At 65.4% G+C, this 44,086-nt stretch carries 40 protein-coding genes (1 of these 40 running past the window's edge); 11 read left to right on the forward strand and 29 right to left on the reverse strand.

Annotated features, from left to right (window positions below; translation table 11 throughout):
* Positions 1 to 119, forward strand: partial view of a beta-ketoacyl-ACP synthase I gene (fabB, locus tag QDT69_RS16270; protein ID WP_279707486.1) — the final stretch only. The gene continues 1,105 nt to the left of window position 1, outside the view; 119 of the gene's 1,224 nt are visible here — the last part of the coding sequence; its start codon lies off the left edge, out of view; the stop codon is at positions 117 to 119.
* A 78-nt stretch (positions 120 to 197) separates the two neighbouring features.
* Positions 198 to 1,370: an enoyl-ACP reductase FabV gene (gene fabV / locus QDT69_RS16275; protein ID WP_279707487.1), complete on the forward strand. Its 1,173-nt coding sequence runs from the start codon at positions 198 to 200 to the stop codon at positions 1,368 to 1,370.
* Between the two features lie 111 nt (positions 1,371 to 1,481).
* On the opposite strand, the gene QDT69_RS16280 is transcribed toward fabV, so the two are convergent.
* From QDT69_RS16280 to rimP, 10 genes are all read right to left on the reverse strand, one after another.
* Positions 1,482 to 2,126, reverse strand: coding sequence for a hypothetical protein (locus tag QDT69_RS16280; protein ID WP_279707488.1), 645 nt, complete (start codon positions 2,124 to 2,126; stop codon positions 1,482 to 1,484).
* A 284-nt stretch (positions 2,127 to 2,410) separates the two neighbouring features.
* On the reverse strand, positions 2,411 to 2,863 hold the full coding sequence (locus QDT69_RS16285) for a GNAT family N-acetyltransferase (RefSeq protein WP_279707489.1): 453 nt from the start codon (positions 2,861 to 2,863) through the stop codon (positions 2,411 to 2,413).
* Positions 2,864 to 3,044: 181 nt separating this feature from the next.
* Positions 3,045 to 5,201 carry a polyribonucleotide nucleotidyltransferase gene (pnp, locus tag QDT69_RS16290; RefSeq protein WP_279707537.1) on the reverse strand — a complete coding sequence of 719 codons (2,157 nt, stop codon included), beginning with the start codon at positions 5,199 to 5,201 and terminating at the stop codon, positions 3,045 to 3,047.
* 313 nt (positions 5,202 to 5,514) lie between these two features.
* Complete coding sequence (gene rpsO, locus QDT69_RS16295; RefSeq protein ID WP_050406190.1) at positions 5,515 to 5,784, reverse strand: 30S ribosomal protein S15; 270 nt, start codon at positions 5,782 to 5,784, stop codon at positions 5,515 to 5,517.
* A gap of 2 nt (positions 5,785 to 5,786) precedes the next feature.
* A complete protein-coding gene (gene truB, locus QDT69_RS16300) occupies positions 5,787 to 6,896 on the reverse strand; it encodes a tRNA pseudouridine(55) synthase TruB (RefSeq protein ID WP_279707490.1) in 1,110 nt (369 codons plus the stop codon).
* Entirely contained in the window at positions 6,893 to 7,306 is a 414-nt protein-coding gene (gene rbfA / locus QDT69_RS16305; RefSeq protein ID WP_021082643.1) for a 30S ribosome-binding factor RbfA, read from the reverse strand. The genes truB and rbfA overlap by 4 nt, the downstream gene beginning before the upstream one ends.
* 163 nt (positions 7,307 to 7,469) lie before the next feature.
* Positions 7,470 to 10,175 carry a translation initiation factor IF-2 gene (gene infB, locus QDT69_RS16310; protein WP_279707491.1) on the reverse strand — a complete coding sequence of 902 codons (2,706 nt, stop codon included), beginning with the start codon at positions 10,173 to 10,175 and terminating at the stop codon, positions 7,470 to 7,472.
* 108 nt (positions 10,176 to 10,283) lie between these two features.
* Entirely contained in the window at positions 10,284 to 10,970 is a 687-nt protein-coding gene (locus QDT69_RS16315; protein WP_279707492.1) for an RNA-binding protein, read from the reverse strand.
* A 15-nt stretch (positions 10,971 to 10,985) separates the two neighbouring features.
* Complete coding sequence (gene nusA / locus QDT69_RS16320; protein WP_050425393.1) at positions 10,986 to 12,602, reverse strand: transcription termination factor NusA; 1,617 nt, start codon at positions 12,600 to 12,602, stop codon at positions 10,986 to 10,988.
* Between the two features lie 3 nt (positions 12,603 to 12,605).
* On the reverse strand, positions 12,606 to 13,382 hold the full coding sequence (gene rimP, locus QDT69_RS16325; RefSeq protein ID WP_279707493.1) for a ribosome maturation factor RimP: 777 nt from the start codon (positions 13,380 to 13,382) through the stop codon (positions 12,606 to 12,608).
* A gap of 341 nt (positions 13,383 to 13,723) precedes the next feature.
* On the opposite strand from rimP, the gene QDT69_RS16330 reads away from it, so the two are divergent.
* A complete protein-coding gene (locus QDT69_RS16330; RefSeq protein ID WP_279707494.1) occupies positions 13,724 to 14,794 on the forward strand; it encodes a DUF2336 domain-containing protein in 1,071 nt (356 codons plus the stop codon).
* A gap of 216 nt (positions 14,795 to 15,010) precedes the next feature.
* Positions 15,011 to 15,856 (forward strand): phytanoyl-CoA dioxygenase family protein, encoded by an 846-nt coding sequence (locus tag QDT69_RS16335; RefSeq protein ID WP_279707495.1) that lies wholly within the window; start codon positions 15,011 to 15,013, stop codon positions 15,854 to 15,856.
* 117 nt (positions 15,857 to 15,973) lie between these two features.
* On the opposite strand, the gene QDT69_RS16340 is transcribed toward QDT69_RS16335, so the two are convergent.
* From QDT69_RS16340 to murJ, 16 genes are all read right to left on the reverse strand, one after another.
* Positions 15,974 to 16,714: a tRNA (guanine(46)-N(7))-methyltransferase TrmB gene (locus QDT69_RS16340; RefSeq protein WP_279707496.1), complete on the reverse strand. Its 741-nt coding sequence runs from the start codon at positions 16,712 to 16,714 to the stop codon at positions 15,974 to 15,976.
* Positions 16,711 to 17,868, reverse strand: coding sequence for a M20 family metallopeptidase (locus QDT69_RS16345; RefSeq protein ID WP_279707497.1), 1,158 nt, complete (start codon positions 17,866 to 17,868; stop codon positions 16,711 to 16,713). The genes QDT69_RS16340 and QDT69_RS16345 overlap by 4 nt, the downstream gene beginning before the upstream one ends.
* Before the next feature lie 73 nt (positions 17,869 to 17,941).
* Complete coding sequence (locus tag QDT69_RS16350; RefSeq protein ID WP_050406199.1) at positions 17,942 to 18,358, reverse strand: helix-turn-helix transcriptional regulator; 417 nt, start codon at positions 18,356 to 18,358, stop codon at positions 17,942 to 17,944.
* A gap of 262 nt (positions 18,359 to 18,620) precedes the next feature.
* On the reverse strand, positions 18,621 to 20,234 hold the full coding sequence (gene lnt, locus QDT69_RS16355; RefSeq protein WP_279707498.1) for an apolipoprotein N-acyltransferase: 1,614 nt from the start codon (positions 20,232 to 20,234) through the stop codon (positions 18,621 to 18,623).
* On the reverse strand, positions 20,231 to 21,340 hold the full coding sequence (locus QDT69_RS16360) for a hemolysin family protein (protein WP_279707499.1): 1,110 nt from the start codon (positions 21,338 to 21,340) through the stop codon (positions 20,231 to 20,233). The genes lnt and QDT69_RS16360 overlap by 4 nt, the downstream gene beginning before the upstream one ends.
* A gap of 1 nt (position 21,341) precedes the next feature.
* The gene (ybeY, locus tag QDT69_RS16365; protein WP_279707500.1) at positions 21,342 to 21,836 is read right to left on the reverse strand and encodes an rRNA maturation RNase YbeY; all 495 of its coding nucleotides are present in this window, start codon (positions 21,834 to 21,836) and stop codon (positions 21,342 to 21,344) included.
* A gap of 68 nt (positions 21,837 to 21,904) precedes the next feature.
* Complete coding sequence (locus QDT69_RS16370) at positions 21,905 to 22,900, reverse strand: PhoH family protein (protein ID WP_279707501.1); 996 nt, start codon at positions 22,898 to 22,900, stop codon at positions 21,905 to 21,907.
* 65 nt (positions 22,901 to 22,965) lie between these two features.
* Entirely contained in the window at positions 22,966 to 24,354 is a 1,389-nt protein-coding gene (miaB, locus tag QDT69_RS16375) for a tRNA (N6-isopentenyl adenosine(37)-C2)-methylthiotransferase MiaB (RefSeq protein ID WP_279707502.1), read from the reverse strand.
* A 216-nt stretch (positions 24,355 to 24,570) separates the two neighbouring features.
* Complete coding sequence (locus tag QDT69_RS16380) at positions 24,571 to 25,251, reverse strand: HAD family hydrolase (RefSeq protein ID WP_279707503.1); 681 nt, start codon at positions 25,249 to 25,251, stop codon at positions 24,571 to 24,573.
* A gap of 24 nt (positions 25,252 to 25,275) precedes the next feature.
* A complete protein-coding gene (locus QDT69_RS16385; RefSeq protein WP_279707504.1) occupies positions 25,276 to 25,728 on the reverse strand; it encodes a Fur family transcriptional regulator in 453 nt (150 codons plus the stop codon).
* A gap of 68 nt (positions 25,729 to 25,796) precedes the next feature.
* The gene (gene rimI / locus QDT69_RS16390; RefSeq protein ID WP_279707505.1) at positions 25,797 to 26,282 is read right to left on the reverse strand and encodes a ribosomal protein S18-alanine N-acetyltransferase; all 486 of its coding nucleotides are present in this window, start codon (positions 26,280 to 26,282) and stop codon (positions 25,797 to 25,799) included.
* Complete coding sequence (tsaB, locus tag QDT69_RS16395; protein WP_279707506.1) at positions 26,279 to 26,974, reverse strand: tRNA (adenosine(37)-N6)-threonylcarbamoyltransferase complex dimerization subunit type 1 TsaB; 696 nt, start codon at positions 26,972 to 26,974, stop codon at positions 26,279 to 26,281. Before tsaB ends, rimI begins: the two co-directional genes overlap by 4 nt.
* 158 nt (positions 26,975 to 27,132) lie before the next feature.
* Complete coding sequence (locus QDT69_RS16400; RefSeq protein WP_279707507.1) at positions 27,133 to 27,702, reverse strand: NifU family protein; 570 nt, start codon at positions 27,700 to 27,702, stop codon at positions 27,133 to 27,135.
* A gap of 144 nt (positions 27,703 to 27,846) precedes the next feature.
* A complete protein-coding gene (locus QDT69_RS16405; RefSeq protein WP_279707508.1) occupies positions 27,847 to 28,341 on the reverse strand; it encodes a universal stress protein in 495 nt (164 codons plus the stop codon).
* 88 nt (positions 28,342 to 28,429) lie between these two features.
* The gene (gene trpS / locus QDT69_RS16410; RefSeq protein ID WP_279707509.1) at positions 28,430 to 29,482 is read right to left on the reverse strand and encodes a tryptophan--tRNA ligase; all 1,053 of its coding nucleotides are present in this window, start codon (positions 29,480 to 29,482) and stop codon (positions 28,430 to 28,432) included.
* A gap of 169 nt (positions 29,483 to 29,651) precedes the next feature.
* On the reverse strand, positions 29,652 to 31,187 hold the full coding sequence (gene murJ / locus QDT69_RS16415) for a murein biosynthesis integral membrane protein MurJ (protein WP_279707510.1): 1,536 nt from the start codon (positions 31,185 to 31,187) through the stop codon (positions 29,652 to 29,654).
* Positions 31,188 to 31,456: 269 nt separating this feature from the next.
* Here murJ and QDT69_RS16420 point away from each other — a divergent pair, with 269 nt between their 5' ends.
* Positions 31,457 to 32,458 carry an adenosine kinase gene (locus QDT69_RS16420; protein WP_279707511.1) on the forward strand — a complete coding sequence of 334 codons (1,002 nt, stop codon included), beginning with the start codon at positions 31,457 to 31,459 and terminating at the stop codon, positions 32,456 to 32,458.
* Between the two features lie 51 nt (positions 32,459 to 32,509).
* On the opposite strand, the gene QDT69_RS16425 is transcribed toward QDT69_RS16420, so the two are convergent.
* Positions 32,510 to 34,210 carry an AMP-binding protein gene (locus QDT69_RS16425; RefSeq protein ID WP_279707512.1) on the reverse strand — a complete coding sequence of 567 codons (1,701 nt, stop codon included), beginning with the start codon at positions 34,208 to 34,210 and terminating at the stop codon, positions 32,510 to 32,512.
* Between the two features lie 321 nt (positions 34,211 to 34,531).
* Complete coding sequence (locus QDT69_RS16430) at positions 34,532 to 35,725, reverse strand: serine hydrolase (protein WP_279707513.1); 1,194 nt, start codon at positions 35,723 to 35,725, stop codon at positions 34,532 to 34,534.
* A gap of 346 nt (positions 35,726 to 36,071) precedes the next feature.
* On the opposite strand from QDT69_RS16430, the gene QDT69_RS16435 reads away from it, so the two are divergent.
* The 4 genes from QDT69_RS16435 (at position 36,072) to QDT69_RS16450 (ending at position 40,720) form a co-directional block, all read left to right on the forward strand.
* Complete coding sequence (locus QDT69_RS16435) at positions 36,072 to 36,395, forward strand: hypothetical protein (protein ID WP_279707514.1); 324 nt, start codon at positions 36,072 to 36,074, stop codon at positions 36,393 to 36,395.
* Positions 36,396 to 36,553: 158 nt separating this feature from the next.
* Positions 36,554 to 38,050, forward strand: a complete 1,497-nt coding sequence (locus tag QDT69_RS16440; protein WP_279707515.1) for an NAD-dependent succinate-semialdehyde dehydrogenase — start codon at positions 36,554 to 36,556, stop codon at positions 38,048 to 38,050.
* 410 nt (positions 38,051 to 38,460) lie between these two features.
* On the forward strand, positions 38,461 to 38,667 hold the full coding sequence (locus tag QDT69_RS16445; RefSeq protein WP_279707516.1) for a hypothetical protein: 207 nt from the start codon (positions 38,461 to 38,463) through the stop codon (positions 38,665 to 38,667).
* Positions 38,668 to 38,725: 58 nt separating this feature from the next.
* Complete coding sequence (locus QDT69_RS16450) at positions 38,726 to 40,720, forward strand: TonB-dependent siderophore receptor (RefSeq protein WP_279707538.1); 1,995 nt, start codon at positions 38,726 to 38,728, stop codon at positions 40,718 to 40,720.
* A 43-nt stretch (positions 40,721 to 40,763) separates the two neighbouring features.
* On the opposite strand, the gene QDT69_RS16455 is transcribed toward QDT69_RS16450, so the two are convergent.
* Positions 40,764 to 41,663, reverse strand: coding sequence for an amino acid ABC transporter substrate-binding protein (locus QDT69_RS16455; RefSeq protein WP_279707517.1), 900 nt, complete (start codon positions 41,661 to 41,663; stop codon positions 40,764 to 40,766).
* Between the two features lie 137 nt (positions 41,664 to 41,800).
* On the opposite strand from QDT69_RS16455, the gene QDT69_RS16460 reads away from it, so the two are divergent.
* Both QDT69_RS16460 and QDT69_RS16465 read left to right on the forward strand, forming a co-directional pair.
* Positions 41,801 to 42,502, forward strand: a complete 702-nt coding sequence (locus QDT69_RS16460) for a GntR family transcriptional regulator (protein WP_279707518.1) — start codon at positions 41,801 to 41,803, stop codon at positions 42,500 to 42,502.
* 56 nt (positions 42,503 to 42,558) lie between these two features.
* Positions 42,559 to 43,935 (forward strand): FAD-dependent oxidoreductase, encoded by a 1,377-nt coding sequence (locus QDT69_RS16465; protein WP_279707519.1) that lies wholly within the window; start codon positions 42,559 to 42,561, stop codon positions 43,933 to 43,935.
* The last annotated feature ends 151 nt before the right edge of the window (positions 43,936 to 44,086 follow it).

Below are 44,086 nucleotides of genomic sequence, written 5' to 3' on the forward strand. Positions count from 1 at the left end.
CCGACATGCCGATCGTGCGCAAACGTATCGACAACGCCAAGCTGACGACCGTGCTGTCGAACTCGTTCGGCTTCGGCGGCACCAACGCGACGCTGGTGTTCAGGCGGCTTGACGCGTGACTTCGCCTCTCCTCGCTTGCTGAGGGAGGTCCGCAGCCAGCGCATGGGAATATTGCAACGATCCGGAATGGGGTGGGAATGATTATTGAACCGCGCGTGCGAGGATTCATCTGCACGACGGCACATCCCGTCGGCTGCGCCACGAATGTCCGCGAGCAGATCGCCTACGTTCTGAAGCAGGGCCCGGTCGCCGACTGTCCCAAGCGCGTTGCCGTACTGGGCTGCTCGACGGGCTACGGGCTTGCGAGCCGCATCGTCGCGACCTTCGCCGGCGGCGCCGATACGATCGGTGTGTCGCTGGAGCGAGAGCCTTCGGAAAAGAGGAGCGCCAGCGCCGGTTGGTACAACAACCGCGCCTTCGAGATCGAGTCCCAGAAGATCGGGCGATCTCCGCTCACGCTCGAAGGCGACGCCTTCTCCGACGAGCTGAAGAAGGACTTCATCGAGCGCGTGCGCGAAAAATTCGGACAGCTCGACATGCTGGTCTACAGCATGGCCGCGCCGGTGCGGACCGATCCGGACACCGGCAAGACCTATCGCTCGGTCATCAAGCCGCTCGGCGCCCCGGTCGAGATCAAGACGCTCGACACCGAGACCGGCGAGGTGTTCCAGACCACGCTCGAGCCGGCGAACGAGGAACAAACCGCGGCGACGGTCGCTGTCATGGGCGGCGACGACTGGAAGCGCTGGATCGACCAGCTCGCCGATGCCGGCGTGCTGGCGCCGGGCTTCCGCACACTCAACTACACCTATATCGGCAGCGAACTGACCTGGCCGATCTACTGGAACGGCACGCTCGGTCGCGCCAAAGTCGATCTCGATGCCAAGGCGGAAGCGATCCGCGGCCGGCTCGGTGCGGACGCCGCCCGCGTCGTGGCGTTGAAGGCCGTGGTCACCCAGGCGAGCTCGGCCATTCCCGTGGTGCCGCTCTATGGCACCGTGCTGTTCAAGGTGATGAAGCAGCTCGGGCTGCACGAAGGCTGCATCGAGCAGATCGACCGCCTGTTCCGCACCCGACTCGGCAAGGACATCGCGCTCGATGACGCGCAACGCATCCGGGTCGACGACTGGGAGCTGTCGCCCGAGGTGCAGACGGAAGTGTCGCGGCGCTGGCCGCTGCTGACCACCGAGACGCTCGGCGAGCTGGCGGATCTGGGGGAGTACAAGAGCCAGTTCCTCCGCCTGTTCGGCTTCGGCATCGATGGCGTCGACTACACGCAGGACGTCGATCCGCGCGTCGTCCCGGGTTAGGCCCGCCCGGGCATCGTCTGCTGGTCAGAGCCGCGCAGACGCAGGTCGGCCGCCGCAATCGTCTGTGCACAGCGGAATGTCGGTCGCGCCACGCGGCTTCGGCCGATACGTCTATTCATCCCTGAGGAAGACGGGCAGCGACCGGTCGAGCCTTGCCGCAACCAGCGTGCACGTTTTCTCGCGAAGCGCGGTGCTGTTCGATGCCGCGGCAGGAGGATCGGGAAACAGCGCGTTGTCGATCTGGGTCAGCGGATCCTCGGTGAGCCGCAGTCCGTCACCGAACGTGGCTTTGAGAAGCGCGAGCCGCCGGTCGACCTTCTCGTATGTCCTCCCGTCCAGCAGGCTGACCGAGATATTCGCGAACAGGTGTGCTTGCCTCGCCAGGCTGCCGAGACCGCGGCTGTAGGCGCCGATGCCGTTGATGGTCAGGTTGGTCCCGGACAGTTGGGCCTTGTAGCGGGTGACGACGAGGTAGCGTTCGCAATTCGCATTGGCCGTGATGCTCCGTACAATCGCCGGCAGGTCTTCGGCCGGATCGCGGATCAGCCGCGATTTCGGATTGTAGAACGGCTCGAACGCGCCGCGCGGATAGCCGATCTTGCGGATCGAGGGATCGGTGCCCATCACGGCGCGCACGCGCGCGAGGACGATATCGTCGAGCCCCCAATTGTCGATCGGGACCTCGTCGTTCTCGGTTTCGAACACCGTCAATCCGAATTTGTGGACCGCGAAACGGTCTCCGATCGCCGAGATCACGCCCAAACTGCACGGTCCGGATTCCGTCGGCGCTGCTCTGCTGTCCGATTTCGCCTTCGGTGCGGCTGTCTTCGCCGTGGGCTTCTTGGTGGCGGGCTTGGCGGCTTGTGGCGCAACGGCAGGCGCGGACGTCGAGGGAGACTGAGCCCATCCCGTCGCGGCGAAGCATGAGACGAGGAGGGCGACGGCGAAGTTGCGGTACATGGCTCGGTAAGCGGAAGTTGATCGGACTGCTACGGCAAACTAGAGCGTGCAGCCGCCGCCCGCAAGCGAACGCCGAATCTCTATTGCTTCGTCCACCGGTAGTACTTCATCATCAGCCCGTTCAGCGGGTTGATCTTCTCCTCCTCGTACAAGAAGCCCTCGCGTTCATACCAACGCCACGCCTTCTCGTTTCCGCGCGCGCATTTCAGCCAGATCTCGTCGGGCATCTGCTCGCGTGTGAAGGCAAGCAGATGGCGCCCGATGCTCCTGCCCTGATAGTCGGGGGCGACGAACAGTTGATCGAGATAGTGACCGGAGATGTGCAGCGCCAGCATGCCGGCGAGCGTCCCGTTGTCGTCGGCGACGAACAGGCTCCAGCCCTGCGCGATCTCGTGGCGCACGCGCTCGCGCAGATTGGCGAGCAGGGCATCATTGGCTTCGGCGACGCCGGTCGTGGCCCAACTCTCCATCCAGACGCGGGCGATCTCGTCATATTCGTCCGGCCGCGCGGCGCGGATCACCAGTGGCGTCATCGTTGATCTCTCGGGCTGCGATGCGTCTCGCGTGGAAGCGCGGTACGTTACCGTGGCTCTCAGCCTACAGGAGGGATGACGCAGCGGGCGAGCTTCGCGATCCTGCTCATATGCCGGACGCGCTGACCAAACAAAAAGGGCGGCCTTTCGGCCGCCCTTCGTCGTTTCGTTTCAGGCAGGCTTACTCGCCGGCGGCTTCGCGCGGCGCCGGAGCGTCGCTCTTCTGCTTGGCTTCGAGGTCCTCGCCGGTCTCCTGGTCGACCGCCTTCATCGACAGGCGGGTCTTGCCGCGATCGTCGAAGCCGAGCAGCTTGACCTTGACCTTGTCGCCTTCCTTGACGACGTCGGAGGTCTTCTGCACGCGGTTGGCCGCAAGCTGGCTGATGTGGACGAGGCCATCCTTGGCGCCGAAGAAGTTCACGAACGCGCCGAACTCCATCACCTTGACGACGGTGCCTTCGTAGATCTGGCCGATCTCCGGATCGGAGGCGATCGACTTGATCCACTTGATCGCGGCCTTCATCGCCTCGCCGTCGTTGGAGGCGACCTTCACGGTGCCGTCGTCCTCGATGTTGACCTTGGCGCCGGTCTTCTCGACGATCTCACGGATCACCTTGCCGCCGGTGCCGATCACTTCACGGATCTTGTCGGTGGCGATCTTGAAGGTCTCGATGCGCGGAGCGTATTCGCCGAGCTCGGCGCGCGCCGCGGTCAGGGCCTTGGCCATCTCGCCGAGGATGTGGATGCGCCCTTCCTTGGCCTGGCCAAGCGCCACCTTCATGATCTCCTCGGTGATGCCCTCGATCTTGATGTCCATCTGGAGCGAGGTGATGCCCTGGTCGGTGCCGGCGACCTTGAAGTCCATGTCGCCGAGATGATCCTCGTCGCCGAGGATGTCCGACAGCACCGCGAAGCGCTGACCCTCGAGGATCAGGCCCATGGCGATACCGGCGGTCGGCCGCTTCAGCGGCACGCCGGCGTCCATCAGCGACAGCGAGGCGCCGCAGACCGAAGCCATCGAGGACGAGCCGTTCGACTCGGTGATCTCGGAGACCACGCGGATCGTGTACGGGAACTCGTGATGCGGCGGCAGCACCGGATGGATCGCGCGCCAGGCGAGCTTGCCGTGGCCGATCTCGCGGCGCTTGGTGCCGCCGAGGCGGCCGGTTTCACCGACCGAGTAGGGCGGGAAGTTGTAGTGCAGCAGGAACGTTTCCTTGTACGTCCCCGACAGCGCGTCGATGTACTGCTCGTCCTCGCCGGTGCCGAGCGTGGTGACCACCATCGCCTGGGTTTCACCACGGGTGAACAGCGCCGAGCCGTGGGCACGCGGCAGCACGCCGGCTTCGGCGATGATGTTGCGCACGGTCTTGACGTCGCGGCCGTCGATCCGCTTGCCGGTGTCGAGGATGTTCCAGCGAACGATCTTGGCTTCGAGTTCCTTGAACACGGCGGCGACGCGGAGCTTGTCGTATTTCGGCTCCTGGCCTTCCGGGAAGAAGTGCGCCAGCACCTTCTCCTTGACGGCGCCGACCGCGGCATAGCGTTCCTGCTTGACCGGGATCGCGTAGGCCTTGCGGAGGTCCTGCTCGGCAAGGCCAAGCATTTCCTTCTCGATCTCCGAATTGTCGATCGTGGTGACTTCGCGCGGCTCCTTGGCGGCCTTCTCGGCCAGCTCGATGATCGCGTTGATCACGGGCTGGAAGTGGCGGTGGCCGAACATGACCGCGCCGAGCATCACGTCTTCGTTGAGTTCCTTGGCTTCCGACTCGACCATCAGCACGGCGTCGGCGGTGCCGGCGACGACGAGGTCGAGCTGGGTCTCGGTCATCTCGTCTAGCGTCGGGTTGAGGATGAATTCGTCATTGGCAAAACCAACGCGGGCGGCGCCGATCGGGCCCTTGAAGGGCGCACCCGACAGCGTCAGCGCGGCGGAGGCGGCGACCAGCGACACGATGTCCGGATCGTTCTCCATGTCGTGCGAGAGAACGGTGACGATCACCTGGGTCTCGTTGCGCCAGCCATCGACGAACAGCGGACGGATCGGACGGTCGATCAGACGGGAGACCAGCGTCTCCTTCTCAGTCGGACGGCCCTCGCGCTTGAAATAGCCGCCGGGAATGCGGCCCGCGGCGTAGGTCTTCTCCTGGTAGTCGACCGTCAGCGGCAGGAAGTCGACGCCTTCGCGCGGCGCCTTCGCCGCGACGACGGTGGCAAGCACCACGGTCTCGCCGTAGGTCGCCATCACGGCGCCGTCGGCCTGGCGGGCGATCTTGCCGGTTTCTAGTTTGAGGGGACGTCCACCCCAGTCGATCTCGACGGAATGCGAATTGAACATTTCGGTTTCTTTCATGGTTTCACGAAAGCACGGCGCCCTGAAACACAAAGACCATGCCAAGACGGCGAGACACTGACGCGCTGCTGCGGTCAGCATCCGGCGATCCTGCCATGGTCCCTGGATTTCGGATGGCGTCCATCCTTTCGGTCATCTGGGCATCTTGCCCGGTCCAGCGGCCGGATTGCTGCTGGACGCTAGTTGGCATGGCGCGACTGCCATGCGGCGCATGATCATCTTTCGACAATTCGAAAGCCCGGGTTCACGGACGACCATGCGAAAACGCGCGCGAACCTTCGCGCGCGTGCTTCTCAAATCAACGACGGATGTTGTGCTTTTCGAGCAGCGCCTTGTAGCGCGCCTCGTCCTTGCGCTTGATGTAGTCAAGCAGGGAGCGACGCGTCGACACGAGCTTCAGGAGGCCGCGACGTGAATGGTTGTCCTTCACATGGCTCTTGAAGTGCTCGGTGAGGTTATTGATGCGTTCCGACAGGATCGCGACCTGAACCTCGGGCGAGCCGGTGTCGCCGGCTTTGGTGGCATTCGTCTTGATGACTTCCGCTTTGCGCTCTGCGGTAATCGACATCGTCAGTTACTTTCATTGTTGCGAGCCGGACCGGCAGTCAGTCCGTTCAGGTTGAACACGCGCTTGGGGATGAGTTCGCCATTGCCAATTTCAGCAAGCGCGAGAAGCCGGCCTGCCACCGTGACATAGACTGTGCCGCTAGTATTGGGCGCATCCCGTCCGCGCAACAAAACGGCCTGGCCCCTGTGGAGCCTTGCCGCATCAGCCCGTGTGACGGCCAGTGCCGGGATGTCGTCCAGCGCGGTCTCAACGGGCAAAAGCGCGTCGGCGAGGCTGCCCTCGCCAGACGCGGCTCTATTGCATAAAGCCTCCAACTGTTCCAGCGGAATCATGTCCGCTTCGGTAAACGGACCGACCAGGGTCCGCCGCAGGGCGCAGATATGGCCGAAACAACCCAGAATCCGGCCCATATCGCGGGCCAGGGCCCGGACATAGGTTCCCTTGCCGCACTCGGCCTCGAACACGGATTGTCCGTTATCTCCATGTTCTACAAGGGTTAATTCGTGAATCTCGACCGGGCGAGGCTTCAATTCCACGGTCTCGCCGTCGCGCGCCAGATCGTAGGCCCGCTCGCCCTGGACCTTGATGGCCGAATATTGCGGCGGGATCTGCTCGATCACCCCGGTGAAGCGCGGCAGCAGCTGGCGGATCGAATCGGCGGTCGGCCGCTCGTCGCTGGTCCTGACCGGCCGCCCCTCGGTGTCGTCAGTGTCGCGCTCCTCGCCCCAGCTGACCGTGAAACGGTAGCGCTTGCGGCCGTCCATCACGAACGGCACCGTCTTGGTGGCTTCGCCCAGCGCGATCGGCAGCCCGCCGGAGGCGAGCGGATCGAGGGTGCCGGCATGGCCGGCGCGCTTGGCCTGGAACAGGCGCTTGAGCACGGCGACCGCCTGCGTCGAGGTCATGCCGATCGGCTTGTCGAGCACCACCCAGCCATGGACGTCGCGCTTGTCGCGGCGCGGCTGCTGGTTCTGCTTGCCCTGCTTCTGGCGCGGGTCGTTGTTGGTGCGGCGCGCATCGTCGCTGCGCCGGCCGGCAAAAGCATCCCGCTCAGCGTCGCGCGCGTCGGCATCCTTCGCGTCGATAACGCTGTTGGTCGTCATCACAGTCATTCCTCGTCGTCCGAATCGGGTGCAAGGTCTCGCTGCACCGCAGGTGTCCGCAGTAGTTTCTCGATGCGCGCCGCCTCGTCGAACCGCTCGTCGACGCGGAAGCGAATGTCGGGTGCAAATTTCAGATTGACGCGGTGCGCGATCTCGCCGCGAAGGAACTTCTTGTTACGCTCGAGCGCTGTGATCACCGTGTCGGTGTCGCGGCCGCCGAGCGGCATCACGTAGATCGTCGCGAGCTTCAGGTCCGGCGACATACGCACCTCGGGCACGGTGATGATGTGGCCTTCGAGATCGGGATCGTGGACCTCACCCTGTGACAGAATCTCGGCAACCGCATGGCGAACCGTTTCGCCGACGCGCAGCTGACGTTGCGAGCCGCCCGGGCTGGAACTCTTCTTTTGACGGGGCATGACCTTCTTCCAAAACCGTCGCGCCCGCAGGCCGTGGCCGCGGGCATCAATGTCCTAGCTTTGCTTTCAATCGGGCAATGCGCGGGTGGCCGGACTAAACGTCCGGCCACGTCATCGCATTTCAGTTAAATGGACCCAACGCTGAGCTTCGTAAGATTTGGACTTACAGAGAGCGCTGGATCGTCTCGATGCGGTAACATTCGATCACGTCGCCGACACGCATGTCGCCATAGTTCTCGAATGCCATGCCACACTCCTGGCCGGAGACCACTTCCTTCACTTCATCCTTGAAGCGCTTCAGCGTCGACAGCTTGCCTTCGTGCACCACGACGTTGTCGCGGATCAGGCGAACGTTGGCGCCGCGTTCCACGGTGCCGTCGGTGACGCGGCAGCCCGCGACCTTGCCGACCTTGGAAATGTTGAACACTTCCAGGATCTGCGCGTTGCCCAGCATGGTTTCGCGCAGCGTGGGCGCGAGCAGGCCGGACATCGCCTTTTTGATGTCATCCACGAGGTCGTAGATGATGTTGTAGTAGCGGATCTCGATGCCGTTGCGCTTGGCCGCGGCCGCCGCTTCCTTGTTGGCGCGGACCGAGAAGCCGATGATCGCGGCGTTGAAGCCTTCCGCCAGCGTGACGTCGGACTCCGAGATGCCGCCGACGCCGGCATGCAGGATGCGGGCGGCGACTTCGTCGGTGCCGAGCTTCTCGAGCGAGCCCAGGATCGCTTCCAGCGAGCCCTGCACGTCGGCCTTGACGATCAGCGGGAACTCCTTGCGGCCCGCGGTCTTGAGCTGCGACATCATCTGCTCGAGCGAGCCGCGCATGCCGGAGATCGAGGCGGCGGCGTTCTCGCGCTTCTGGTGCGCGCGGTAGCTCGTGACCTGACGGGCGCGGGCTTCATTCTCGACGACGGCGAGACGGTCGCCGGCTTCCGGCGGGCCGTTGAAGCCGAGCACCTCGACCGGCACGGACGGACCGGCCTCTTCGAGATTCTCGCCCTGGTCCGAGATCAGGGCGCGGACGCGGCCCATTTCGGCGCCGGCCACGATGATGTCGCCGACGCGCAGCGTGCCGCGCTGCACCAGCACGGTCGCGACCGGACCGCGGCCACGATCGAGCTTGGCTTCAATCACGGTGCCTTCCGCCGGACGCTCCGAATTGGTCTTCAGGTCGAGGATTTCGGCCTGCAGCGCGATCATCTCGAGCAGCTTGTCGAGATTGGTCTTGTTCTTCGCCGAGACCTCGACGTCGACGACGTCGCCGCCGAGCGATTCGACCTGCACCTCGTACTGCAGCAATTCGGTGCGCACGCGCTCCGGCCGCGCATCGGGCTTGTCGATCTTGTTGATCGCCACGATCATCGGCACCTTGGCCGCCTTGGCGTGGTTGATCGCTTCGATCGTCTGCGGCATCACGCCGTCATCGGCCGCGACCACCAGCACGACGATGTCGGTGACCTTGGCGCCGCGGGCGCGCATCGCGGTGAACGCGGCGTGGCCGGGCGTGTCGATGAAGGTGATCTTGGTGCCGCTCTCGGGCGACAGCACCTGATAGGCGCCGATATGCTGGGTGATGCCGCCGGCTTCGCCCGACACCACGTTGGCGTGGCGCAGCGCGTCGAGCAGCGAGGTCTTGCCGTGGTCGACGTGACCCATGACGGTGACGACGGGCGAGCGCGGCTCGGTATCGGTGGAATTGTCGACGACGTCGAACAGGCCCTCTTCGACGTCGGACGCGGCGACGCGCTTGACGCTGTGGCCGAGCTCTTCGGCGATCAGCTGCGCGGTGTCGGCATCGATCACGTCGGTGATCTTGTGCATCGCGCCCTGCTTCATCAGCATGCGGATGACGTCGACCGCGCGCTCCGACATGCGGTTCGCGAGTTCCTGGATCGTGATCGCTTCCGGGATGGTGACTTCGCGGATCAGCTTTTCCTTGGGTTCGTTCGACGCATGACCCTTCAGGCGCTGGGTGCGGCGGCGGAACGAGGCGATCGAGCGCTCGCGGACGTCATCGGCGTTGAGCGCAGTGGTCAGGGTGAGGCGGCCACGCTCCTTCTGCGGACCGGGCTTGTGGGTGGTCTTCGGAGCCGCGGCGGGGCGCACGGCGCCGCCGGGCCGTCGCACCAGGCGCGGACCCTCGTCTTCGTCCGGCCCGGCCGCAACCGCCGCCGGCCTCGGCGCAGCGGCCGGTGTGCGCACGGTGGTCGTGGTCGCAGGGCGGGCAGCGGGTGCGCGGGCGGCCGGGGCAGATGCAGCAGCGGCCGGCTTGGCCGGTGCAGCAGCGGCCGGCGGCGCGCCGGGCTTGGCCTCACCTTCGCCGAAGCGGCGCTTGGCCTCGACTTCGGCCTTGCGCTTGGCCTCTTCCTCGTGGCGATGGCGCTCCTCTTCCGCCTTGCGGCGGGTTTCAGCGGCCTCGCGCTCTGCCTTCTCGGCAGCTTCGCGGACGGCACGGCGCTTGGCTTCCTCTTCGGCCTGGCGGCGCTCCTCGATGTCGCGCTGACGGGCGTCGGCAAGCGCGTTGGCGCGCGCCGAACGCTCATCCTCGGTCAGGGTCGGCAGCACCACGCCGGAGCGGGTGTTACGCGGCGGCTGGCCCGACGACGGAGCTGCGGGGCGGCCGAGCGGCGGCTTGGCGACAGGCGGCGGCGCGGCCGCGGGCTTTGCAACCACGGGCTCCGGCGCATGCGCCTCGCCGGGACCATCGCCACCGACGCGGCGCTTGCCGCGCTTCTCGACCACGACCTGCTTGGTCCGGCCGTGGCTGAAGCTCTGGCGCACGGTGCCCGTCTCGACGCGCGGCTTCAGCGACAACGTCTTGCTCGGGACACTCAAAGTCTTGTCGCCAGGGGTCTTGGTATCAACCATTCAGCAGTCCTAATCTCGTTTCGCTGTGCGTTTGCCGCACAAATCGTTCAACCTGTCGTCGTTTGCTGAGCATGATCCGGTCGGAAAGACGGCGTCCGCCTTCCTGGATCACGCTCTGGAATTTCTGGCCGCTTCGGCGGTCTTGTCGTCGTCGGCCATCCGGTATCGGACCAGCATCTGGCAGCGCGACAGGAACGTCTTGCTCGCTGGGCCCGCGAGCAGCGCAGCATGTATCACATTTGACCGCCCAAGTGCCAAATCCAATTCTTCCGACGTCAAAACATTGACGATGGCGATTACCGGCGATTCACCACGTTTTTCGCCCCTTTGCCTGACGATAGCGTCCAATTTGCGGATTCCGTCCGCTGCGCCGTCGGAAGCGTGGATCAGGGCTGCAGTTTCGTTCCGGTTGAGTGCGTCCTCGACCTTGCCGAAGCCCGCGACGACCTGACCGGCCTTGGCGGCCATCGCCAGGGCCTCGGTGACGCTGCGCACCAGGAGTGCGTCGGTGTCGGTGGGGAGGGTCGGCGCGACACGGACATCGCGCTTGAATCCCTTGCTAAATTGGTGACGGCGGACCGCTTCCGCAACGCTGCGCCGCGATGCGGAAACCCATAATCCGCGGCCGGGCAGCTTGCGCTTCAGATCCGGGATCACCTCGCCCGTGGGCGCGACGACGAACCGGATCAGCTCGTCGATCGGACGCACCTCGCGGCTGACCGCGCACATCCGCGTGGTCGCGGACTTCTGCGTCCGCGGTCCATCGTCGAGATCGGGGTCAGCCTGAGCGAGCATCCGTGTGCCATCTCCTTACGATGCCGCTGTTTCTGCTTCGGCGGCGTCGGCCTCCTCGGCAGGCTTGGCGAGGTCGGCCTCGGTGATCCAGCCGGCCTTGAGGCGGGCCTGCATGATCATGGCCTCGGCCTCGTCGCGCGAGATCTCGATGCCATCGAGGAACCCGGCATGCTTGGTCGGCTCGCCGCCTTCCTTGCGCTCGGTCCAGCCGACCAGATCGTCGGTGGCGCAGCCGGCGAGATCCTCGACGGTCTTCACGTCGTTCTCGCCGAGCTTCACCAGCATCTTGCCGGTGATGCCGGGGACGTCCTTCATGGCGTCCTCGACGCCGAGTTCCTTGCGCTTGGCCTCGAGCTCGGCCTCGAGCTGTTCCAGATATTCGCGGGCGCGGGTCTGCAGCTCGGTCGCGGTTTCCTCGTCGAAACCCTCGATGCCGGCGAGTTCCTTGACGTCGACCAGCGCGAGTTCCTCGACCGAGGTGAAACCTTCGGAGGCGAGCAACTGGCCGACCACTTCGTCGACATTGAGCGCTTCCATGAACACGCGGGTCGAGTTCTCGAAGTCGGCCTGGCGGCGCTCCGACTCTTCCTGCTCGGTCAGGATGTCGATGTCCCAGCCGGTCAGCTGCGAGGCGAGGCGGACGTTCTGGCCGCGGCGGCCGATCGCCAGCGACAGCTGGTTGTTGGTGTCGGGAACCACGACCTCGATGCGCTCGCGGTCTTCGTCGATCACGACCTTGGCGACTTCAGCGGGCGCCAGCGCGTTGACGACGAAGGTTGCGATGTCCGGCGACCACGGAATGATGTCGATCTTCTCGCCCTGCAGCTCGTTCACCACGGCCTGCACGCGCGAGCCGCGCATGCCGACGCAGGCGCCGACCGGGTCGACCGAGGAATCGCGCGAGATCACGCCGATCTTGGCGCGCGAGCCGGGATCGCGGGCGACCGCCTTGATCTCGACGATGCCGTCATAGATTTCCGGCACTTCCTGCGCGAACAGCTTCGCCATGAACTGCGGATGGGTGCGCGACAGGAAGATCTGCGGACCGCGGGTCTCGCGGCGGACGTCGAAGATATAGGCGCGGACGCGGTCGCCGTTGCGGAACACTTCGCGCGGCAGCATCTCGTCGCGGCGCACGATCGCTTCGCCGCGGCCGAGGTCGACGATCACGCTGCCATATTCGACGCGCTTGACGATGCCGTTGACGATGTCGCCGATGCGGTCCTTGAATTCCTGGTACTGCCGGTCGCGCTCGGCCTCGCGCACCTTCTGCACGATCACCTGCTTGGCCGACTGCGCCGCGATGCGGCCATATTCAAGCGGCGGCAGCGTGTCGGCGATGGTGTCGCCGACCTGGGCGCCCGGATTGGCGCGCTGCGCATCGAACAGCGAAATCTGGTTGGAGGAGTTCTCGACCACGTCGACCACCAGCATGTGGCGCGTCAGTCGCAGCTCGCCCTTCTTGGCGTCGATCTCGGCATGGACGTCGGTCTCGCTGCCGTAGCGGGCGCGGGCGGCCTTGGCGATGGCGTCTTCCATCGCCGCGATCACGATGGAGCGGTCGATCGACTTTTCGCGCGCAACTGCGTCTGCGATCTGCAGCAGTTCGAGTTTGTTGGCGCTGACTGCCATGGCTTAGTCTCCTTCGAATGGATCGATCTCGCCACGGCGCGCGCGCTCGGCGGCCAGGCGGTGCTTTTTCGTGTTGGTCGGAGCCGGCTTCTTGCCGGTCGTGTGACCAGGCTTGGGCTTCGGTTTCTGGCTCTTCGCCGGATCGCTCTTCTTGGCGTGGGCCGGCTGCGGCGGCGCAAGGCCGAGCTCGCGGCGCAGCTCGCGCTCGGCGGCCTTGCCGCGGCGCATCGATTCCTCGATCAGCTCGTCGGTCAGCACCAGCCGCGCATCCGAGATGTCTTCCATCACCAGCAGGACTTCAGCGTCCTCGGTCGGGCGCGGATCGTCGCGTTTGACGCGCACCGCATTGCCTTCGACGCCGGCGAGCAGGCCGCGGAACCGCTTGCGGCCCTGATGCGGCACCGCCATCTCGATCTTCACCAGATGGCCGGTGTAGCGCTCGAAATCGGAGCGGCGCACCAGCGGGCGGTCGATGCCGGGCGAGGAGATTTCCAGCCGGTAGGCGCGCTCGATCGGGTCGGCGACATCGAGCACCGGCGACAGCGCGCGCGAGATCGCCTCGCAATCCTCGAGCTGCATTGAGCCGTCCGGCCGCTCCGCCATGATCTGCACAGTGCAGCCGGCATCGCCCGAGACCTTGATGCGCACCAGGCGATATCCCATGCCCTGCAGCACCGGCACCGCGACCGCGGCGACGCGCGCCGCGACCCCGGGCTCGACGACGAGCCTGGGCTCGGCGAGCAGTTCGGTGTCCACGGACGTGGCGGTCGGGTCGGTCATATCGAGTGTCAAAGGCTGTCTAGGTCTAAGGGTTGGGTCTGTTGTGTTGTTCGGGTGGCCTTAAGGGGCCGCTAACGCTACCCAAACTGGACTCGGCCTCGCTGGGTCCCGTCAGGTAATAAAAAAGAGCGGGTCCCGGGGGGCCCACTCTCCTACGCGATCGTATGAGATACCATAAGTTGCGGTGGATATAGCCCTTTTGCAGAGGTCCGGCAAGGCCTCCCTTCCCGGCGGAGGCCGATTTTGCCCCTCCCCGGGTGCAGGTTTGACCTAACCCTCCGTTTACGAACGGGGCCATAGATTGCCGAAAATCGGCAGAAGCGGCCGGTTGGACAAGGCTCATGACGACAGCCCCCGCGCTGATCCCGGAACTCGACGACATCGTTCGCCGCGGCGACCCCAAGCGCCGCGCCGAGGCCGCGCGGCGGCTCGGCGAATTGTTCCTGCAGGGTGCCGCGAGCTTTCGCCCCGACCATATCGACCTGTTCGACGGGGTGCTGACCAGCCTGGTACCGCATGCCGAGCTTGCGGCGCGGATCGATCTCGCCGAACGGCTCGCGCCGCTCGCCAACGCGCCGCGCCATCTGGTCGGGCAACTCGCCCGCGAGGACGAGGTCGCGATTGCGGGGCCGGTGCTGCGCCACTCTCCGGTGATCGACGAGAAGGTGCTGGTCGAGATCGCCAATGCCAAGGGCCAGGGCCATCTGCTGGCAATGGCCGAGCGTTCCAAGCTTTCGACCGCGCTGACCGATGTCATCGTCCGCCGCGGCGATCGCGACGTGATCCGATGCGCGGCTGGCAATGCGGGCGCCGCATTCTCGGACGCATCCTTTACGACGCTGGTGCGGCGCGCCGGCCAGGACGGCGTGCTGACGCTGGGGATCGGGCGCCGTGACGATCTCCCGCCCGCGCATCTGAAGAGCCTGCTGGCCGGCTCGATCGACGTGATCCGTCGCCGCCTGCAAGTCGTCGCCAAGCCGGAACGGCAGGCCGAGATCAAACTGGCTCTGAACGAGATCGAGGGCGTCGTCGCGCAGGTCGAGGGTCGCGATTTCGCCGCCGCCCAGCGCACGATCCTGGCGCTGCATCGCGCCGGCGAGTTGAACGAGGCCGCGGTGGCAGGCTTCGCAAAGGCCTTCAAATACGAGGAATGCGTCGCCGCGCTCGCCGCGATGACCGCAGTGAAGATAGTCACGCTCGATCGCCTGATCGCCGGCGATCGCTACGATCCGATCCTGATCGCCAGCAAGACGATCGGCTTCGAATGGCCGACCGTGCGTGCCCTGATCCTGATGCGGCTCGGGCCGAACCGCGTGCCGTCACCGGCCGATATCGAAGGCGCGCGGGTGAACTTCGTGCGCCTGATGCCATCGACTGCGCAGCGCGTCGTGGATTTCTGGAAGTCGCGGTAGTTCAAGTGCCAATATTCGAACCCGTCATCCTGAGGAGCGCCGCAGGCGCGTCTCGAAGGATGCATGGCCGCGCTGTTGCAGCCGGGCCGTCGTGCTTCGAGACGGCCGCTGTGCGGCCTCCTCAGCATGACGGATCACAATGCGTGCTTCCCAAACCCAAAATCGTTCCGCTATGCTTTCCGCAAGGCGCGACACAGCGCCAACGGAGAGATCGCCATGCTGACCGACGCCGACATCCAATCGCACGCCGAGCGGATCCGCGATGACGGATACACCGTGATCGAGCGCGCCGCCTCGCCTGACCTGGTCGAGGGATTGAAGGCAGCGGTCGAGCGGATCGAGCGCGAGCACAATCTCGGCCTTGCCCGGACATCGTTCGAGGGCTTCAAGACGCTGCGCATCAACAATCTCCTGACCTATGACGAGCTGTTCTGGGAGGTGCCGCTGCACGACAGCGTGCTGCCGGTGGTCGAGCGCGTGCTGGACCGGGAGTGCCTGCTGTCGTCGTTCTGCTCGCTGGTGCTCGGCCCCGGCCAGGAGGCGCAGCCGATCCACGAAGACACTCAATTGATCCCGCTGCCCCGGCCGCACATCCCGATCACGATCAATGCGATCTGGGCGCTGTCCGATTTCCGCGACGACAATGGCGCAACGCGGATCATCCCGGCGAGCCACAAATTCGATTCGTCGCCGGAATACGGCAAGGATTACGACGCGGTCACCGCGACCATGCCGGCGGGCAGCGTGATGCTGTTCGACAGCGCGCTGTGGCATGGCGGCGGCGCCAACACCAGTGACGCCAGGCGCTTTGCGTTCTCCTGCGCCTATTGCTGGGGTTGGATGCGGCAGCAGGAAAACCTGCAGCTCGGCATCCCGCGCGAGACCGCGGCGCGCTTTCCGCGCCGCTTGCAGGAATTGTGCGGATACAGCGTCTACAAGGGCCAGTTCGGCCACATCGACAATCACGATCCGATCGAACTGCTCGGCCGCGAGCGCGGCAAGCGGATGGTGTGGGAGGCGACCGACGTCAGGAAGGCGCGGATGGCGGAAGAGAAGGCATAGTATCTATCTGTCATTCCGGGGCGATGCGTTAGCATCGAACCCGGAATCTCGAGGTTCCCCGGGGCGCAATTGCGCCCCTGAGGTTCGCTCGTTTCACTCGCGCCCCGGAACGACGGATCAATCGACGCGCCGAAACCGCAGATACGCCGCCTTGCGGCCTTCGCGCTCGGCCTTGGCGCCGTAGCGCGTCATCGTGTAGTTCGGCCACGGCTCGAGCCAGTCGATCGCGCGCTCGGCGAGCCAGGCGAAATCGGGCGAGCGCATCAGATGCGCGAGCGTCCAGGCGCAGTAATCGTCGATGTCGCTGACGAAGCGGAATTCGCTGCCGGGCGGAAGCAGCCGCGTCATCGCCGCGACCGTTGCATCCTGCACGAAGCGCCGCTTCCAGTGCCGCCGCTTCGGCCAGGGATCGGGATGAATGAGGTCAATGCGCGTGAGCGAGCGCGCCGGCGCCCAGGCCAATAGCTCGGCGGCGTCGCCGGCGAACAGGCGGATGTTGCCGATATTCTGCGCCTCGATCTGGGTCAGGATCTTGGCCATCCCGTTGACGTAGGGCTCGCAGCCGATGAAGCCCGTCTTCGGAAACGCCTGCGCTTCCGCGATCAGATGCTCGCCGCCGCCGAAGCCGATCTCGAGCCTGACATTCTCGGTGCCGTCATCGAACAATTCGGTCAGCGACTCGGGCGCGGGCACCGCGATGTCGATCGAAAGATGCGGCAGCAGATTGTCGATCAGGTCGGCCTGGTGCGAACGCAGCCTGTGGCCCTTGCGCCGCCCGAAGAACGAGCCGCGCGAATGGGCCATCGCGCCGTCCTCCGGGGAATCGCGATCGCTGGTGTCGTTCGGAGCCGGTGTCATCGCAGCGTCTGATAGAGCCGGTAGAGCAGGCGCGCGCGCGGCTCGATCGAGGAGATGTAGAGCTGCTCGTAATGGGTGTGCGCGCCCTTGCCGTCGACGCCGAGGCCGTCGAGCGTTGCAGTATGCGGTGCGGTAAAGTTGCCGTCGGAGCCGCCGCCGGTGAACACATCGAGCAGCTCGAAGCCGAGTTCGGTGGCAAGCTCCCTGGCGTGTTCGTAGAGCGCGGCGCCGGCATTGCTCTTCTCATAGGGCGGGCGGTTCAATTCTCCGGTCACCTTCACACTGACGCCCTCGGTGCGCGAGGTGATGCCGAGGATCTTCGGCACCAGCTCGTCGGCGTCGGCCATGGACGGCACGCGCATGTCGACTTCCGCATAGGCCTCTTCGGCGATCACGTTCGGCTTGGTGCCGCCGCGGACCACGCCGACATTGACGGTGACGCCGCGCTTGAGATCGTTCATCGCCTCCAGCGTCTGGATCACGTTGCCGAGTTCCCGGATCGCGCTGCGGCCGTCTTCGGGGCGGGTGCCGGCATGCGCGGGCGCGCCCTTGATGTGCACGTCGAACCGCCCCACGCCCTTGCGCCCGGTGACGATCTTGCCGCCGTCGCGCGCCGGCTCGGTCACCAGCACGTATTTGGCCTTGCGTCCCTCGGCCTCGATCAGCGCGCGCGAGGTCGGGCTGCCGATTTCCTCGTCCGAGACGTAGAGCTGAGTGATGCCGAGCGGCGGGCGCGCGTCATCGGCGCAGATCTGCCGGAACGCGTGATAGGCGAGATAGGCGCCGCCCTTCATGTCGTAGATGCCCGGACCGAACGCGCTGTCGCCTTCGATCTTGAATGGTAACCGTTCGATGAATCCCATCGGATGAACTGTGTCGAGATGGCTCAGCACCAGGATGCCCGGCGCGTCCTGCCCCCAGGACGAGCGCGTGACCAAATGATCGCCGCAGCCGTCGCGCCCCGCAACGCGGTCGACGGTGGCCGGCAGGTCGCGATATTCAGCCGCGACGAGATCAGCCAGTTTGTTGACCTGGTCCGGCCGCTCGGTCGGAGATTCGATCTCGACCCAGCGGCGAATGCCGTCGAGGATCGCAGCGGTTTCGAACGGGTTGCTGGACATGCTGTTGTCGTCGCTCAGGAATCGCGTTGTCATTCAGCGCACGCCTTAACGTACGCCGGAATGACATATTCCAGATTTGACGATCCCTCAAACGGATAAGGCTGGATCAGGCCTGTTCGGCCGCCTCACGCGCCGCGATCTGCTCGACCAGTTCGACGATGCTGCGGCGGAGCTTGGCATCCGCTATCCGCGTGAACGCGCGGGTCAGGGCCAGGCCTTCGGCGGTTGCCAGAAAATCGGACACATAGGCGGGCGAGGAGCCCTCGCTGAAGCCGTCAGCGGTCTTGACGCCGCTCGGGCCGCCGTCGAACAGGAACGAGACCGGCACCTGCAGGATCTCGGAGATCTGCTGCAGCCGGCTCGCGCCGACACGGTTGGTGCCCTTCTCGTATTTCTGCACCTGCTGGAACGTCAGGCCTAACGCCTCGCCCAGTTTTTCCTGGCTCATGCCAAGCATGATGCGTCGCATTCGGACGCGGCTGCCGACATATTTGTCAACAGGATTGGGCGCTTTGGTGGACATCTCCAACTCTCCTAAGGGATTGCGCGCCCGGGGGGTGAGGCAAGTTGGACGTGGAGTATGCCTCAGGCGCCGGTGCCGTCAAATCCTGCAAGGAGGATCGGGACGAAATGCGGACAATTTGCGCAAAGGGGCTGACTTGGCTTGTGATTTCGCGTGGACCCGTACAATGCGAAGTGCACGGTCGATCTGTCAACTGGTGGAATCGCGCTGAGGTAAATTTCGACGTTTTTTCGGGTTCGGCGACAACCGGCGATATGCAGGATCAGGCTTTTCGCCTGACAAAACGTCTCCGCAATACGATTGCGAGGGCAACCAACACAATCACAGCCGCGGGGATGTTCCCGGCGCGCGCATAGATCGTCGGCGCGATCGCCGCCGGCAGTCCGGCATCGAGCACGCCTTCGGCGCCGAGCCCGAGTTGCGCGACGATTCGCCCGAGCGGGTCGATGACGGCCGAGATGCCCGTATTCGCGGCGCGCACCAGCGGCAGGCCTTCCTCGATCGAGCGCAGCCGGGCCTGCTGCAAATGCTGATAGGGGCCGGTCGAGATTCCGAACCAGCCGTCATTGGTGACGTTGACGATCCAGCCGGGACGATCGTCGCGGCTCACGACATTGCCGGGAAAGATCGCCTCGTAGCAGATCAAGGGCAGCGCGCGCGGCGCATTCGGAATGTCGAGCGTGCGGCGGATCGTGCCGGGAATGTAGCCGCCCTGCACCTTGGTGAGCTGCACCAGGCCGAGCTTCTCCATCCAGTCCTGGAACGGCAGATATTCTCCGAATGGCACAAGGTGCAGCTTGTCGTAGACCGCGAGCACGCTGCCGTCATGATCGATGACGTAGATGGAATTATAGGCGCGTGTGACGCGGACGTTCGGCGGCAGATCGGGCGCGCGCACCGAGCCTGTGATCAGCACGGTTCCCTTCGGCAAGAGGTCGGCGATCTCTGCCATCGCGTCGGCTTCCTTGGTCAGGAAGAACGGAAACGCGGATTCCGGCCAGATCAGGATGGTGGCATCGCTCACGCCGGTCGAATGCGGCCCGGAGGCGCGATCCGACAATGTGAGATATTTCTGCATCACCGCCGCCTTGGCGGAGTAGTTGAACTTGGCATCCTGCTGCAGATCGGGCTGCATGATGCGCAGCTTGACCCCGTTGACCATGCTGGTCGGCTGCTGCGATAGGCGGACCGCGCCGAACGCCAGCATGGCGGCGAGAACCAGCACCGCCGCCACCGGCGCGCGCCACGGCTTGCGGCCGCGCGAGGCGCCGTCGATCAGCACCGCCGGGCTTGCGAAGATCGCGACGGCCAGGAACGTCATGCCCCACAGCCCGATCAGCGATGCGGTTTGTGCCAGCGCCAGCGGCTCGGTCAGCGCGTAGCCGAACGCATTCCACGGAAAGCCGCTCAGCAGATGGCCGCGCAGCCATTCCGAAATCGTCAGGCTGACCGCCAGCGCCAGCACGCGCGAGGCGTCGCGCGGCCATATCAGCCTTGCCAGCGCGAAGCCGAACGCGGTGAACAGCGCGAGATAGGCGGGCAGGCCGAGCACTGCAAACGGTGTCAGCCAGGCGAAGGTGTCTGCATCGACGAAGAAGGCGTAGCCGATCCAGTACAGTCCCGGCACGAAATAGCCGAGGCCGAACCAGAAGCCGGACAGCGCTGCGGCGGGTACGCCGCGCCAGCGCCCGGCAGCGGCGCCGTCGATCAGCCACACCGCGATCGAAAAGGTCAGGAACAGCACCGGCCAAGCATTGAACGGCGCCATCGCCAGCGAAGACAGTGCGCCGGCTGCGAGCGCGAGCACCGCGCGCTTCCATCCCCAGGTCAAAATGATCGCAAGCCCGACCGAGCGGAGTTTGTCTGACAGCCTCACTGCGGACCGGCTCCCTCGCCAGGCGGCATGTTGTCATTCGCCTGCGGGTTTCCGGAGTCCGGTGCCTGCTCGCGGCGCCGCTCGCGTTCCTTGCGCGGCGCCGGTCGTTCCTTGCGCGTCGTGACCCGCACGCGCTTGACCCGCCGCGGATCGGCGTCGAGCACCTCGACCTCGTAATTGCCGGGACCAGAAATCACCTCGCCGCGCACCGGCAAGCGGCCAACGAACGAGACCAGATAGCCGCCCAGCGTCTCGACCTCCTCGCCCGCCTCGCCGGTCACGAAGTCTTCGCCGATCACCGAACGGACATCGTCGAGGCTGGCGCGCGCGTCGGCGATAAAGGAATTGTCCGGCTGGCGGACGATGGACGGCGGCTCGTCGGAATCGTGCTCGTCGTCGATCTCGCCGACGATCTGCTCGACAATGTCCTCGATCGACACCAGCCCGTCGGTGCCGCCATATTCGTCGACCACCAGCGCGAGATGGATGCGCGAGGCCTGCATCTGCGCCAGCAGGTCGATCGCGCGCATCGACGGCGGGATGTAGAGCAGCTTGCGGATGATATGGGCCTCGGCCAGCGGCAGCGCGAGATCGACGCTGCGTAGATCGAGCCCGGCGGGGAACGGCTTCTTGCGCTTGGTCTTGGTCGCATCGGTGACGCGCGCCTTCGCGGTCATGAAGGCGAGCAGGTCGCGGATGTGCACCATGCCCTCGGGATCGTCGAGGGTTTCGTTGTAGACGACGAGCCGCGAATGCGCCGCGCTCTCGAACAGGCTCATCAGTTCGCCGAGCGGGATGTCTCGCTTGACCGCGACGATGTCGGCGCGGTGCACCATGACGTCGGCGATCCGCCGCTCGTTCAGCGACAGGATGTTGCGCAGCATGGTGCGTTCGATCGCCGAGAAGCCGACATCGTCGGGCGTCGAGGCATCGAGCACCACCTGCAAATCGTCGCGCACCGAGCCGGCCTTCCAGCCGAACAGCGTGCGGATCGCGCGCACCAGCCAGCCCTCGGCGGCCGGACGCTGCACCTCGCCGTCGTGCACCACCGCGGGCAGGTTGCTCACGTTGCGCGGATTGTCGTGGGTCGGTTCGGAATCCGGCATGTCAGGCGATCCGATCCGCATAGGGGTCGGGAATGCCGAGCGAGGACAGGATCTCGCGCTCGAGCGCCTCCATGTCCTCGGCATCGTCGTCGTTCTCGTGGTCGTAACCGATCAGATGCAGGAAGCCATGCACCGCGAGGTGGCTCAAATGATGGTCGAACGGTTTCTGTTCCTCATCGGCTTCCCGCCGCGTCGTCTCATAGGCGATCGCGATGTCGCCGAGCATGCGCGGCGCATCGTCGGGTCCGCCGCCTTCCGGCTGCAGCGCCGGAAACGACAGCACGTTGGTCGGCTTGTCGATGCTGCGCCAATTGGCGTTGAGGGTGCGGATCCCGGCATCGTCGGTCAGCATCACCGCAAGCTCGGCATCCGCGACATCGGCATCGGCGATCGCGGCGGCAGCCTCGATGGCGCGATGGATCACCGCGTCGGCGTCGGGCTCGGCCTGCCAGCATTCGGCGGTGACGAGAACCTCGGTAGCAGGAAAAGCGGACACGTTCGTTTCAAAATCTGCGTTATGGCCGGAACCCGCATCGCGCGGGCTCGCGGCCGAAGCTATTGATCTCAAGATCTGGCGTTTGCCGGCTTTTGCGGCAATCCCTCATAGGCGGCCACGATGCGCGCCACCAATTCATGGCGGATGACGTCCTCGGCCTTGAAATGCACCTGCGCGATGCCTTCGATACCATCGAGCAGCTTCACGGCTTCCGTGAGCCCCGAAGCTTGGCCGTGCGGCAGGTCGACCTGCGACGGATCGCCGGTGACGATCATCCGGCTGTTCTCGCCGAGACGCGTCAGGAACATCTTCATCTGCATCGTCGTGGTGTTCTGCGCCTCGTCGAGGATGATGGCGGCATTGGTCAGGGTGCGGCCGCGCATGAAGGCGAGCGGCGCGATCTCGATCTCGTTGCCCTGCAGCGCGCGCTCGACGACGCGGGCGTCCATCAGATCGTACAGCGCATCGTAGATCGGGCGCAGATACGGATCGACCTTCTCCTTGAGGTCGCCGGGCAGGAAGCCGAGCCGCTCGCCGGCCTCGACCGCGGGCCGCGTCAGGATGATGCGATCGACCTCCTTGCGTTCGAACAGTTGCGCCGCGTGCGCAACCGCGAGCCAGGTCTTGCCGGTGCCGGCCGGGCCGATGCCGAACACCAGCTCATGCCGCTTCAGCGCACGGATGTAGGAATCCTGCGCCGCGGTGCGGGCGCGCACCGGACGCTTGCGCAGATTGATCGTTTCAAAGGTCGGCTTGGCCGTCTTGTTATCGAACTCGAACAGCGATCCCTGCGCGAGCACTGCGCGGATCGCGCCTTCGACTTCGCCCTGATCGAGATCGTGGCCGGCGACGGCCTGGGCATAGAGCGTTTCCAGCACACGGCGGGCCGCGTCGCAGCCGTCGCGCGAGCCTGCGATGGTGACGTGGTTGCCGCGGGAATCGACCACCACGCCGAGCCGCCGCTCGATCAGCGCCAGATTCTGTCCGTAGGGGCCGACCAGCGCGGATGCGGCGCGGTTGTCGTCGAAATCGATGACGACCTGAGTTTCAGGTGGCATTTGCATGTCGCGGTCAGGTTTGCGGCTGGGAGCGAGCGAAGACGAATCCGATGCGCTTTTGGGCAAGGATTTCAGGCTCCAATGGTCTGCGAAATGAGGCGCGGCGCTGCGGGCGTCGCAAGCTCGCCGATCAGGCTGTAGCGCTCGAGGCTGTCGATCCTCACGGAGCGGACCTGGCCGATGATGTCAGGCGATGCCATCACATGGGCGGGCTGCAGATAGGCGGTGCGGCCGACGATCTGGCCCGGATTGCGCGCGGCGCGCTCGAACAGCACATCGACAGTTGTGCCGATCGCAGCACCGTTGAAGGCCGATTGCTGGCTGTCGATCAATTCCTGAAGCCGCCCCAAGCGCTCGTCCATCTCGGCTGCTGACACCGTCTCCCGCATCTCCGCCGCCGGCGTGCCTGGCCGTGGCGAATACTTGAATGAATACGCCGCAGCGTACCCGATTTGCGTGACAAGCGCGAGGGTGGCGGAAAATTCTTCCCTCGTCTCGCCGGGGAAGCCCACGATAAAATCTGATGAAAAAGCAATGTCTTGCCGCGCCGCCCGGAACCGGTCGATGACCCGCCGGTAGTCATCGGCGGTATGTTTGCGGTTCATGGCGGCAAGGATCCGGTCCGCCCCCGATTGCACCGGCAGGTGCACGAACGGCATCAGCTGGGGCAGATCGCGATGCGCGGCGATCAAATCATCATCCACATCGCGCGGATGGCTGGTCGAATAGCGCAGTCGGGTGACGCCGGGAATCTCGGCGAGCCGTTGCAGCAATCTGCCGAGCGACCAGGTGCGGCCGTCGGGGCCTTCGCCATGATAGGCGTTGACGTTCTGTCCGATCAGCGTGAATTCGCGCACGCCATTGTCGGCGAGCTGCTTCACGTCGTCGATGATCCTGGCGACCGGCCGCGAGACTTCCGCGCCGCGCGTATAGGGCACCACGCAGAAGGTGCAGAACTTGTCGCAACCTTCCTGCACCGTGACAAAGGCGGAGATGCCGCGGGCGCGGATCGCATCGGGCTTCGGCTGCGGCAGGAAGCCGAACTTGTCCTCGACCGGGAATTCGGTCTCGAGCGCGCGGCCGTTTTCCTTGGCGCGCTTCAACAGCTCCGGCAGATGATGATAGCTCTGCGGCCCGACCACGATGTCGACGGTCGGCGCACGGTTGATAATCTCGGCGCCTTCGGCCTGCGCGACGCAGCCGGCGACGGCGATCTTCATCTCGCGGCCCGCCCGTGCAGCCTCATCCTTGGCGACGCGAAGCCGCCCGAGTTCGGAGTAGACCTTCTCCGACGCCTTCTCGCGGATATGGCAGGTGTTGAGGATCACGAGGTCGGCGTCTTCGGCGCTCGCGGTCTCGACAAAGCCCTCGCCGGCCAGCGTGTCCACCATGCGCTGCGCATCGTAGACGTTCATCTGGCACCCATAGGACTTGATGTGCAGCTTGCGCGGCGTCGTCATGGAACCCTGATTGCGAAAAGGAAACGGCGCCATCCGGGCGCCGGGGCTGAAATATAGCCTAAACCGGCGAAAATCCAGCGGTGCAACCCGGTCCCCACCCCGTCATTCCGGGATGGTCCGTAGGACCAGACCTCAGGTGCGCCCTTGCGCACCGGGGAATCTCGAGATTCCGGGTTCAATGCTGGCGCATTGCCCCGGAATGACGGTGGTTAGCGCTCACGCAATCGGGGTTTTGGCGCCAACCCGGGCGATCAAATCCGGCAATTGGCGCATATCGGCGAAGGTTACGGCCGCGCCGGCCCGGCGCAGCATGTCCTCATGTTCCGCCGTGCAATGGCTGCCGCCATAAAAACCGAGCACGGTCATCCCGGCGGCGCACCCGCCGGTGACGCCGGCCACGCTGTCCTCGATCACGACGCAGCGTTCCGGCCGTGCACCCATCTCTGTAGCCGCGAACAGAAACAGATCGGGCGCCGGCTTGCCGCGCTGGACCTGGGTGGCGGAGAAGATATGCGGCGCGAGCTGGTCGTAGAGCCCGGCACAGGTCAGGCCGTGATGGATCTTTTCCGGCGTGCCGCTCGACGCCACGCATTTCGGCAAGTCGAGCGCGGCGATGGCGTCGCCGACATGCGCGATGGCGCTGAGGTCGTCGGCATAGAAGCTCAGCGTCGCGTGCTTGACCTCGGCCTCGAAGCTATCGGGCAACGCGCGGCCGATCTCGCTTTCGACGATCCGCCGGGCCTCGCGGTCGGACACGCCGAGGAAACGCTTCAACACCCCGTCCGGCGTGATCGGAAAGCCGTGCCGCGTCAGCGTGTCGGCATGCGCGCGACACGAGATCACCTCGCTGTCGACCAGCACGCCGTCGCAATCGAAGATGACGAGATCGAAGTTCATGGTCTGGCGATGCGTGACGCGCGCCTACGGCTTGCTGTCGTCGTCGAGCGGCACGCAATAGAGTTCGAGCCGGTGATCGACCAGCTTGTAGCCGAGCTTGCGCGCGATCTCGGCCTGCAGCTTCTCGATCTCCTCGGAGGTGAACTCGATCACCTTACCGTCGCGCAGATTGATCAGATGGTCGTGATGGCTCTCGGGCATCTGCTCGTAGCGCGCGCGGCCTTCGCGGAAGTCGTGACGCTCGATGATCCCTGCATCCTCGAACAGCTTGACGGTACGATAGACCGTCGAGATCGAGATCTTGTCGTCGACCGCCACGCAGCGGCGGTAGAGTTCCTCGACGTCGGGATGGTCCATGGCCTCCGCCAGCACCCGTGCGATCACGCGGCGCTGTTCGGTCATGCGCATGCCGGTCGCGGCGCAGCGCGCCTCGATGCCGGTATTCTTTTGCGCTGGCGGGATTTTCACCGTGGTCATGGGGTTCAGGCCGTATTCTTCAAACCTTGGGTGGCAGAGCCGGGCGCTGTTCTGCCATCGCGCCGATGTTACGACAAGTCGCGCCGCATCAGAAGCGCGTTCAAATGTTCCCCGCCGGGCTGCTTGTAATAGCGTTCGCGGCGGCCGATCACGCCGAATCCGGCCCTTTCATAGAGCCGACGCGCCGGCGCATTGTTCTCTTCGACCTCGAGGAAGATGGTGCGGATGCCGCGGCCGGCAAGATGGCCGAGATGGGTCAGCAGCAGGTCGCGCGACAGGCCGCGCCCGCGCTGATCGGAATCGATCGCAATCGACAGGATTTCCGCTTCGTCCGCCGCCATCCGCGACACCGCAAAACCGATCACCTTGCGTCCCTGCCGCAGCCGATGCACCAGCGTGTTGCGCTCGGTCAGCATCGCTTCGAATTCGCCCTCGCCCCAGCCGCGATGAAACGACGCGCCGTGCAGTTGGGCGAGCCGCGCCGCATCACGCAGGGATGCGGGCTCGACCGCGGGCGTGCCGCCGCCCCACCATCGCGACAGCCAGCCGCTCATGTCGATGGCGGCGCGCTGATGACGAGGCGATCCTTCGGCGGCTTCGCATCGGGGGCGCGCAGATAGAACGGACGCGGCGGCGCCGTTTCGGGATCGACGGCGGCGCCAACCCAGGCGACCCAGGTGATGTCGGGCGCGGGTTGCCGGTCGATCTTCACCGGCGGCGTTGCGTCGGCGGGCCAGCGCTCGGCGAGGATATTTGCGGCGTTGCCGACCAGATGCAGTGCGCCGTATTGGGCGGCTTCGAGCGCTTCCGCGATCGGCGCCACCTTCGGCTTGAGCATCAAGCCGCCGTCGCCGCCGACCAGCTGGAAATAGACGTGATCGTGCCGCGCATCGATCGCCGACAAGATCGGATTCTCGCCATTCTCGGCAACCACGGGCGCAGCGTAAGCGGCGAGCGTCGACAGCCCGACGACCGGCTTCGACGCGGCCAGCGCAATGCCGCGCGCCGCCGAGAGGCCGACGCGCAGGCCGGTGAAACTGCCGGGGCCGGTGGTGACGGCGATGCGGTCAAGCCCGGCAAAGCCGATGCCGCTCTCTTTCATCACCCGCGCGATCAGCGGCATCAGCGCCTCGGCATGACCGCGCTGCATCGTCTGCGATTCGATCGCGATGGTGTTGCCGGAGGTGGTGTCGAGCACTGCCGCAGAGCAGGCGTCGAGCGCAGTATCGATCGCGAGAATCATCATGGGGCAAACGTCAGGGCGAACGGAAGGTCCGAACCATTTCCGATTCGCCGGCTCACTGTTCGTCCCCCCTCTCGGGCGGGCACAGCGCGCAGTGCCGTGCCCACCATCAACTGTGTCGTATCGAGGTGGGCTGCGCCTGGCGACCCACCCGGCGCAAATTACATCGGCCGGACTTCCTGCACGTCGGGCACGAAATGCCGGAGCAGGTTCTGGATGCCGTGCTGCAAGGTTGCGGTCGATGACGGGCAGCCGGCGCAGGAGCCCTTCATGTTGAGATAGACGATGCCGTCCTTGAAGCCGCGGAAGGTGATGTCGCCGCCGTCATTGGCGACCGCGGGACGCACCCGGGTCTCGATCAGATCCTTGATCTGCTCGACCGTCTCGGCGTCGGCCTCGTCGAAGAACTCGTCCGCCTCGTCGCTGATGTCGTCGCTACCAGTGGTGCCGTCGGCGAGCAGCGGCGCGCCGGACATGTAGTGCTCCATGATCGCGCCGAGGATCGCGGGCTTGAGGTGCTGCCAGTCGCCGTCCGCCTTGGTTACGGTGATGAAGTCGGCGCCGTAGAACACGCCGGTGACGCCTGATACGGCGAACAGCCGTTCGGCGAGCGGCGAGCGTGCGGCGGATTCGGCCGACGAGAATTCCATGGTCCCGCTGTCGAGCACCAGGCGGCCCGGGATGAATTTCAGGGTGGCGGGGTTGGGCGTAGCTTCGGTCTGAATGAACATTTGCTGTCTCCGGCGTCGCCGATTCAAGGCCGGCGCGTTGGGTTCCCCCATGAAATGGCAATTAAAAAGCCCGCGATCAAGCCGCAAAACCGCGGTTCCAGGCCCGTACCCATGCCCCTGGAGCGGTTTCGGGGCCGATAGCGCCTACGACAGGGCGTCGATCTCGGCGTCGGTCAGGCCGCCGGGCACGATGGTCACCGGGATCGGGAACGCGCCCACGGTCTTGGCCATGGTGGTGATGATCGGCCCGGGCCCCTCGGGGCCCGGATTGGCCGCCAGCACCAGCATCGCGATATCGACGTCCTTGTCGATCACGTCGAGGATCTGCTCGGTCGGGTCGCCCTCGCGAATCGCCCGCTCCGGGGTGATCGCGGCGATCCCGTTGGCGCGGCCGGCGGCGCGGTCGAGCGCCTCATTGGCGGCCTCCTCGGCCTCGGCGCGCATGATGTCGGCGACCCCGAGCCATTGCTGGTTCTGGTCCTCGGTCTCGATCACCCGCAGCATCACGACGCCGCCGCCGACCCGGATGGCCCATCGGCTGGCGTAGTACACCGCGCGGTCCCATTCAGCCGTGTCGTCAACGATGACGAGGCATTTCGGCTTGTGACCTGTCTCGTAGCTTCGTCGCTGGGTGGTCATGCATGTCCCGGTGCTGAACCAAACCAACCCATGCTGCCATACTCCCTCGCCGTTTGGGAGAGGGAGTGCACAGTTGCCGGCTTGCGTGTCAGCGCGGGCGGATGAAGCCGACGATGTCCTTGGTGATGCGCATGGTCTCGTCGGCGATGCCGCGGGCGCGGTTGGCGCCGTCGGCGAGGATCGAATCGACGTGGCCGGGGTCGGCGACCAGCTTCTTCATCTCGGAGGCGATCGGCGCCAGTTTTGCGACGCAAACCTCGACCAGCGCGTTCTTGAACGTCGAGAACTGGCCGCCGCCGAACTGGGTCAGCACCTCCTGCTTGGAGATGCCGGCGAGCGCGGCGTAGATGCCGACCAGATTGTCGGCTTCGGGACGCGTCTCCAGGCCCTTTTCCTCCGACGGCAGCGGCTCGGGATCGGTTTTCGCCCGGCGGATCTTCTGCGCGATGGTGTCGGCGTCGTCGGTGAGATTGATGCGCGAATTGTCCGACGCATCCGACTTCGACATCTTCTTGGTGCCGTCGCGCAGGCTCATCACCCGCGTTGCGGGGCCCGTGATCAACGGCTCGGGCTGCGGGAAGAACAGGCCGTCGGCAAAGCCATGACCGCGGATCGAATCGCCGAAATCATTGTTGAACTTCTGCGCGATGTCGCGGGACAGCTCCAGATGCTGCTTCTGGTCCTCGCCCACAGGCACATGGGTCGCGCGGTACAGCAGGATGTCGGCAGCCATCAGCACCGGATAGTCGTAGAGGCCGATGGAGGCGTTCTCGCGGTCCTTGCCGGCCTTCTCCTTGAACTGCGTCATGCGGTTCAGCCAGCCGATCCGCGCGACGCAGTTGAAGATCCAGGTCAGCTCGGCGTGGCCGGCAATCTGGCTCTGGTTGAACACTATATGCTTCTTGGCATCGATGCCCGCGGCGATGAAGGCCGCGGTGACCTCGCGGGTGTTGCGCGCGAGCTCGGCCGGGCCGCCCCAGACCTCGACGCCTTGGGTGATCGCGTGCATGTCGACGACGCAATAGATGCAGTTATGGGTCTGCTGCATCTTCACGAAGTTGACGATGGCGCCGAGGTAGTTGCCGAGGTGCAGATTGCCCGTCGGCTGGACGCCTGAGAAAACCCGTTCAACGAACGCCATGATGTTATTTCCCGGAAATAGCCGCTGCTAGAAGCGTTTTCGAGCGAAGTGGGCACCGGTTCGCGTGAAGAAAACGCGTCGAACTTAAGAGTCTGGAGTCCGTTCCGATCCATCGGAGCGGAACGAGCTCCAGCGGCGTCGTTTGCCACTTAAGCCCCGCGCGCGCAAGTCAGGCGGGGCGCCTTTGCCTGATGGCGTTAACCGCATCGCGCCAGCCGGTGACGCCGAAAAGCTGCAAGAACAGCCCGTAACCGGCGATACCGGCCGCGATCAGCACGAGCAGGGCGGCTGCCTGCACCAAACCGTGGCCACCCGCCGGCAGTGCGCCCTCTGCGAGCCATAACAGGGCGCCCATCGCGAGCGCCGCGGCCAGGATGCGCGGCAGCCGGCGGCGCGCCTCGGCATCGATCGAAAAGCCGAACGTCGCCGCTCCCTTGCCGATCAGCGCCAGCGCATTGCTCCAGGCGCCGAGCGCAATGCCTGCGGCAATCCCGCTGGCGCCGAAGATATGGCCGAGCAGGAAGGCTGCCGCGATCGCCACCGCGATGGCCTTCAACGTCGCCAACAGCGGCGTCATCGTGTCCTCGCGGGCAAAGAACGCCGGCGACAGCGCCTTCACCAGCACATGCGCCGGCAAGGCCAGCGTCAGCCAGATCAGGGCCTGCGCGGTGGCCGCGCCATCCTCCGCCGTGAACGCGCCATGCTCGAACAGCATCCGCACGATCGGCTCGCTCAGCACCATCAGGCCGAGCGTCGCCGGCAGCGCCAGCCCGGCCGCGAGTTCGAGGGCGCGCGATTCGGCATGCGCGATGGCCGCAGGCTCGCCGCTGCGCACCGCGCGCGTCATCTCGGGGATCAGCACGATGCCCATCGCGACGCCGACAATGCCGAGCGGCAATTCGAGCAATCGGTTGGCGAAATAAAGCCAGGACACCGCCGATGGCGAGGTCGACGCGATCACCGCGCCCGCGACCATGAGCCATTGCGGCGCGCTGCTCGCGACCATGCCGGGGACCGCGCGGCCGAGAAAGCCGCGCATCTCGGGATCGAAGGCGATGCGGAGCGGCGAAGCGAGCTTTGCCCCGCGCAGCGCCAGCATCGACAGTTGCAGGAAGCCGGCGACGCCGATCGTCGCCGCCATGACCAGCGCGGCCTGCACCGGCTCCTGCTGCCGCGCCAGCAACACGGCCATCACTGCTATCAGCGCGATGTTGAACAGTAGCGGCGAGAACGCGGTCAGCGCGAAGCGCCCCCGAGCGTTGAGCAGCGCCATCATCACGGTGACCGGACCGGCGAAGGCGAGATAGGGCAGCATCAGCCTTGCATTGTCGACGGCGAGTTGCAGGGTGTCTCGGCCGACGAAACCGGGCGCGATCGCGGCGATCACCAGCGGCATCAGCGCACCGATCACGAGCGCGGCTGCGATGACTGCGGCGCTGATGGTGCCGAGCACGCGGCCGGCAAACGCGGTTGCCGCGGCCGTGCCCTCCGCGTCGCGCGTCTTCAGCCACGCCGGCACCAAGGCGGCATTCAGCCCGCCTTCGGCCAGCAGCCGTCGCACAACATTCACAAGCTGAAATGCCGCAAGGAACGCGTCCGCCACCGGCCCCGCGCCAAGCAGCGCCGCGATCACGGAATCGCGCACGAAACCGAGCAGTCGCGAGGCCAGCGTTCCCGTGGAGACCGTGAGGAAGGAGCGGAACATGGTGTCTCTATAGCAGCCGCGCGCCCTGCTGCCAGCGGCACTCCGCCAAACCCGTCACCCTGAGGAGCGCGCCCTTGCGCGCGTCTCGAAGGGTCGACGGCCACCAGCGGGGCCGTGCATCCTTCGAGACGCGGCTGACGCCGCTCCTCAGGGTGACGGACTAACAGGCGTCGGGATGACGGAACTGGCAGCCCGCTTCCCTTGCTGCCCCAAGGCGTAACGTGATAGGTCGCGGCTCTTGTTGGGTGGCGTTAACACAGGGCAGGTCTATGGCTGACGCAAAATATGACGTTCTCGGGATCGGCAATGCGATCTTTGACGTGCTGGTGCAAACGGATGAGGCATTCCTCGCCCGCCACGGCATGACCAAGGGCTCGATGCAGCTGATCGACGAGGCGCGCGCTACCGCGATCTACAGCGACATGGGCGTGGCGACCGAGATGTCGGGCGGCTCGGCCGCCAACACCATCGTCGGCGTCGGCAATCTCGGCGCCCGCGCCGCCTATGTCGGCAAGGTCAAGGACGACCAGATCGGCAAGCTCTACGTCCACGACATCCGCGCCGCCGGCGTCACCTTCGACACCACGCCGGCCAAGGCTGGGCCGGCCACCGGCTGCTCCTACATCCTGGTGACGCCGGACGGCGAGCGCACCATGAACACCTATCTCGGTGCCGCGCAGGACCTGACGCCCGACGATATCGATCCGGTCCAGATCGCGGCCGCCGGCATCATCTATCTCGAGGGCTATCTCTGGGATCCGAAGAACGCCAAGGACGCCTTCGTGAAGGCGGCTGAAATCGCGCATGGCGCGGGCCGCCAGGTCGCGCTGACGCTGTCGGATTCGTTCTGCGTCGACCGCTACCGCGACGAATTCCTTGACCTGATGCGCAAGGGCATCGTCGACCTGGTGTTTTCAAACGAGTCCGAGCTGCACTCGCTGTACCAGACCTCCGACTTCGACACCGCGCTGAAGCAATTCGGCAAGGATACCAAGCTCGGCGTCGTCACCCGCAGCGAGAAGGGCTGCGTCGTGATATCAGGTGATGGCGTCGTATCGGCGCCGGCCTCTCCGATCGACAAGCTCGTCGACACGACAGGCGCCGGCGATCTGTTCGCGGCCGGCTTCCTGGTCGGCCTTGTCCGCAATGTCGGCCATGAGAATGCCGGCCGCCTCGGCGCGCTCGCCGCCGCCGAGGTGATCCAGCACATCGGCGCCCGCCCGCTGGTGTCGCTGAAGGATCTGGCCAAGCAGCAGGGACTGCTGGTTTAGCCGCAGCTCACTTTCTTCACCTCCCCCGCAAGCGGGAGAGGGAGAAGAACCTCACGCCGTCTTCGCCGCCTTCAGCCCGAGCCGCTTCTCCACGGCGTCGCGCATCACGAATTTCTGGATCTTGCCGGTCACCGTCATCGGGAATTCCTCGACGAACTCGACATAGCGCGGGATCTTGTTGTGGGCGATCTGGCCCTGGCAGAAGGCGCGGACCTCGTCTGCCGTGAGCGTTTCGCCTGACCGCACGCGAACCCAGGCGCACAGTTCCTCGCCATAGCGGCTGTCTGCGACGCCGAAGATCTGCACGTCCTGAATCTTCGGATGGCGGTAGAGGAATTCCTCGATCTCGCGCGGATAAAGGTTCTCGCCGCCGCGGATCACCATGTCCTTGATGCGCCCGACGATGTTGCAATAGCCCTCGTCGTCGATCACGGCGAGGTCGCCGGTGTGCATCCAGCCATTGGTATCGAGCACGTCTGCGGTCTTCTCCTTCTCGTCCCAATAGCCCAGCATGATGCTGTAGCCGCGGGTGCAGAGCTCGCCGCGTTCGCCGCGCGGCACCACCTTGCCGTCGAGATCGACCACCTTGACCTCGACATGCGGATGGATGCGGCCGACGGTGGAGACGCGGCGCTCCAGCGGATCGTCGGTCGCGCTCTGGAAGCTCACCGGGCTGGTCTCGGTCATGCCGTAGGCGATCGTCACCTCGCGCATGTTCATCTCGGTGTTGACGCGCTTCATCACCTCGATCGGGCAGGGCGCGCCGGCCATGATGCCGGTGCGCAGCGACGACAGGTCGAAGCGCGAAAATTCCGGATGATCGAGCTCGGCGATGAACATCGTGGGCACGCCGTACAGCGTCGTGCATTTCTCCTGCGCGATCGTCGTCAGCGTCGCCAGCGGATCGAAACCCTCGCCGGGATAGACCATCGTGGTGCCGAGCGTGACGGAAGCGAGGTTGCCCATCACCATGCCGAAGCAATGATAGAGCGGCACCGGAATGCAGATGCGGTCCTGCTCGGTCAGGCGCATGGCGCGGCCGGTGAAGTAGCCGTTGTTGAGGATGTTGTGATGGGTCAGCGTCACGCCCTTGGGCGAGCCGGTGGTGCCGCTGGTGAATTGAATATTGACGGGATCGTCGAATTGCAGGCTCGCGCCGAGCGCGGCAAGCTGCTCGCGATGGCGCTCGCCGCCCATCTGCGATACCTGTTCGAACGGAATCGTGCCCGGCGCCGCCGGTCCGCCGATCTGGATCACGGCGCGCAATTGCGGTAGCCGCGCCGATCGCAATTGGCCGGGCTCCGAGCTCGCTAGCTCGGGCAGCAGCGTGTTGATCATCTCCATATAGGCCGAGGTCTTGAACGCGGTCGCCGTCACGATGGCGGCGCAGCCGACCTTGCCGAGCGCGAATTCGAGCTCGCTGAGCCGATAGGCCGGATTGATGGTGACGAGGATCAGCCCGGCTTTCGCGGCGGCGAATTGCGTCAGCGTCCATTCCGGCCGGTTCAGCGACCAGATCCCGATCCGCTCGCCGCGTTGCAGGCCGAGCGCAAGGAAGCCCGCGGCCAGCGCCTCGACACGGTCGGCGAATTCGTTCCAGGTCCAGCGCACATTGTGGCTGGGCGAGACCAGCGCCTCGCGGTCGCCCCAGCGCGCGCGTGCGCGGTCGAGGCTGCGGCCGATGGTTTCGCCGAGCAGCGGCGTATCGGAAATGCCGCAGACATAGCTGTCTGCCTTGGGTGTGGGTTCCAAGCTCGTCCTCCTCGTGGTCGTGTTCGTGTCGCACTTTTTTGCGCGATCTTAGTCGTTTGGCACTGGCAGGACAGGCCCGACCTATGGCGGGTATGAAAAATCCCTCCCCGCGCGGGGAGGGATTAAAGGCCGAAATGGAACAACGGTCTCCGCCTCACTTCGCCCCCCGTGCGGGGAGAGGTCGGATCGCATCGAAGATGCGATCCGGGTGAGGGGGAGTCTCCGCGAGTCCGATTGTGACCGTTTGCGTGGAAGCAGCCCCTCACCCCAACCCTCTCCCCGTAAGAACGGGGCGAGGGAGTGCAGTGCCTTCGTGGCCGCTTACGCCGCCCTTTGCCCACTGCCGGCATCGAGCCCGGCATAGACGCCCTTCTCGAAGCCCGCGAAGGCCTCGAGGCTATGCTTGTCGGCGAACGGCAGCAGCTGGGTCAGGATCACGCCGCAGACGTCGCGCGACGGATCGATCCAGTAATAGGTGTTGGCAAGGCCCGCCCAGGCGAGGCTTCCGGGGCTGCGGCCTTCCGGCGTCTTGGCGGTGTTGATGAGGAAGCTCAGCCCCCATTTCTTGATCATATCGGGATAGAGATCGACATCGTTGGTGTACGGCGGCGCCGCGGTCGTCATCTTGCCGACAGTGAGATCGCCCATCTGGTTCTGCGCCATGGCGGCGACGGTCTCGGCCTTCAGCAGCTGGTTGCCGTTGCCCTTGCCTTTGTTGAGGATCATCTGGCAGAACTTGATGTAGTCGGCCGCGGTCGAATACAGGCCGCCGCCACCCATGTGGAATTCAGGGTTCTGCTCGAGCTCGAACGGCATCGCGGCGAGCGTGCCGTCCTCGCCGCGGGCATGCATGCCGACCAGCCGCTTGCGCATGTCGTCGGAGATCTTGAAGCCGGTGTCGCTCATGCCGAGCGGCGCGAACATGTTGTCACGCAGATACGCATCGAGCTTCTTGCCCGATGCAGCTTCCACGGCCTTGCCGACGAAGTCGATATTGATGCCGTATTCCCAGCGTGTGCCGGGCTCGTTCGCGAGCGGGGTCTTCAGCGCCGCATTCAGGCAGGAGATGATCCCGGGCGTGCCGGTCTTCTCCATGTATTTCCCCATGTCGGCGTTCCACAGGTCGTAGCAGAAGCCGGCGGTATGGGTCATGAGCTTGCGCAGCGTGATCGGGGTCTTGGCCGGGCGCAGTTTCGGTTCGCCTTTGGCATCGAAGCCTTCCAGCACCTGCGGCGCGGCGAGGTCGGGCAGCAGCTTGCCGATCGGCTCATCGAGCGAGAGCTTGCCCTGCTCGACGAGCTGCATCGCGCCCGCAGAGGTCACCGCCTTGGTCATCGAGGCGATCCAGAACACGCTGTCCGCGGTCATCGGATCGCTCTTGGAGAGGTCGCGCTTGCCGAACGCGCCCTCGTAGATCACGTCCTTGCCGGTGGCCGCGACTGCGACCACGCCGGGAATCTCCTTTGCCTCGCTCTTCTGACGCAAAACCTGATCGATCTGAGCCTTGCTCTGCATTGGGCTTCCTCCGGTGGGTTTATTGTTTTGAAGTGGGCGGATCATCCTCCCGCTTGTCGGGTCCCGCAAGGCGGGCGCGCGATGCGATGGTGTCGCGATGTCGTGAAGGCGGGCAGCTCAGGAACGACCTGGCTCAGAGGGTGTTCACCACGCGCGCAGATTTTGCGGTGGACTCCGCACAAGTCCGGATGACCCCTTAAGGCGGCCACGGTAACGTGATCGGTAGATTGATTTTCGTACCTGTTTTTTTGCATTAACGCATTCAGATCGCTGCACAAAAGGTGTGGCGAATTGGGACGGATTTGACGAAAAGATTCGTCATTTCGCGCCTTGCGGGGACGCAGCAATGATTTCGACATGGAGTGAATGGAAGCGCTATCCGCGGCCGGGCCGCGGCGAGAATATCGAGGCGCCGATCAGCCCAGGCCTTTACGAAGTCCGCTACGCGGGTACCGGCGCGCTGCACTCGTTCGAGGCGGTCGACAATGTTGCCCAAGCGCTGGCGCTGCTGCAGAGCGGCACCAGGTCATGGTTCGGCCGCCGCGACGCGCGGGCGCAGGCCGACCTCGAATACCGAACCTGCGCGACCTCGACCAAGGCGGATGCCAAGGCCGCGGCTGAGCGTATGATCGGCCGTCGTGAAACCTACATGTCGGGCGGAGCGCTCTAGCGCTCTAGCGCCCGCGCGCAACGGCGCATGGACGAAGACCGCGCGCCAGCCCTCAATATTGCTTGCAGCAGGGTCGCGCCGCGCGCCGGTGCATCGCAGCGCCTTTCCGCTTATATAGGCGGCCAATACCCCTCCAAAGAAATTCCAGGAGTAACGCCATGACCCCGCCCGTTGCCGCACGCGCCACGCAATCCGCAGCATCCTCCCTGCACAGCCGCCTGAAGGATCCGTCGCTGCTGCGCGATCGCTGCTACATCGACGGCGCCTGGGTCGGCACCCCCGAATTCGCCGTCAACAATCCGGCGACCGGCGTCGAACTGGTCAAGATCGCGCAGCTGGGCGCCGAAGATGCAACCAGAGCCGTGGAGGCCGCGCAGCGCGCGTTTCCGGCTTGGGCCAAGCTGACCGCGAAACAGCGTTCCAACATCCTGCGCAAATGGTTCGATCTGATCATCGCCAATCGCGAGGACCTCGCGCTGATCCTGACTTCCGAGCAGGGCAAGCCGCTGTCGGAAGCGCTCGGCGAGGTCGACATCGGCGCGGCCTATGTCGAGTTCTTCGCCGAGGAAGCGCGCCGCGTCTATGGCGAGACCATTCCGACCCAGCGTCCGGATGCGCGCCTGCTCGCGATCCGGCAGCCGATCGGCGTCTGCGGCGCCATCACGCCGTGGAACTTCCCGAACTCGATGATCACCCGCAAGGTGTCGCCGGCGCTGGCGGCCGGCTGCACGGTGGTGCTGAAGCCCGCCAACGAGACGCCGCTGTCGGCGCTCGCGCTCGCCGTGCTTGCCGAGAAGGCCGGCGTGCCGAAGGGCGTGCTCAACATCATCACCGGCGATGCGCCGCCGATCGGCCAGGTGCTGTGTGAGCATCCGGCGGTGCGCTTCGTCGGCTTCACTGGTTCGACCAATGTCGGCAAGATCCTGTATCGTCAGGCGTCGGTCGGCGTGAAGAAGCTCGGCCTCGAGCTCGGCGGCAACGCGCCGTTCGTGGTGTTCGACGATGCCGACATCGATGCCGCGGTCGAAGGCGCCATCGTCTCGAAGTACCGCAACATGGGCCAGACCTGCGTCTGCGCCAACCGCCTCTATGCCCAGGACAAGATTTACGACCAGTTCGTGCAGAAGCTCTCCAAGAAAGTCGCGGAGATGAAAATCGGCGACGGCACCGAGCAAGGCGTGACCCAGGGCCCGCTGATCAACATGAAGGCGATCGAGAAGGTCGAGCGTCACATCGCCGATGCCGTGAAGGGCGGCGCGAAGATTGTGACTGGTGGCAAGCGCTCGTCGCTCGGCCGCAGCTTCTTCGAGCCGACCGTGCTGTCGGACGTGCGGCCCGACGCGCTGGTGGCGCAGGAGGAGACCTTCGGTCCGCTCGCGCCGGTGATCCGCTTCAAGGACGAGGCCGATGTGATTGCGATGTGCAACGCCTCGCCGTTCGGCCTCGCCTCCTACTTCTACTCGCGTGATATCGGCCGCGTCTGGCGCGTCGCCGAGGCGCTGGAGTCGGGCATGGTCGGCGTCAACTCCGGCCTGATCACGACCGAGGTCGCCCCGTTCGGCGGCGTCAAGGAAAGTGGCCTCGGCCGCGAAGGCTCGCGTCACGGCATGGATGAATATGTCGAGATCAAATACGTGATGATGGCCGGCGTCTGATCGCCATCATTGTCTGTTCGCTTGAGCCCGGCGCTGATTGAAGCAGCGCCGGGCTTTTGCTTGATCGCACGCTTGTCGATCTGTTCGTTTGCCGCCATTCGGATCGCTGCGACAATTCACCGCGTCCGACCGCGACGCCGGTCGCATCGAGAATCTCTCTAATCTCGAAAGGGCCGTCAGAGAGCCGCAGAAGTGCGCAGTCTTCAATGAAACACTAGCCGGAACGCGGAAGCCGCCGCATCGACGCCGTCTCGCGCAGCAGGTTTCATCCCCATCGCTTAGATGCGTTCTAGTTGGCGTCACCGCGCGTGATGCTTATGCCCCGGTGTCGCGCTCGAACTCTGACGACGTTCGAGACGAAACCAAGAAAAAGACTCCGGGGACCTCATGCTCGTCACCTCAAATGTTCCATGCGCATTCCGGCTCGCGTGCGCGTCTCTCCTCCTCACCGCGGTGCCTTCGCTTGCACAGTCGCCGGAGCAGCCACCCGCAAGCAGTGCCGCACCGCTTCCGCCGGTCGTCGTGGCCGCGCCACAGCATCGAAGCACGCCGGTTCGGCGGCCGTCATCGTCGCGTTCGGCACGCTCGACGGCAGCGCATCAGGCGAGCAGGCGTGAGCATGCGCCGACACCAGCGGCCACACCGACCGCCGGCGCACAGCAGGCGGCGTTGCCGGTGCCCTATATCGGCGGCCAGGTCGCGCGCGGCGGGCAACTCGGCCTGCTCGGCAACAAGGACTATATGGACACGCCGTATAGCCAGACGAGCTACACGGAGAAGACGATCCGCGATCAGCAGGCCACCAGCGTCGCGGAAGTGCTGACGAATTCCGATCCTTCGGTGCGTGCTGCGATCGGCAGCAGCAACCGCTACGACGCGCTGACCATCCGCGGCTTCCGGATCGAGAACAGCGAGATCGCGCTGAACGGGCTCTACGGTCTCGTTCCGGCCTATCGCGTCAACCCGGCCCCGATCGAACGCATCGAGCTGCTGAAGGGACCGGCTGCCTTCCTCAACGGAATGGCCCCGCAAGGCAGCATCGGCGGCACGGTCAACGTCGTGACCAAGCGGGCGGCGGAAGACCTGACGCGCCTGACCTCAGGCTACATCTCTGACGGACGTTTCGGCACGGAGCTCGATCTCGCGCGCCGCTATGGCGAGCAGAAGGAATGGGGCGTTCGCTTCAACGGCGGGATCGACGGCGGCAACACCAGCATCGACCGGCAGTCCGTACGCAACGGCGTCGGCTCACTCGGCGTCGACTACCACGGCGAGAGATTCCGCTGGTCTGCGGACATCATCTCCCAGGACGACTGGATGAAGGCCGCCCAGCGCGGCTACACGCCGGTGCCCGGCATCACGATGCCGAACGCGCCCGATCCGCGCATCAATCTGGCGCAGCCGTTCGACTACGCGCGGTCGCGCAGTCTGACCGGCCTGACCCGCGCGGAATACGATCTGAGCAACAACGTCACAATGTTCGGCGCGATCGGCGGCAATGAATTCCGTTACGACAAGCGGGAAGATCCCGGCGCGACGATCCTCAACACGGCGGGCGATGCGTTGGGCACGTCCCGCTTCCAGACCGGCAAGTCGGAGGCCTTCTCGGGCGAGGCGGGCGTGCGCGCGCGCTTCGATACCGGCCCCGTCGGCCATGAGATCGTGGTCAGCGGCAGCGCGCAGAACCGCACGGATTGGCTCGGCCAGACTAATTACGGGACCTATCTCACCAACATCTACAGCCCGACCTTGCTGGCCACCGCCGGCACGCCGGTCTCGACGTTCCCGGAAGGCAAGTCCGGCTTCCTCGGGCTGCGCAGCGTCGGCGTCGCCGATACGCTCACGACGATGGGCGGGATGCTGCAACTGATCGTCGGCGCACGCCAGCAGCAGGTGATCGCAAACAGCTACGCTGCGGTCAGCGGCCTCGAGACGACGCACTACGACCAGAGCGCGACATCACCGTCGATCGCCCTCGTGGTCAGGCCGATCAAGCAGCTGTCGTTCTATGCGAACTACATCGAAGGCCTGTCGCCCGGGCCGACGCCGCCCTCCGGCGCGGTCAATACCAATGCGGTGTTCGCGCCGTTCAAGACGCGGCAGGCCGAGGTCGGCACCAAGCTCGATCTCGGCGGCTTCGGTGCCAGCCTCGCAGCATTCCAGATCAGCCAGCCGAGCGGCGTGACCGACCCCATCACCAAGATCTATAGCCTCGACGGCCAGCAGAGAAACCGCGGCGTCGAGCTCAATACCTTTGGCGAGGTGGCGCCCGGCGTCCGCGTTCTTGGTGGCGTGACCTGGCTCGATGTCCGGCTCACCCAGACCCAAGGCCACCTCTACGACGGCAATCACGCCATCGGCGCGCCCGGCCTGCAGGGCAATCTCGGCGTCGAGTGGGACACGCCCTTCGTGCCGGGCCTCACCGCGACGGCGCGTGCGATCTACACGAGCCGGGCTTACGTCAGCGCCGACAACACCCAGAGCGTCCCTGACTGGGCGACCTTCGACATCGGTGCGCGCTACGCGACGACGCTTGCCGGGCGTCCGACCACATTCAGGGCACAGCTGACCAATCTGTTCGACAAGCACTACTGGATCGGCAATCCAACCGGCTATGTGATCAGCGGCATGCCGCGGACGCTGTGGCTGTCGATGACGGTCGATTTCTAGGAGAAATGCGTGTGGCCATCGCACGCGACTGTGCGGTGGCCGGCTACACGCCCTTGTCGTTCGGATTGGCGACGGCGTCCTTCAGCGGCGCGGTCATCGGGAAATTCAGGTTCACGTTCTTCGGCGGAATCGGCCGCGTGAACCATTTGGCGTAGAGCTCCTGGAATTCGCCGCTCTTCATTATGGCGACCAGCGTCTTGTCGACCAGCGCCTTGAACTCCGGATCGCCCTTGCGGATGATCAGTCCGTAGGGCTCGGTGCGCAGGCTGTCGTCGATGATGCGCCAGTCGGACGGATTGGGGCTGCCCGCGATCAGGCTTGCCAGCAAAATATCATCCATCACGAAGGCGTCGCTGCGCCCGGTGGTCAGCGCCAGGAACGACGCGGCATGGTCCGGCGTCAGGATGTTCTTGGTCTGAAAATTCTTCGCCTGGGCGCGCGCGCTCAACAGCCCGATCGAGGTCGAGCCCGAGGTCAGTGAGACCGGCCTTCCGCCGAGATCCTCGAAGGTCTTGATCGGCGCGTCCTTCTGCACGACGGCGCGGATGCTCGACACGAAGATCGTGGTGCTGAAGGCGACGACTTTCTGCCGCTCCAGCGTGTTGGTCGCGGGACCGCAGACGATGTCTATGGTGCCGTTCTCGATCAGCGGTATCTGGGTGGAGAGCTGGATCGGCTGCAGCTTGGTCTGCAGCGCCGGTAGCTTGAGCTCGGCCTTCACGGCACCGACGATCCGCGCGCAAAGGTCCATCGCAAAGCCGACCGGCTTTTGGTCGTCGTCGAGATAGGAGAACGGGACCGAGACGTCGCGGTGCCCGAGCCGGATCTCGCCGGCGTCGCGGATCTTGGCCAGCGTGCCGTTGGGCGATTGAGCCAGCGCCTGGGCGGAGGCCGCCGTCGCAAGAAAGGCTAGGTAAATCAGTCGCTTGATTGCTTGGTTCATCTGGTGCTCGCGGCCGTCGGTGATATTGGATACAATGAAATAGGATTTTATACGTAGGATTGCATAATCGGCAAATCGATTTTATACAACCAAGCCATAGTCGGATATCTTGGGCACCCCAGCGAAAGAGATCCCGGATGGAACCTGCAACCGCCACGAATCATCGAGGCGCCGGACCTCACGGTTCCGCGCCGGGCGCCGTGCGTGAGGCGCTGCGGGCCGCGATCAGCTCCGGCGAGATCGCACCCGGATCGCAGCTCCGCCAGGATGAGCTCGCCGCGCGGTTCGGCACCAGCCGCATCCCGGTGCGCGAGGCGCTCCGCCAGCTCGAGGCTGAAGGCTTCGTGACGTTCTTGCCCAACCGCGGCGCCGTGGTCTCCGATCTTTCGATCGACGAGGTGATCGAGTTGCTCGAGATCCGCATTGCGCTCGAATGCCATGCCTTGCGTTTGGCGATTCCCGCGATGGGCGAGATCGACCTGGAGGCGGCGACCAAGATCCTCCGCGCCTACGACGCCGAGCCCGATCCGGCGCAATGGGGCGCCTTCAACTGGAAATTCCACGCCACGCTCTACGCGCCGTGCAATCGCCCGCGCCTGCTCTCGATGATCGAAGCGAATTACGGTCACGTCGGCCGCTTCACGCGGGCGCTGGTGTCGCAGGCGACCGGCAAGGAGCGACCGCAGCGCGAGCACTACCGGCTGCTCGAGTTCTGCCGCGACGGCGAGATCAAGAAAGCCGTCCGCCTGCTGCGCGATCACATCGAGGAGACGCAGAAGACGCTGCGGTCGGCGCAGCGCCAGGCGTTGCGCGATGCAGGCCCCGAACGTCCCGTCTGAGTGACGTCGGACACGATGAACCATCGCAGGCTTGTTGCGGGCGGGCCGATCGGAGAATGTGCGTGAAGACCAATGACGTCGAAATCCTGGTGATCGGTGCGGGCATCGTCGGCATCGCCACGGCCTATTACCTCGCCGTCCAGCACAAGCGCTCGCGCCTGTTGATCGTCGACGAAGGCCAGCCGATGGCGCTGACCTCGGCGCAGTCGGGCGAGAACTACCGCAACTGGTGGCCGCATCCGACGATGGCCGACTTCACCAACCATTCCACCGACCTGATGGAGGGGATCGCGCGCCGCAGCGACAACCGCATCCACATGACGCGGCGCGGCTATCTCTTGGTCACGCGCGAGGCAAAACCCGAAGAACTGCTGCAGCAGCTCTATGCCGGCTATGGCGCACAGGCCGCCAAGCTGATCCGTCTGCATGAAGGCGCGGGCCGTGGCTATCTGCCGCCGCATTCGGCGGACTGGCGGAGCGCGCCCGATGGGGTCGACGTTCTGCTCGGCCGTGATCTTATTCAGACGCATTACCCGTCATTCGACAAGGAGGTCGCAACCGCGCTGCACATCCGCCGCGCCGGCGACATCAGCGGCCAGCAGCTTGGCCAGTACATGCTGGAGACCATGCGCCCGCTGGGTGCGCAGTTTCAGCAGGCGAGGGTGGTCGGCATCGCGAAGGCCGATCGCTTCACCGCCGATGTGCTGGCCGATGGCGCGCGGCAGACCATCAAGGCCGATATCATCGTCAATGCCGCGGGGCCGTTCGCGGCGCAGGTCGCGGCGATGCATGGCGAGCAGCTGCCGATCGTCAATGTGCTGCAGCAGAAGATCGCATTTGCCGACCGCAACCGCGCGGTCGATCGCAGATTGCCGTTCGCGATCGATCTCGATGGCCAGACCCTGGCCTGGTCCGACGACGAGCGCGAGGAACTGGCAGCAGCGCCGGAATTCGCGCGCCTGCTGGCGCCGATGCCGGGCAGCATCCACTGCCGGCCCGACGGCGGCGACCATGGCGAGTGGATCAAGCTCGGCTGGGCGTTCAACGAAGAGCAGACCACGGCACCGGTCCGCGAGCCGGAGCTGAACCCTTATTTCCCTGAAGTCGTGCTGCGCGCGGCGAGCCGGCTGCAGCCAGAGCTCGCACAGTACCTCGGCGCGCTGCCGCGCGACCGCGTGCATTATGGTGGCTACTATCCGATGACGAAGGAAAACTGGCCGCTGATCGGGGCTGCGAAGACGCCGGGCGTGTTCCTCGCCACCGCGCTCTCCGGCTACGGCACGATGGGCGCCTGCGCCACCGGCGATCTCTGCGCCCGCGCCGTGGTCGGCGCCCCGGTGCCCGCATTCGCCCGCAGCCTTTCGCTCGCGCGTTATGATGACAAGGCGCTGATGGATCAGCTCGCGGCGAGCGAAAGCCGAGGGTTGCTTTAAGAGAAGAGGGCACTGGCGAAGGCGGTCGCCCCGAGGGTGGCTTCACCTCTCCCGCTTGCGGGGGAGGTCGGCGCGCCTTGCGCGCCGGGTGGGGGCTCTCTCCTCTAGGCGACAGGTGGTGGGACCCCCACCCCAGCCCTCCCCCGCAAGC

This window comes from Bradyrhizobium sp. CER78 (genome assembly GCF_029846235.1).
Taxonomy (GTDB): Bacteria; Pseudomonadota; Alphaproteobacteria; order Rhizobiales; family Xanthobacteraceae; genus Bradyrhizobium.

Bases quoted from the DNA above. Each gene is read 5' to 3' on its own strand.
- rbfA (WP_021082643.1), bottom strand. From the start codon at position 7,306: ATGCCCCGTCAAAAGAAGAGTTCCAGCCCGGGCGGCTCGCAACGTCAG.
- trpS (WP_279707509.1), bottom strand. From the start codon at position 29,482: ATGGCGTTCGTTGAACGGGTTTTCTCAGGCGTCCAGCCGACGGGCAAT.
- QDT69_RS16430 (WP_279707513.1), bottom strand. From the start codon at position 35,725: ATGCAGAGCAAGGCTCAGATCGATCAGGTTTTGCGTCAGAAGAGCGAG.
- fabV (WP_279707487.1), top strand. From the start codon at position 198: ATGATTATTGAACCGCGCGTGCGAGGATTCATCTGCACGACGGCACAT.
- QDT69_RS16465 (WP_279707519.1), top strand. From the start codon at position 42,559: ATGTGCGTGAAGACCAATGACGTCGAAATCCTGGTGATCGGTGCGGGC.
- QDT69_RS16315 (WP_279707492.1), bottom strand. From the start codon at position 10,970: ATGCTCGCTCAGGCTGACCCCGATCTCGACGATGGACCGCGGACGCAG.
- tsaB (WP_279707506.1), bottom strand. From the start codon at position 26,974: ATGATGATTCTCGCGATCGATACTGCGCTCGACGCCTGCTCTGCGGCA.
- QDT69_RS16380 (WP_279707503.1), bottom strand. From the start codon at position 25,251: ATGAACTTCGATCTCGTCATCTTCGATTGCGACGGCGTGCTGGTCGAC.
- QDT69_RS16370 (WP_279707501.1), bottom strand. From the start codon at position 22,900: ATGCAAATGCCACCTGAAACTCAGGTCGTCATCGATTTCGACGACAAC.
- QDT69_RS16330 (WP_279707494.1), top strand. From the start codon at position 13,724: ATGACGACAGCCCCCGCGCTGATCCCGGAACTCGACGACATCGTTCGC.
- QDT69_RS16385 (WP_279707504.1), bottom strand. From the start codon at position 25,728: ATGACCACGGTGAAAATCCCGCCAGCGCAAAAGAATACCGGCATCGAG.
- QDT69_RS16285 (WP_279707489.1), bottom strand. From the start codon at position 2,863: ATGACGCCACTGGTGATCCGCGCCGCGCGGCCGGACGAATATGACGAG.
- rpsO (WP_050406190.1), bottom strand. From the start codon at position 5,784: ATGTCGATTACCGCAGAGCGCAAAGCGGAAGTCATCAAGACGAATGCC.
- QDT69_RS16420 (WP_279707511.1), top strand. From the start codon at position 31,457: ATGGCTGACGCAAAATATGACGTTCTCGGGATCGGCAATGCGATCTTT.
- nusA (WP_050425393.1), bottom strand. From the start codon at position 12,602: ATGGCAGTCAGCGCCAACAAACTCGAACTGCTGCAGATCGCAGACGCA.
- QDT69_RS16460 (WP_279707518.1), top strand. From the start codon at position 41,801: ATGGAACCTGCAACCGCCACGAATCATCGAGGCGCCGGACCTCACGGT.
- QDT69_RS16455 (WP_279707517.1), bottom strand. From the start codon at position 41,663: ATGAACCAAGCAATCAAGCGACTGATTTACCTAGCCTTTCTTGCGACG.
- miaB (WP_279707502.1), bottom strand. From the start codon at position 24,354: ATGACGACGCCGCGCAAGCTGCACATCAAGTCCTATGGGTGCCAGATG.
- QDT69_RS16445 (WP_279707516.1), top strand. From the start codon at position 38,461: ATGCGCATTCCGGCTCGCGTGCGCGTCTCTCCTCCTCACCGCGGTGCC.
- QDT69_RS16345 (WP_279707497.1), bottom strand. From the start codon at position 17,868: ATGACAACGCGATTCCTGAGCGACGACAACAGCATGTCCAGCAACCCG.
- rimP (WP_279707493.1), bottom strand. From the start codon at position 13,382: ATGACCGACCCGACCGCCACGTCCGTGGACACCGAACTGCTCGCCGAG.
- QDT69_RS16435 (WP_279707514.1), top strand. From the start codon at position 36,072: ATGATTTCGACATGGAGTGAATGGAAGCGCTATCCGCGGCCGGGCCGC.
- pnp (WP_279707537.1), bottom strand. From the start codon at position 5,201: ATGTTCAATTCGCATTCCGTCGAGATCGACTGGGGTGGACGTCCCCTC.
- murJ (WP_279707510.1), bottom strand. From the start codon at position 31,187: ATGTTCCGCTCCTTCCTCACGGTCTCCACGGGAACGCTGGCCTCGCGA.
- QDT69_RS16440 (WP_279707515.1), top strand. From the start codon at position 36,554: ATGACCCCGCCCGTTGCCGCACGCGCCACGCAATCCGCAGCATCCTCC.
- QDT69_RS16405 (WP_279707508.1), bottom strand. From the start codon at position 28,341: ATGACCACCCAGCGACGAAGCTACGAGACAGGTCACAAGCCGAAATGC.
- QDT69_RS16400 (WP_279707507.1), bottom strand. From the start codon at position 27,702: ATGTTCATTCAGACCGAAGCTACGCCCAACCCCGCCACCCTGAAATTC.
- QDT69_RS16350 (WP_050406199.1), bottom strand. From the start codon at position 18,358: ATGTCCACCAAAGCGCCCAATCCTGTTGACAAATATGTCGGCAGCCGC.
- infB (WP_279707491.1), bottom strand. From the start codon at position 10,175: ATGGTTGATACCAAGACCCCTGGCGACAAGACTTTGAGTGTCCCGAGC.
- QDT69_RS16335 (WP_279707495.1), top strand. From the start codon at position 15,011: ATGCTGACCGACGCCGACATCCAATCGCACGCCGAGCGGATCCGCGAT.
- QDT69_RS16340 (WP_279707496.1), bottom strand. From the start codon at position 16,714: ATGACACCGGCTCCGAACGACACCAGCGATCGCGATTCCCCGGAGGAC.
- rimI (WP_279707505.1), bottom strand. From the start codon at position 26,282: ATGAGCGGCTGGCTGTCGCGATGGTGGGGCGGCGGCACGCCCGCGGTC.
- truB (WP_279707490.1), bottom strand. From the start codon at position 6,896: ATGACTGTGATGACGACCAACAGCGTTATCGACGCGAAGGATGCCGAC.
- QDT69_RS16360 (WP_279707499.1), bottom strand. From the start codon at position 21,340: ATGCCGGATTCCGAACCGACCCACGACAATCCGCGCAACGTGAGCAAC.